The organism is Gammaproteobacteria bacterium (genome assembly GCA_035279405.1).
Taxonomy (GTDB): Bacteria; Pseudomonadota; Gammaproteobacteria; order Natronospirales; family REEB76; genus REEB76.
Window position 1 is genome coordinate 457,137 of the sequence record DATEHU010000026.1, and the last position, 56,401, is coordinate 513,537.

Consider the following 56,401-nt stretch of genomic DNA (forward strand, 5'->3'; position numbering starts at 1 on the left):
GTGTAAGTTCCGTCCTGTAAAACAGAAGCCACACTACATTGAGCATCTGTGTCGCTGGCCAGACAATTGATTGGGAGCGGTGCGCCATCGCTCGTCACCTTCAGGGTAGTGGAATCCACACCCGAACCTGTGTCGATCCAAGCGACCACAAATGTGGGCTTACTGCGGTTGGTGAAAGTCAAATCCTTGGGCGCTGTGAAGGTTATTGTTGGCGGGAGCGTATCCACGTAGAGCGCCACGTGGCGTACGCCGTGATCTCCAAACCAGATTCCTTGCCAGCCGACCCCGCGTTCGCGGTCGCAGCGGGCCGAGTGGCCTCCTGAACTGTGTTCGGTTGGTCGTAATCCGGACGGACAGTCTGGAGTGCTCCCGGTGAAGCTCCTGACGTCAATGGTCTGCTTCAGAGTGCTGTCGGTGGCGTACTGTTCTAGGTAGCGGGCGTCGGCTACCCAGGTAGTATGGTTCAATGGATCGGAGACGAGATCCACTATGCGACCGCGATGATCAATGTCGCCATCATGATCGGGATCGCTGGCAAACGGCGTGAGCGTAAAAGCCAGATTGCCGCTTTCGTCTATGTAGCTCAGCGTGGAATCGCCCGCGGCCCACAAGCCGCCCTGCCCGTCCGGGGCAATATGGTCATTGATATCGCCGGATTCCCGGGCCGTGAATACCTGATTGCCGCCGGCATCGTAACGGCTGACAGTATGTCCAGAAACCACCCAGACTTGATCAAGTGCTGCGTCGTAAGCCAAGGCTTGCGGATCGCGTTCCAGCGGCACTGTAAACAAGGTGGTTCCAACCTTGTCCAGCACCATGAGCTGACGGCGTTCACCAACCCACAAATGCGAGCGCGTCGGATCAAGGGCCATACCCTCGATTTGGCGATGCAAATCAAGTGTGGCTTTGATTTCGCCATTGAGATCCAGCCGATAAAGCCGCGCCTGCATCCCGATCCAGAGATTGCCGGCCTGGCCGTCTACCACCATGCCATCAGGAGCGTCCCCGAGGAATTCACGGGGCAGCTGCTTGTTCAGAAGCTGCTGGCCTTGGGAGTCGAACACCCAGAGATGCGAGTGACTGTATAACCAGACGCGATTGTTTTGCGGATTGACCGCGAGCGCCTGAATCAGCGGCAATCCCGCCAGCTCCAGCTCCGGCGTGCCGTTGGCCGGCGAAACCTTGAATACCCGCTGAGCGGAATTGACCCATAGCACCCGGGCGTCATGAACGGCTGAACCGGTAAGAATAATCGAGACAGGAATGACCAAAAGACAGGCTGCAGCCAGACGCCGCATCCAGAAAGACACCCCAAGCATAAAGCCTCCTTGCTGCTTCACCCGCCATCCTTGGGCGATTGCCAGAGAGCTATTCTTTATGTGCTGAACATATCAAATCCCGGTACAAAGTCCCCAAACACCACCCCTGACCCAGTGCCAAAAAGGCGTGGACGATTCAGATGTACTTGCCGGGTTTCACACCAATTGGTTAGGCACTCTTTGCATTAAGGTATAGCACAGATTTAAGAAAGCAGAGAAATATTGATGCAGCTGATTATCTTATGTCTCACGCAGCAGCAGATTGCACACAGTCGGCTGTTCTCAAGGCTTTGCGCGCTTCAACGCATATAGCGTGTCCGAGGTCAGCGGGTCGCGGCTGCCCGCACCGCTGCGGCGATGCTTTCGGCGAAAGCGTGAAGGCTGGCGGCTTCTTCCCCCTCGATCATGATGCGGATGACGGGCTCGGTGCCCGAGGCTCTGAGCAATACCCGTCCGCGACCATTCAGTTGCCGCTCGACATCCGCGACGCTTGAGCGGATGGATGGATGTGCAAGGTCTACGCGCGCACCGGTGCGTACGTTCACCAGCGTCTGCGGGTATTTGCGGATTCGAGAAGGCAGGCGAGCAAAGTCATAATCCAGCGGGTGCAAGGCTTCGAGCACCTGCAAGGCGGCAATGACGCCGTCGCCGGTGGTGGTGCGATCGAGGCAGATGATGTGACCGGAGTTTTCTCCGCCCAATATCCCGCCCTGCTCTTCGAGCAAAGCTAGAACGTAGCGATCGCCCACCTGGGCGCGCAGAAACTCAACGCCTGCGTCACGCAATGCCTGCTCCAAACCGAGGTTGCTCATCTGCGTGCCTACGACCGGGCCACGCAGCGCCTTGTGCTGCTTGCGCGTGAGCGCGATGACGAACAGCAATTCGTCTCCGTCCACCAACTGACCACGGTTGTCCACCATCAGCACGCGATCGCCGTCACCATCGAAGGCGATACCCAGGTGCGCGCCGGTCTCCAGAACCTTCGTCCGCAAGGCTTCCGGATGCATGGAGCCGCAATCCTTGTTGATATTCAAGCCGTCCGGTTGCGTGCCGATGCTGGTCACCTGCGCACCCAGTGCCGCAAAAACCTCGGGTGCCACTCGGTACGTGGCGCCATTCGCACAATCAAGCACCAGGCGCAGGCCTGCAAGTGTCAGCTCGGGAGCCACGCTGGACTTGCAGAACTCGATGTAACGCGCCGCCGCATCCTGCATGCGGCGCACGCCGCCGAGCAACGCGGAATCCACAGTCGCGAAAGGCCGCTCCAGCTCGGCTTCGATGCGCAACTCGACCTCGTCGGCGAGCTTGCGGCCGTCGGCGGAAAAGAACTTGATGCCGTTGTCCTCGAAGGGATTGTGCGAGGCACTGATAACTACGCCTGCCTGTGCATGCGTTTCGCGCGTAAGGTAGGCAATCGCCGGTGTGGGCATCGGACCCAGCAATTGCACGTTCACGCCCGCGGCCGACAGCCCGGCCTCGAGCGCCGATTCGAACATGTAACCCGAGATGCGCGTGTCCTTGCCGATCAGCACCGTGCCACCGCCGTGCGGCGCCAGCACCCGGCCCGCTGCCCAGCCAAGACGCAGCACGAAGTCCGCGCTCATCTGCGGGCTGCCCACTTTGCCGCGGATACCGTCCGTGCCGAAATACTTGCGCGTCATGCGTCCTCCCCGTCTCACGCGGGAAAATTGTAGCATCCGCCGCTGCGCACTGCGGCGGCCACTTTGAGTGCTTCGACGGTCGGCTTCACATCGTGGGCGCGAACGATGCTGGCGCCGTTCAGCACCGCAATCACCGCGGCCGCGACGCTGCCGTACACGCGCTCTCTCGCCGGCACGCCACCCAAGAGCTTGCCAATAGATGATTTCCGTGACAGTCCCACGACCACAGGCAAGTCCGGATCCGCCAGCGCATGCAAGCCGCGCAACATTTCAAGATTATGTTCCAGGGTTTTGCCGAAACCGAAGCCCGGGTCAACCAGCAGGCGCTCACGTGCAATTCCGGCAGCTTCGCAGGTATGGACGCGTTCGCTCAGGAATTGCCCGACCTCGGCCACCACGTTCCGGTAATGCGGATTGTGCTGCATGCTGCGCGGCTCGCCCTGCATGTGCATCAGCACGATAGGCACACCCAACTGTGCCGCTGTATCCAGCGCACCCGGCTGGCGCAATGCATACACGTCGTTGATCATGCCGGCACCCGCCGCCACAGCGGCGCGCATCACCTCCGGCTTGCTGGTGTCTATGGAAACCGGAATATCAATTTCGCGCCGCAGGCGCTCAATGAGCGGAACGACGCGATCCATTTCCTCCTGCGCGCTGACCGCCTCCGCACCTGGGCGCGTGGACTCCCCGCCAATATCAATGATGGCCGCGCCATCGCGAGCCATCTGCTCCGCATGATGCAGAGCCGTGTCGAAATCCATAAATACGCCGCCGTCGGAAAATGAATCCGGTGTACGGTTGAGTACGCCCATGACCTGGGATTGCGCCAGGTCCAAGTTGTGCTTGCCGAGTTTCAGTTGCACAAATTCAACCTCAATCGCAGAAATGTCAGGGACCCGACATGCAATATCACACTGAGCGCGCAGGTTGAGGGAGCGAGACAACTCCCGGCTGCGACATATCCGCCGGATTCCAGCGCGTGGCTACAGAATGACACATAAAGAAAAAGCCGGCGCATAGCGCCGGCTTTTCCATTCTGTGTGCTTGCGTCTCAGTGCTGTTCGGCGTGGCTGCTGCTTTTGGCCGCGGCCGCTGCGGGCGTAGCTGCGGGCGGCGTCACGGGCGCAGCGGCACCCGACGGCTGCGGCTGACCGCCGCGGTCGCTGTCGTCCCAGCCATCGGGCGGGCGCGGCTGCTTGCCGGCCATGATGTCGTCAATCTGAGCCGCATCTATGGTCTCGTACTTTATGAGCGCTTCGGCCATGAGGTGCAGCGTGGGCAGATTCTCCTGCAAAAGCTGCTTGGTACGCTGGTAGTTGCGGTCAATCAGGCTGCGCACTTCCACGTCAATCACGCGTTGCGTATCGCCGGAAATCTGCTTGTGGCGGGTGACCGAATGGCCGAGGAACACCTCGCCCTCCTCTTCTTCGTAGGACAGCGGTCCGAGTTTGTCCGACAGACCCCACTTGGTAACCATGTTGCGCGCGATCTGGGTGGCACGCTCGATGTCGTTGGCGGCGCCGGTGGTCACGCAGTCCGCGCCGAAAATTATTTCCTCGGCCACGCGCCCGCCGAACAGGCTCGACAACTGGCTCTCCAGCCGCCGCTTGCTGTAGCTGTAGCGGTCGTCCTCGGGCAGGAACATGGTGATGCCGAGCGCGCGCCCGCGCGGAATGATGCTCACCTTGTAAACCGGATCGTGATCCGGCACCAGGCGGCCGACAATCGCGTGGCCTGATTCGTGGAACGCCGTGAGCTTCTTCTCGTCTTCACTCATGACCATGGAACGGCGCTCGGCGCCCATCATGATCTTGTCCTTGGCCTTTTCGAATTCCCCCATGCTGACACTGCGCTTGTTGCTGCGTGCCGCGAACAGCGCAGCCTCGTTCACCAGGTTGGCGAGATCCGCACCGGAGAAGCCGGGCGTGCCGCGCGCGATGATCGAGGGCCGCACGTCATCCGCAATCGGCACCTTGCGCATGTGTACCTTGAGAATCTGTTCGCGTCCGCGCACGTCCGGCAGCGGCACCACCACCTGGCGGTCGAACCGGCCGGGGCGCAACAGCGCGGGATCGAGCACGTCCGGACGGTTGGTGGCCGCGATCACTATTACGCCTTCGCTGCCCTCGAAGCCGTCCATTTCCACCAGCAACTGGTTGAGCGTCTGTTCGCGCTCATCGTGGCCGCCGCCGAGACCCGCGCCGCGGTGCCGGCCCACGGCGTCAATCTCGTCAATGAAAATGATGCAGGGTGCGTGTTTCTTCGCCTGCTCGAACATGTCGCGCACACGCGAAGCACCCACGCCCACGAACATCTCGACGAAGTCGGAACCGGAAATCGAAAAGAACGGCACCTTGGCCTCGCCGGCGATGGCCTTGGCGAGCAGCGTCTTGCCGGTACCGGGCGCTCCGACCATGAGCACGCCGCGCGGGATGCGCCCGCCCAGTTTCTGGAACTTGCCGGGGTCGCGCAGGAATTCCACCAGCTCGGCCACTTCCTCCTTGGCTTCCTCGACGCCGGCGACGTCACTGAAAGTGACCTTGACCTGATCCTCACCCAGCATGCGCGCGCGGCTCTTGCCGAAGGCCATGGCACCGCGGCCACCCGCACCGCCGGACATCTGGCGCATGAAGTACACCCACACGAGCACCAGCAGGATGATCGGACCGAAGGAGAACAGCAGTTGCAGCAGCCACGAGGTCTGCTCGGGCGGCTTGGCTTCAATTTTGACGTTGGCGTTGTTCTTGCGCAGCGTATCCACCAGCGGCGTGAAGTCGGTGGTCAGCGGGCTGTAGGTACTGAATTTTTCGCCGGAGGACAAGGTGCCGTTGATATTGCGGCCGTCAAAAGTGACGCTGCCGACGTTGCCCTGCTGCACATCGGAGAGGAACGTCGAATAGGCAATGGCCTGGGGCTTGCTGCCGCCGGAAGTGAAGCTGTTGAATACAGCGATCACTACCACGCCAATCAGCACCCAGATGAGCAGGGTTTTGAGAAAATCGTTCAAAATCCGTTCCTCGCACGCGCCGCCACGCCGACGCTCATCTCAATTCTAGCATTTAGACCACGCCGGACTTCGGGCGTTGCGCCAGCAGGTAAAGCTCGCGGCTGCGGGCCCGGGAGGCGCCGGGTTTGCGCGTCGCCACAGCCTCAAAATCACGGCGCAGCGCCTGCAAAAATCCCGCAAATCCGGCTCCCTGAAACACCTTGACCAGCAGCGCGCCGCGCGCTGCCAGCAATGGGCGGGCGAATTCCAGCGCCTGCTCCGCGAGCTGCATGGCCCGCACCTGGTCAACGTCGTTCTCTCCGGTGATATTGGGCGCTAAATCGGATAAAACAAGGTCCACCCTGCGCTCCGCCAAGCGCTCGTGCAGCTTGGCGAGCACCGCAGCGTCGGTGAAATCCCCCTGCAGGAACTCGACCCCGGCAAGCGGCGCCATCGGCAGGATGTCCAGGGCCAGCAGCAAGCCGCGGCCCGCCATCACACCCGCTGCATACTGGCTCCAGCCGCCGGGAGCCGCACCCAGATCCACGATGGTCATGCCGGGTTTGATGAGGTGATCGCGGCGCTGGATTTCCTCCAGCTTGAAGGCCGCACGCGAACGCCATCCCTGCGCTTGCGCGCGCTTCACGTAGGCATCGGAAAAATGCTCAGCCAGCCAGCGCGAGCTGCTGGGCGTGCGCTTACTCGTAACGCACCTTGACGATTTCGAATTGGCGCTCGCCTGCAGGCGTCTTGACCACCGCCACGTCGCCCGCGCGCTTGCCGATCAGCGCGCGGGCCATGGGTGAATTCACCGAGATGCGCCCGGCCTTGATGTCGGCCTCGTCCTCTCCCACGATCTGGTAGGTAATCTCATCGCCGCTGTCTTCGTCGGCCAACAGCACGGTTGCGCCAAACACCACTTTGCCGTTGGCGGGAATGCGCGTGACGTCGATGACCTCGGCATCGGCGAGTTTGGACTCCAGATCCTTGATGCGGCCTTCGATGAATCCCTGTTGCTCCTTGGCCGCGTGGTACTCCGCGTTCTCGCTCAGGTCGCCGTGGGCGCGCGCCTCGGCAATCGCCTTGATCACGCGCGGCCGGTCTTCGCTCTTCAGGCGCTTCACTTCCTCGCGCAGACGCTCGGCGCCGCGCACCGTCAGGGGAACTTTCGCCATCAGGCCAGCTCCCGGTGCAGGTCCTGCAATTTGTTCACGTCGGCGGATTCCAGGTAATCGAGTGCGATCACCGTAGCCTTGGCCGCTGCGATGGTCGTGTAGTAGGTAATCTTGTGTGCCACCGCTTCGCGCCGGATGGAGTAGGACTCAAGTATGGCCTGTTTGCCCTCGGTGGTGTTGACGATGAGACTGACGTCCTCGTTCTTGATCAAATCCACCACGTGTGGCCGGCCTTCGCGCACCTTGTTGATGCGCTCGCAAGCCACGCCCGCCGCCGTCAGCGTTGCCGCCGTGCCGTGGGTGGCGACCAGCTTGAATCCGCGTTCGATGAGCGCCTTCGCCAAACCCACGACGGCGCGCTTGTCGGCGTCGCGCACCGAGAGCAAGGCCTTGCCGCCGCTGGGAATGATGGTGCCGGAAGCGAATTGCGCCTTGGCGTAGGCTTCACCGAAACCACGGCCCGTGCCCATGACTTCGCCGGTGGATTTCATTTCCGGCCCGAGAATCGGATCCACGCCGCGGAATTTGATGAACGGGAACACCGGCTGCTTGACCGAGAAATACCCGGGCACCGGAATCGCACGCACATTCTGCTGCGCGAGACTGCGGCCCGCCATGCAGCGCGCCGCCACCTTGGCAAGCGGTACGCCCACCGCCTTGGATACGAACGGCACGGTACGCGAGGCGCGCGGATTGACCTCCAATATATATAGTTTGCCGTTCTGGATGGCACACTGCGCGTTCATCAGCCCCACCACCTTGAGGGCGTTGGCGAGCTTGATCACGGTGACGCGGATTTCGGCCTGCATGGCCGCGGATAGGGTGTTGGGCGGCAGCGAACAGCCCGAATCGCCGGAATGGATGCCGGCCTGTTCGATGTGCTCCATGATGCCCGCGACCAGCACCTCCTTGCCGTCGGCAAGCGCATCTATATCCACTTCGATGGCGTCTTCCAGGAAACGGTCCATGAGCACCGGCGAATCGTTGGAAACCTTGACGGCGCTGCGGATGTAGCCCACCAGATCCTCTTCGCTGAACACTTCCTGCATGGCGCGTCCGCCGAGCACGTAGGACGGCCGCACCATCAGGGGATAGCCCACTTCGCGCGCCCGCTGCACGGCTTCCTGCTCGTTGCGTGCGCTGCGCGCCGGTGGCTGGCGCAAACCCAGTTTCTCCACCAGCTTCGAAAAGCGTTCCCGGTCTTCGGCGAGATCAATCGAATCGGGCGAGGTGCCGATGATCGGCGCACCCGCGGCCTCAAGCGCACGCGCAAGTTTCAGCGGTGTCTGACCGCCGAACTGCACGATCACGCCCTTGGGCTTTTCCAGCTCGATGATCTCCATCACGTCCTCGAAGGTCAGCGGTTCGAAGTACAACCGGTCCGAGGTGTCGTAGTCGGTGGACACGGTCTCGGGATTACAGTTGACCATGATGGTCTCGAATCCGTCCTCGCGCAGCGCCAGCGCCGCATGCACGCAGCAATAGTCGAACTCGATGCCCTGACCGATGCGGTTCGGCCCGCCGCCCAGCACCATGATCTTGTCGCGCGCCGAGGGTTGCGCCTCGCATTCCTCTTCGTATGTCGAATACAGATAGGCGGTGTCCGAGGCAAATTCCGCGGCGCAGGAATCCACGCGCTTGTACACCGGGCGGATGCCGTGCTTGCGCCGCAGCGCGCGGATCTCCTGTTCCTTCACGCCCACGAGCGCGGCCAGACGGCTGTCGGCAAAACCCTTGCGCTTCAGCGCGCGCAGGCGCCCGGCATCCAGGGCCTGCAGACCCGCTTCGCGCACGTGCTGTTCCTCCCGCACCAGGTCCTCGACCTGCGCGAGAAACCAGGGATCAATGCGCGACAGATTGAAGATTTCTTCCGGCGCCAGGCCGGCACGGAACGCATCGGCCACGTACCACAGACGCTCCGGGCCGGCCGCGCGCAATTCGTGGCGCAGCATATCCATGACGCCGGTCGCGGTGAAATCTTCAATTTTTTCATTCAGGCCGTCGCTGCCGGTTTCCAGGCCGCGCAGTGCCTTTTGCAGCGATTCCTGGAAACACCGACCGATGGCCATGACCTCGCCCACGGATTTCATCTGCGTGGTGAGGCGCGGCTCGGCTTGGGGAAACTTCTCGAACGTGAAGCGCGGGATCTTGGTGACCACGTAATCAATGGTCGGCTCGAAGGAAGCCGGCGTGGCGCCGCCGGTAATCTCGTTGCGCAGTTCGTCGAGCGTATAGCCGATGGCGAGTTTCGCCGCCACCTTGGCGATGGGGAAACCGGTGGCCTTGGAGGCCAGCGCCGAGGAACGCGACACGCGCGGATTCATTTCGATCACCAGCAACCGGCCGTCCCCGGGATGGACCGCAAACTGCACGTTGGAACCGCCGGTCTCCACGCCCACCTTGCGCAGCACCGCGATGGAGGCATCGCGCATGCGCTGGTATTCCTTGTCGGTGAGCGTCTGCGCGGGCGCCACGGTGATGGAATCGCCGGTGTGCACGCCCATGGGATCGAGGTTCTCGATGGAACACACGATGATGCAGTTGTCGTGCTTGTCGCGCACCACCTCCATCTCGAATTCCTTCCAGCCGAGCACCGATTCCTCGATCAGCAGCTCGTTGGTGGGCGACAGGTCCAGTCCGAGTTCACAGATTTCCACGAACTCGTCGCGGTTGTAGGCGATACCGCCGCCCGAACCGCCGAGCGTGAACGAGGGGCGGATCACCGTGGGATAGCCGATCTCGGCCTGTACCGCCAGCGCTTCTTCGAGGTTGTGCGCCAGACCGGCGCGCGGCACCGCGAGCCCGATGTCCTGCATGGCGCGGCGGAACAGGTCGCGGTCCTCCGCCATGTCTATGGCTTCGCGCGAAGCGCCGATCATCTCCACGCCGAATTTTTCCAGCACGCCTTCGCGCGCCAAGTCCAGCGCGCAGTTGAGCGCGGTCTGGCCGCCCATGGTGGGCAGCAGCGCGTCCGGACGTTCCTTCTCGATGATGCGTGCAAGCGTGCGCCAATAGAGCGGCTCGATGTACACCGCGTCCGCCATTTCCGGATCGGTCATGATGGTCGCGGGATTGGAATTCACCAGCACCACGCGGTAACCTTCGGTGCGCAGCGCCTTGCACGCCTGCGCGCCGGAATAATCGAATTCGCAGGCCTGGCCGATGACAATCGGTCCGGCGCCGATGATCAGGACGCTCTGGATATCGCTGCGCTTGGGCATCGCGGTGCTCTCAACTCCTGCGCATGCCCGCATCGGGCGTGCGCCTGCCAATGCAGCGCGCGCTGCGCGCTGCCGGGGAAAGGTAATTGTGCATGCTCAGGCCGTCGCCGCCATCGGCCCGGCCGCGCGCCGCGCCGCCATGGCGCTCACGAAGCGCTCGAACAACGGCCGCACATCGTGCGGCCCGGGACTGGCTTCAGGATGGCCCTGAAAGCTGAAGGCTTCGCAATCGGTGCGCTCCATGCCCTGCAGCGTGCCGTCGAACAGCGAACGATGCGTGGCCCGCAGGGTCGGCGGCAGACTGCTCTCGTCCACCGCAAAGCCATGGTTCTGGCTGGAGATCATCACTCGTCCGTTATCCAGATCCAGCACCGGATGGTTGGCGCCATGGTGACCGAATTTCATTTTCACGGTACGCGCACCGCTCGCCAGCCCCAGCAGCTGATGGCCGAGACAGATGCCGAAAATCGGAATGCCGGCCTTGAGAAACTCACGCATCGCCTGGATCGCGTAGTCGCAGGCGCCGGGATCGCCGGGCCCGTTGGAGAAAAATAGTCCATCGGGTTTGTAGGCCAAGGCTTCACGTGCGGTGGTTTGCGCGGGCACCACGGTCACGCGGCAGCCGTGATCCACCAGGATGCGCAGAATCGTGAGCTTGGTGCCGTAGTCGTAGGCCACGACGTGGAACTGGCCGCCTTTCACCAGCGGCGATGCATTGCTGTCCGGCCGCCACGTGCCCTGATTCCATTCGTAGGGTTTGCGCGTGCTCACCACCTTGGCGAGGTCCATGCCGTTCAGGCCGGGAAACGCACGTGCCTTTGTCAGCGCTGCGTCATCATGCGCATCCGCGCCGGCGGCGATGCAGCCGTTCTGCGCGCCTTTTTCGCGCAGCAGGCGCGTGAGTTTACGGGTATCGATGCCGGCGATGGCGACAATCTTTTCGCGCTGCAGATATTCGCCCAGCGTTGCGCGCATGCGCCAATTGCTGGCGTGCACCGGCAGATCGCGGATGATCAATCCGCCAGCCATGACGCGCGCCGATTCGGCATCCTCGGGATTGACGCCGGTATTGCCGATGTGCGGATACGTGAGTGTGACGAGCTGCTGGTAGTAGGACGGATCGGTGAGGATTTCCTGATAGCCCGTCATGGCGGTGTTGAACACCACCTCGCCGCTCGCCGCTCCGGAAACACCAATGGAAACACCCCGGAAAATCGTACCGTCCTCGAGAGCCAGGATGGCCGGCTGTTCCAAAGGCACCTCCTCAGTGGCCGCAGCGGGTTGCCGCGGCACCGCAGCTCCCGCGAAACGGGCTGCAGTTGCGGGCGAATTTTAGCGGAACGCGACCGCGTCCGTCCACGGCTGCATCAGCCCACGCGAAGATTCAGCACCTCGACCATGTTGTATTCGCCCGCGGGCCGGCAGACTATCCACTTGGCCGCATCCAGCGCACCGCGCGCAAACGTCGCGCGACTCGTGGCGCGGTGCGTCAGTTCCAGACTCTCGGCCGGACCGCCAAACAGCACGCGATGTTCGCCGGCTTCGTCCCCGGCACGCAGCGAAGCAATGCCGATACTGCCCGGCCGGCGCGGCCCGGATTGGCCGTGGCGCGCGATTACCAGGTGGTCTTCCAGTCGCTGACGGCGCGCCGCCGCCGCGGTCGCGGCCAAAGCCAGCGCGGTACCCGAGGGCGCGTCGCGCTTGTCGCGATGGTGGATGTCGGTGATCTCGAGGTCATAGTCCTCCCCGAGCGCCGTTGCCGCGGCACGCGTGAGCGCCAGCAACAGATTGGCTGCGCGACTCATGTTGGGCGCGGCCAGCACCGCAATGCGCCGGCTGGCGGCCGCGAGTTTGGCGCGCACCGCGTCGTCCAGGCCGGTCACACCGGTCACCAGCGGTTTGCCCGCGGCCACGCAGGCATCCACGGCCGCAGCGGTGCCGGCCGGATTCGAGAAATCCAGCAACACGTCGCTCGTCCGGAGCGCCGTTTTCAGGTCGGTGCTCCAGGCGGGCCCGGGCGGCGGCTCGGCGGGAACATGGCCGGCGCGCACCACGGCGGCACTGATGGTCACGCCCGGATAATCGCGCGCCAACTGGAGAATCGTGCGGCCCATGCGCCCGGCGGCGCCGAGCAGGGCAATGCGCACTGGAGTTGCAGTTGACTGGGTATTCATGCGCGGCCGTGTGAGAAGAAACGCTTCACGCCCTCGAACCAGGAAAGTTCGCGCGGCGAATGTTGAGCCGCCCCGGCGCGCAATGAGGCATCGAGCTGGCGCAGCAGATCTTTCTGTTCCCGGCTCAGATTCACCGGAGTCTCCACTTCGATGCGGCACAGCAGATCGCCGGTGCTGCCGCCGCGCACCGGCTTCACACCCTTGCCCCGCAGACGCAGTACCCGGCCGCTCTGGGTTTCGGGAGTAATCTTGAGCACTACCTTGCCGTCCAGCGTCGGCACCTCGACTTGCCCGCCGAGCGCCGCGGTCATGAGCGATACCGGCACCGCACACAGCAGGTCCGCGCCCTCGCGGGTAAAGAGCGCGTGCGGACGCACGTGGATTTCCACGTACAGGTCACCGGCCGGACCTGCCTGCGGTCCGGCTTCGCCCTCGCCCGCCAGACGGATGCGGTCGCCGCTGTCCACGCCCGGCGGAATCTTCACCGACAGTTTACGGCTTTCTTCCACACGTCCCTCGCCGCGACACTTGGGACAGGGATCGGTGATCACCGTGCCGCTGCCATGGCAGTGCGGGCAGGTCTGTTGCAGCGAAAAGAACCCCTGCTGCATGCGCACCTGGCCCTGACCGCGGCAGGTCGGGCAGGTTTGCGGCGCGCTGCCAGCACGTGCGCCGCTGCCTTTGCAGACCTCGCAGCGCACCAGAGCGGGCACCCGGATGGTGATGCTGTCGCCGAATACCGCCTGCTCCAGCTCCAGCTCCAGCTCATAGCGCAAGTCGGCGCCGCGGTACACGCGCTGCCCGCGCCCCGCCCGCCGGCCGCCGCCGAAAATGTCTCCGAACATGTCGCCGAAGATATCGCCGAAAGCGTCCGCGGGATTGAAACCGCCGGCACGCGCACCGGCGCTCGCCTCCACACCGGCATGACCGAACTGGTCGTAGGCGGCGCGCTTGTGCTCGTCGGTCAGGACTTCGTAGGCCTCCTTGGCTTCCTTGAATTTGCCTTCCGCCGCCTTGTCGCCCGGATTGCGGTCGGGATGGTATTTCATGGCGAGCCGCCGGTAGGCCTTCTTGACCTCGGCTTCGGGTGCAGCGCGCGCCACGCCCAGCACCTCGTAATAGTCGCGCTTGCTCACGCTCATTCGGACAATACTCGTTCAATGCGCCGGTCGGGCACCAGCCACAGGATCGCCACCAGCACATAGAGTGCGTCCGCGATCCACTGGTTGACGAACGCCAGTCCGATGGCGACGACGTAAAACACGACCGACAGCTTGCCCTTGAAATCGCGCCGCACGGCGCGCGCCAGTTTTGACTGTGCGCCGCCGTTGGCGGCAATCAGGGCGCGCTGCAGCGGCTGCCAGGCGAGCGCTGCGGCGAGCAGTACCACGCCATACACCGCGGTCGGCAATGCCGCGTAGTGATTCTCGCCCATCCAGCCCGTCACGAAGGGAATCAGTGACAGCCAGAACAACAGATGCAGATTGGCCCACATCGCCGGGCCGCTGACGCGTTCCACTGCGTGCACAAGATGGTGGTGGTTGTTCCAGTAGATGGCGAGGTAGATGAAACTCAGCACGTACACCAGAAATACCGGCAGCACCGGCGCCAGCGCCGCGAGATCGGCGGCATGCGGCACCTTCATCTCCAGCACCATGACGGTGATGATGACCGCCAGCACGCCGTCGCTGAAGGCCTCCATCCGCCCCTTGCCCATGTGCGCTCCCGTCCGGATTAACACGCGGCCCGCGCAAGAGTTTGAACGCACAAACTCCGGCGCGGGTCGCAACATCGTTCAGTCAGCTCCGGCTCAAGCCTGCTTTTTGCCGTCCTTGACCTCTTCGAACTCGGCATCCACCACGTTGTCCTTGCCCTGCGCATTGGCGCTGTCGCTCGCGCCCGCACCCGCGGGCTTGGGCTCATCCTGCTTCGCGGCATAGACACGCTCGGCGAGTTTGCCCGCGGCTTCCGAAAGCGCCTGGGCCTTGGTCTCGATGACGTGCTTGTCATCCTTCTTGATTGCATCCTTGAGGTCGCTGATCGCCGACTCGATGCGTGCGCGTTCCTCGCCCGACACTTTGTCGCCCAGCTCCTTCAGGCTCTTCTCGGTGGCGTGCGCCAGGTTTTCCGCCTGGTTGCGCGTGTCCACCAGCTCGCGGGCCTTCTTGTCCTCGGCGGCATGCGCCTCCGCGTCCTTGACCATGCGCTCGATGTCCTCCTTGGACAGGCCCGAGGAAGCCTTGATGGTGATCTTCTGCTCCCGGTTGGTGGCCTTGTCCTTGGCGGAAACATTCAGGATGCCGTTGGCGTCGATGTCAAAGGTCACCTCGACCTGCGGCACACCGCGCGGCGCGGGCGGAATGTCGCTCAGGTCGAATTTTCCAAGCGACTTGTTGTCGCGCGCCATTTCGCGCTCGCCCTGCAGCACGTGCACCGTGACCGCGGTCTGGTTGTCATCCGCAGTGGAGAACACCTGCGTGGCCTTGGTGGGAATGGTGGTGTTCTTCTCGATGAGCTTGGTCATGACGCCGCCCAGCGTCTCGATGCCGAGCGACAGCGGCGTGACGTCGAGCAGCAGTACGTCCTTGACCTCGCCCTTGAGCACGCCGGCCTGCACCGCGGCGCCGACCGCCACCGCTTCGTCCGGGTTCACGTCCTTGCGCGGTTCCTTGCCGAACAGATCCTTGACGGTGTCCTGCACCTTGGGCATGCGTGTCTGGCCGCCCACGAGGATGACTTCATCCACATCGCTCACCGACAAGCCCGCATCCTTGAGCGCGGTCTTGCAGGGCGCAGCGGTTTTCTGGATGAGATCCTCCACCAGCGCCTCGAGTTTGGCACGCGTGAGCTTGATGTTCAGATGCTTCGGGCCGCTGGCATCGGCGGTGATGTACGGCAGGTTGATCTCGGTCTGCTGCGAGGACGACAGCTCGATCTTGGCTTTCTCCGCGGCTTCTTTCAGCCGCTGCATGGCGAGCGGATCGTTGCGCACGTCGATGCCCTGTTCCTTGTGGAACTCCGCGGCGATGTAGTCAATGATGCGCTTGTCGAAATCCTCGCCGCCCAGGAAAGTATCGCCGTTGGTGGCCAGCACCTCGAACTGGTGCTCGCCGTCCACTTCCGCGATCTCAATGATGGAGATGTCGAAGGTGCCGCCGCCCAGGTCGTAGACCGCGATTTTCCGGTCGGTCTTGACCTTGTCCAGACCGTAGGCAAGCGCCGCGGCGGTCGGCTCGTTGATGATGCGCTTGACCTCGAGACCGGCGATCTTGCCGGCATCCTTGGTGGCCTGGCGCTGGGAGTCGTTGAAATAGGCCGGAACCGTGATCACGGCTTCCGTGACCTCTTCGCCGAGATAGTCCTCGGCGGTCTTTTTCATTTTCTGCAGCACGCGCGCCGAAATCTCCGGCGGCGCCATCTTCTTGTTGGTCGCCTCCACCCACGCATCGCCGTTGTCGGCTTTGACGATCTTGTAGGGCACCATGCCGACGTCCTTCTGCACCACGTCGTCGGTGTACTTGCGGCCGATGAGCCGCTTAATGGCGTACAGCGTGTTCCTGGGGTTGGTGACCGCTTGGCGCTTCGCCGACTGGCCCACCAGCACCTCGTTGTCCTTGGTAAAGGCCACGATCGAGGGCGTGGTGCGGTCGCCCTCGCTGTTCTCGATGACCCGGGGCTTGCCGCCTTCCATGATGGCCACACAGGAGTTGGTGGTGCCGAGGTCAATGCCGATGATCTTGCTCATGGGTAAACGCTCCGAAACAGGGATGGAACCAAAGTTATCCGGTTAAATGGGGGTAGGCCAAGGGCTTTCAAGCCGCGGCATCCGGGGATTTGGCCACGATCACCCGCGCCGCACGCAGCAGCCGATCGTTCAGCTGGTAGCCCTTCTGCACCGTCAACAGCACGCTGCCGGGCGGGGCCTCGGTACTGGGCTGCAGGGTCATGGCCTCGTGCTGCTCGGGATTGAAGGCCGTACCCCTGGCGGGATTGATTTCGCGCACGTCAAAGCGCTCCAGCAGCGCCGTCAGCATTTTGAGCGTCATCTCCAGGCCTTCGCGCAGGTTGTCTGCCGAGCCGGCCGCTGCGGCAATCCCCGCCTCCAGGCTGTCCTTGACCGGCAAGAGTTCCTGCAGGAAACGCTCCAGCGCATAGCGGTGCGCATTTTCCAGGTCACGCTGGCTGCGCTTGCGCAGATTGTCGAGTTCGGCCACCGCGCGTACGTAACCGTCCCAGTTCTGCGCGGCCTTCTGCTGGGCTTCGGCCAGAGCCGTCTTGAGTTCCACCGCCGGATCCGCCACAGGCTCCGCCGCAGCCGGATTGGGCGCCGCGGCCTGTTCCACATGGGCGGCATGCTTCTTGCTCATTGAGTCCTCCGATTCCACTCTCCGGCTGACGACCGGGCACAATCACGCCATCCGCGGCGCGGACGGCATTTTCCACGAGTTGGGGCTTACTTGCGCGGGTTCAAGGCTGCGCCCAGCAGGCGCGCGGTCAAATCCACCAGCGGGATGACGCGCTCGTAGGCCATGCGCGTGGGGCCGATCACGCCCAGCACGCCGACCACTGCGTCGCCCACCTTGTAAGGCGCAGTCACCACGCTGCATTCGTCCAGCACCCGGTAACCGGATTCCTCGCCGATGAAGATCTGCACGCCCTCCGCGGCGATGCACTTGTCCATGAGGTGCAGGATTTCACGCCGCTGATTGAAGGCCTCGAACAGCCGGCGCAGCTTTTCCACGTCCGACAGCTCGGCCCATTCCATGAGGTTGGTCTCGCCGGCCATCACGTAGCTGCGCCCCTGATTGCGGCTGCGGTGCTCCGCGGCCTTTTCCGCCATGTGGATCGCGGCCAGCATGAGCTCGTTCATGCTCTCGCGCGTGCTGCGCAGTTCCTCGATCAGCGCGGTGCGCACGGCCTGGATGTCCTTGCCGGCAAAATGCGCATTCAGGTAATTGCTGATCTGCTGCAGGGCACTGGGCTCGTAACGGCGGTCCAGGTGCAGAACGCGGTTCTGCACCTCGCCCTCGTTGATCACCAGAATCGCGAGTACGCGGTTGTCGGACAGCGGCAGGAATTCGATGTGACGCCAGGCGACATGTTCGAGCCGTGGCAACGTGACCACGCCTGCCATGTGGGTCACCGCCGACAGCAGGCTGCTGGCCGAAGTCAGCAACGCCTGCGGGTCGGCATCTCCCACATCGAGCTGCTGGCGGATCAGGCGCACTTCCTGCTGTGCCAGCGGCTTCACGGTCAGCAGCGTGTCCACGAAGAAACGGTAGCCCTTGACCGTGGGCACGCGCCCGGCCGAAGTGTGCGGCGAAGCGATGAATCCGATGTCCTCAAGATCGGCCATGACGTTGCGGATACTCGCGGGGCTCAGCTCCATGCCGGAATCCCGCGACAAGGTGCGCGACCCCACGGGCTCACCGTCGCGGATATAGCGCTCCACCAGCACTTTGAGCAGGTGTTGTGCGCGTTCGTTCAGCGCCGTCGCAGCGGTCGGGCCCGTCATGTCTGCCATCGCTCCATTGTCACGCATCTGGCACCGGCCAGCGCCGAGTGTCGTTGAAAAAACTGGCAGCCCGCCGTGAGAACCGTCAAGCACAGCCCGGCATTTCGCGCTCCGGGCGGCCATGCTAACGTTGCCGGCCGTATGCCTGCTCATTTTGCCACCATCGCCGTGCTGGGCCGCGAAGGCGACCCGCAAATTGCCGCGACGCTCATGCGGTTGCTGGCGCAGCTGCGCGTCATGCACGCCGTGACGCTGGTGGACGCGGCGCTGGCGCCGCTGCTCGGACACCCATCCGATGCGCAACTGGCCGACCATCCACGGTTGGCCGCGGCCGCGGATCTGGCCATCGTCATCGGGGGCGACGGCACGCTGCTCAGGGCTGCGCACCTGTTCACGGCCCGGCCGGTGCCGCTGGTCGGCATCAACCTCGGGCGCCTGGGTTTTCTCACCGACATTTCGCCGGACTCGATGGACACGGACATCGCGGCCATCCTGCGCGGCGAATACCACTCCGATCGCCGTCTGCTGCTCGAAGCCGAAGTTGTGCACGGTACACACACTGCCGCCTGTGTACCGGCGCTCAACGACGTGGTCATCCAGAAAACCGGCGGCGGGCGTCTCATCGAATTTGAAACGCATGTGGACGGGCAATTCGTGTGCGCACACCGCGCCGACGGCATCATCGTGGCCACGCCCACCGGCTCGACGGCCTACGCGCTTTCCGGCGGTGGTTCAATTCTGCACCCCGCGCTGGATGCCATGATCCTGGTACCCATCTGTCCGCATGCGCTCGGTGACCGCCCCATCGTACTGGGCGCCGGCAGTCGTGTGGAAATCGTGATCAGCCAGACCCACGGAGGCCGGGCGCAGGCCACCAGCGACGGCCAGCACACGCAAATACTCAATGCCGGTGACCGCATACGCGTGTGGCGCGCGGATCGCGCCATGACGTTCATTCATCCACGCGGTCACGATTACTTCCGCATACTGCGCACCAAGCTGCACTGGGGTCCGGCGCCCGCGCGCGGCGATAATGAATAACGCATGCTGACCCAGCTCGCCATCCGCGACTTTGCCATCATCGACAGGATGGACCTGGATCTGGCCGCCGGCCTGAGCGTGCTCAGCGGCGAAACCGGTGCCGGCAAATCCATCTTCGTGGACGCATTGGGGCTGGTGCTCGGCGACCGGGCCGACGCCGAAGTGATTCGTCTGGGCGCCGAGCGCGCCGAAATCGGCGCCGAATTCGACATCGGCAAACTGCCATCGGTGCGTACATGGCTGGATGCGCATGAGCTCGCGGCCGACGGCGCGTGCATTCTGCGGCGCGTCATCGGCCGTGATGGTCGTACGCGCGGCCAGATCAATGGACGCAGCGTACCGCTGCAGCTGCTGCGCGAGCTTGGTGAACAGCTGGTGGACATCCATGGCCAGCATGAACACCAGTCATTGCTCAGGCCGGCTGCACAGCTTGCACTGCTTGACGAGTATGCCGACAAGGCGGCCCTGCTTGCCAAAGTCACCGGGCTGTACCGCGAGTGGAAAGCAGCGCATGAGCGCCTCACGGAATTGCGCGCCGCCGCCCGGAACCGCGACACGCAGCTGGATCTGCTTGGCCATCAGGTAAGCGAGCTCGACGCTTTGGGTTTGCAGCCGGGTGAAATCGCGGCGCTGGACGCAGAGCACCGTTGCCTCGCCAACAGCGGCAAGCTCATGCAAGGCGCGCAAACCGCGCTCGACGCAGTTTATGAAAATGAAGAAACTTCCGCGCATCAATTGACTCACCAGGCATTGGCCGCGCTCAGCGCGTTGGGTGAACTCGATGTGCGCCTGAAGCCGGTCGGGGACCTACTGAACAATGCCGAAATCCAGCTCGCGGAGGCCGGCGAAACGCTGCGCCGCTACCTGGCCGACACGGATCTCGATCCGCGGCGACTGGAACAGGTTGAAAGCCGCCTGGGTGCGATTCACAATCTGGCACGCAAGCACCACCTCGATCCCGAGGAGTTGCCCGCGTTGCTGGAAAAGCTGCGCATCGAGCTGCACGCGGTCGAAAACGCCGAAGTCGCGCTACAGGAACTGGAACGCGAACTCGCGCGGCTGCGCGACGCCTACCGCGAGTCCGCCAGACAACTCAGCCGCGAGCGCGTGCAGACGGCTGCCCGCCTTGGAACCAAAACCACCGGCATCATGCGCGAACTCGGAATGCCCGGCGGCCGCTTCGCGATCGAGACCCACACTGACGCCGAGCGCTTTTCAACGCTCGGCAGCGACACGGTGGAATTCGAGGTGAGCGCCAACCCCGGCCAACCGCTCAAAGCGCTGGCGCGCGTGGCTTCGGGAGGTGAACTTTCGCGCATTGCGCTCGCCATCCAGGTGGTGGCGGCGCGTGCCAGCGCCGTGCCCTGCATGATTTTCGACGAAGTGGACGCCGGCATTGGCGGCGGGGTGGCCGAAATCGTCGGCCGCTATCTGCGCAGCCTCGGCGCCAGCCGCCAGGTGCTGTGCGTCACGCATCTGCCGCAGGTGGCTTCGCAGGCGCATCAGCACTTCCGCGTGCTCAAGCAGACCCACGGCGAGAGTACATCCGTACGCATCGACTTGCTCGACAAAAAATCCAGGATTGAGGAGCTCGCACGCATGCTGGGCGGGGTGGAAATCACCGCTACTACACGCAAGCATGCCAGCGAAATGATCGCGCGCGCGGGTAATTCCTGAAGGCCCATTCCCCTTTCCGCACGCCCGCGCCAGCGGCCGCGAAATTGCCGAACTGCACCTATTTATTCAGGGTCTTGCGGCATTCCGAGCAGACGCCGTACAGATACAGTGAGTGGTCGGTGATTTCATAACCCTTGGCGATGGCAATCTGCTTCTGGCGTTTTTCGATCTCGCCGTCCACGAACTCGTCCACCCGCCCGCACTTCACGCACACGATGTGATCGTGGTGCATGCCCTGGTTCAGTTCAAATACGGAATGCCCGCCTTCGAAATGATGCCGGGTCACGAGACCGGCAGTCTCGAACTGCGTAAGCACGCGGTAAACGGTGGCCAGGCCGATGTCCTCGCCGGAATCCAGCAGCGCCTTGTACATGTCCTCGGCGCTCATGTGGCGCAGCACGCTGCTTTCCAGGATCTCGAGAATCTTGACCCGTGGCAGGGTCACCTTGAGACCGGCGTTGCGCAATTCCTGGCTTTCCACGCAGAGTTCCTCGCGGCCGCCGCTTCTCGACGCGCCGGCACTCGGGTATTATCACCCACTGGTCACGCAGCACAACCACTCCCATGCGCCTGATTGTTCCCGCCCTGCTGTTGGCAGCGCTCGCCCTGAGCGCTTGCGTTTATCGTCCCGACATCAAGCAGGGCAATTTTCTCAAGCCCGAGATGATCGAACAGGTCAAGCCCGGCATGACCGAGGCGCAGGTGCGTTTTGTCCTGGGTCCGCCCATGATCCGCGATCCGTTCCATACTGATCGCTGGGACTATGTCTACTACAACCTGCCAAGCAGCCTGGCACCGAAACAAGGCGTGAGTCGCGAACACGTCGTGGTGTACTTCAAGGACGGCAAGGTCGTGAGCATCGAGAAACTTCCGATGACGGGCGCAACGGACGGTTGAATCAGCGTTACCCGCGGGCACGCCTGCGACGCGCCTGCCTGGGGTCAAGTTGCAACGGCCGATAGATCTCCACGCGGTCGCCGTCCCGCAGCAATTGCTCCGCGTTCACCAGGCGACCCGATACTCCAAGTCGACAGCGGATCGCCGCAAGCTCGGGAAATTCCTGCGCCAGCCCGGAAAGCCGCACGGCATCGCGTGCCGTCGTGCCGGCCGGCACCGCCAGCCTCACCAAGCGCTGCAGGTCGCGATGCGCATAAACGACTTCAACGTGCAGAGTTCGCGGGTTTGACATACAAGGCCGCGGCGCGGCGTGTGAACGCCGTCACCAGCGAATTGCAGATCTCGTGAAACACCGGACCGGCCATCAGGTCGAGCATCGTTCCGGCGAATTCGAATTCCATGTTGAGCGTGACCCTGGAACCCTCGGGCCCAAGATCCGCGAATCCCCAATGGCCCTCAAGATGCCGGAACGGACCGCGATCCAGCGCAATCACGATGCTGCGACCCGGATCGAGCCGGTTGCAGGTGGTGAAGGTCTTGTGGAAACCGCTACGCGCGAGTTCCAGGCTGGCGCACATCTCAGCGGAGCTCTGGCTGAGGATGCGGGCGCTGCGGCACCACGGCAGGAACTCGGGGTAGCGCTCGACGTCATTCACCAGCGCATACATGTGCGCGGCGGTGTACGGCACGAGCGCCGACTTATTGACGGTGCGCATGGGTTGCGCCTAGCGGAAATGCGGGTCCGGCATGGACGGCGATTGTGCGGCAATTGTCCGTGTGGCACAACGCCGGAACCGCGCAGTACGCGGGCTATAATCGCCGCATGCCGCAACAGAAAGAAGCCACCGAGCCCGCTGCTGCGACCATCGCACTCAACAAGCGCGCGCGCTTTGACTATTTCATCGAAGAGCGTCTCGAAGCCGGTCTCGCGCTGCAAGGCTGGGAGGTCAAAAGCCTGCGTGCACACAAGGCGCAGATCACCGAGGGCTACGTGCTCATCAAGAGCGGTGAAGCCTGGCTGCTGGGCGCACACGTAACGCCGCTCAATACCGCCTCCACCCACGTGCATCCCGATCCCACGCGCACGCGCAAGCTGCTGCTCAAGCGCGTGGAACTGGATCGGCTCACCGGCGCGGTCGAGCGCAAGGGCTATACGCTCGTGCCACTCGCGCTCTACTGGAAACGCGGGCGCGCCAAACTTGAAATCGGCCTGGCCAAGGGCAAGAAACTCCACGACAAGCGCAGCACCGAAAAGGCACGTGACTGGCAGCGCCAGAAGCAGCGCCTGGTGCGACATGGCTGACGGCAAGTCCGTGCGCACCGCGGTGTACAATGACGGCCACAGCGTGGGGGCGACCTGGTCTCGACGTGGGTCGCGAAACCCGAAGTGCATGCCGAGGTGCAGGATTCCTCGTAAAACTGTCTTGCAAAAACGCTAGCTGCGAACGATAGCAACTACGCCCTAGCCGCCTAATCCCGGCTAGCCTCTGACTGGAGCCGTGCTTGTGCGTCCAGAGTCTCTTCGGAGACGCCTCAGAGGTCGTGCTCACAAGATCGCGGTAAGGTGCATCCGGCGCCAGGCCGCTAAAAAATACCGGACTCGCTGTCGGTTTTCCCTGCCCGTCGGGTAGCCGCCAGTTAAATCAAAGACGTGTGCTACGCATGTAGAGCTGAGGGCGGAGGACTTGCGGACGCGGGTTCGATTCCCGCCGCCTCCACCAGCATTAAAGCCACCCGTGAGGGTGGCTTTTGCTTTTTCCGCGGCGGCGGGAATCGAACGCCTAGCCATGGATGGCTGGGCCGGGGCGTATCGAAGCAGACACGGCGGCGCCACGGATGGCACTGGCAACGCCTCTGTACGCGCGTGCGCGACTCACTTTCCCGCCGCCTCCACCAATATTTAAGGTCATCCGCGAGGATGCCTTTTTTTGCCGTTGCCAGTGCCCGCGATGGGCGTTTCCGCCTACGCTTGTGACGCACCGCGGAAATTGAGGATTGCAAGCAGTGGCAATGCCACGAGTTGCAGCAGCATCGCGGCAACGACCAGCCACAGCGGACTGACGGCGTACAACGCTCCCAGCATCACACTGCCCACAAACCAGGCCGCACCGAATACAGTATCGAACAACCCGTAAGCCGTTCCGCGCAGATTTTCCGGCGTGAGTGTGGCGACACCCGCGCGCACCGTACTCTCCTGCACGCCGAGGGCCGCGCCCCACAGCACGGCGCCTATCCAGATCCACAACGGATGCGCGCTTAAGAACAGCAGCGGCAAGGTTGGCAGCGTAAGCAACGGCAGTGCATACAGCACCTTCAGGCCAACACGGTCGTAGAAACGCCCTACTACCAGAGCGGCCAGCGCATCCGCACCCATCGCCACACCGAACAGCACCGGAATCAGTGCCGGTGTGAGGCGTTGCGTAAGCTGCAGGTGATAGGCCACCAGAATGAAGTGGGAAAATCCCAGAACGCTGACCACGGCGAAGGCCATGTAAAGGTAATAGCGCGCATCAAATTTGGCAGGTACGGGTGCGATCGGCGCAGGTGCTGCCTCCGGTTCGAGACCCCGGGCGCGCCACAGGAAAAACAGGGCGAGCAGCGCCGGAATCACCAGAACCGCAAAGGCCACGCGGTAGCCTGCCGTCGGGCTGGTCAGACCATGACGCGCATTCAGAGCGATGACCCCCGCCACCAACAGCGGACCGGCTACCGCGCCCAGTTGATCCAGAAATTCGTGCAGGCCGAAAGCGTAACCGTGCCCCAACTCACGGCCGGCGCGCGAAAGGAGTGCATCCTTGGCGGGATTGCGCAGGCCCTTGCCGATGCGTTCCAGAAACACCAGCAAACCGGCGATCCAAGCCAGAGGCGCGAGCGCCAGCGCCGGTACCGCCAAAAGGTTCAACGTGTAGCCTGCGCCCATGACCTGCCAGTTGCGGCGCGTGCGATCCACAAAACGGCCCGACAGGAGCCGCACCGCGTAGCCCAGGAACTCGCCCAGTCCCGCGACCACGCCCACGAACACCGGGCCTGCGCCCAGCACCGCGAGATACGGTCCGACGATGCCGCGGCCGCCTTCGTAGGTGAAATCCGCGAACATACTGACGATGCCGATGCCCAGCACGAAACGCAGCGCACGGGTGCGCGTGTCGGATTGGGTTACACCCGCATTCTGATTTGCCCGGTTCACAATCATGCCGTGGAATCCGTGTCGAACCCGCGGGCCTCACAGGACTTCTGCCGTCCGACCGTACTATGCCCTTGATTCACCGGATCCAAGAAAATCCGCAGCAGACGCATGGTTGCCTCACAGTTCCAGGCCGCTCACGGGCCGCGCGCAAGCCAGGCGCCGGCAAAGGCCGCAGCCAGACCCAGTAATACCGATGCCGCTACATATACGACGGCGATCCGGGTTGCACCTTCCTCCACCAGCAACAATGCTTCCATGGCAAATGTCGAGAACGTCGTGAAGCCGCCCAGGCCGCCAGTGAGAATCGCGGTGCGCAGCGTGGGGTTGAGCGACAGGCGTTCCACGGTCAGAAAAAACAGCCAGCCCATCAAAAAGCACCCGAGGATGTTGATGACGAACGTGGCGAGCGGGAAGCTGCGCCCGTAAAACTGTTGCACCAGTTGGGTAAGGCCGTAGCGCGCGCAACAGCCAATCACGCCGCCCACGGCCACGGCCAGATAATTCCACATGCTGCCAACTCCTGGAGTTCAGCTTCGGCAAGAGATCGGAGCTCCGGGAGCAGACTGCAACCCTGCATTCCCGGTGCCGGGCTGCAGCGCTCGAAACGAGCGGTTGGCACAGATCATGACTCCCCGGAAAATTCTCCGGTTCAGCAGGAGTCATCAGCCTTGGCAGACGATTCATGGCGAACTCCATCGCCATGGTTGAGACCGAGACCAGTACGACAGCGCACCTGGACCGATTGCTGCAAAACCTCATTACGCACAAATAAAAACTGCCGGCGTGGTCGCCGGCAGTCTGCCAATTCACGGACCCTCAGCCTCCACTCAGGCTGTATTGGATCGGAATGGTGAACACAAATTCCCTTCCCTGAAATTGCTCGGGCGGCGCGGGACATCTGGCCGTCAGTACCGCCTGCACTCCGGCGGTATCCAGTGCCCGTGTACCGCTGGAGCGTTTGACCGCGGCATCGCTGATGCTGGCATTTATGTATTTGAACTGAACCACGACGGTGCCGGTGCTGCCAGCGAGTATCGCTTCGCGCGGGTAATGGCGTATGGCCACCGCCTGAATGCACGCACGCAGCTGTTCCTGGAAGCTGGCTTCTATGGCCGCCATATTGACCTGCGGCCGCGGGACCGGCGGCGGGGGGGGCGGCGGAGGCGGTACCGCATTCGGCGTCGGAATCGGCGTCGGAATCGGCGGTACCTCCGTCAGCGGCTGCGGCTTGGGCATGTTGGGCACCGGCGGCTGCGGCGTCTTGGGCGGCGGCGGCGGCGGCGGCGGCGGCGGCGGCGGAATGGTCACCACCGCAACCTTGTTTACCGGCGGCGGCGGCGCTTTGTGGGTCTGCTGCCAGATGATCAAGCCCGCCACGATCAGGCCGATCAACACCTCGACGATGATCGCCAGAACGAGATTCCGGCCATTTTTGAACGAGAAAAAGCTTTCGCTAAAAACGTGCTGCGTGTCCACCGTGCTACCTTAATGATGGATTAGTCGATGTTTTTAGCGGCGATGCCAATCTGCGTGACTCCCGCTTCACGGCACGCGTCCATGACAATCACCAGATCCTGCAAGGTAGCTTCCCGCGCGCCCGCGATGGTGACGTTGGCGTGCGCCGGATCCTGGCCGAGCAGATACGAAGTCAGCTGATCTGGGGTCATCACCTGGTTTTCGACCACAATCTGGCCGTGGGCCTGCAGGCTGATGATGATCTTGGGCCGCTCGATCGTCACGGCCGTGCTGCTTTGCGGCAGATGCGACGCGATGCCCGTCGCCGGGATCATGCGCAGCGTGATCATGATAAAGAACACCAGCAGGAAGAGCATGATGTCGATCATGTTGATGATCTCGATCCTGCCCTTCTTCTTCTCGACAAAACTCTTCATGGCCGCTACCTGCCTCGACCGTGCCTTACACGGTCAGTTGAATGTTAACCGCCGACTCCTACAGGCTCACGCGGCCTCAGGTGAGACGATTCACCAACATCACTTTGATGGCTTCCATCTGATGCAGGATCAGACGGGCGCGGTTGTTGAGGCCGTTGAAAAATACCAGACCGATGATGGCGACCGCGAGACCTGCGGCGGTTGCGATCAACGCCACTGCCACGCCGCCGGTTACCTGCGTAGGCGCGGTGTCCGCGGCACCCAGCACCTGGAAGGCTTCGAAGATGCCGATGATGGTACCGAGCAGCCCCAGCAACGGGTCAAGCGTAATCACGGTGTCCAGCACCCACATGCCGCGGTCCACGCGCGGCGCCTGCAGCAGGATGGTTTCCTCAATCAGTTCGGACAGGCGCTGCGCGTCCTTGAGTTCGGGATACTTGAGCGCCACTTCCAGCACCGCACCCTGAGGATACTTGGCGGTGCGTACCGCCAGATCCATGAGCGCATCGCGATCCACTTGATCGGATTGCAGGATCGTGCGCGCGATCAGTTCGCCCTGGCGCACGATCTTGGCCAGCGTCCAGGTGCGATCAATGATGATGACCAGCGCCACCAGCAACGTGAAAACGATGATCCAGATGACGCCACCCGAAACGTTGGCAATATGAAGCAGCTCTTGAATATTCACTTAAGAATCTCCTGCAATACCGGAGCCGGTATCCGCTGTTTACAAACGCGCACAGGCGTCCTGCGACCAGTTGAGCAACACGCAGGATCGCCTATCGCACCGTTAAACCATTCTTAGGGGCCCAGTTTTTTACTCGAATACGTTGTGTCAAGTCAAGACACCAGAGACAAAAAATCACAATTTCCCAGGAGTTGCCACCACCCGCGCTGCCATCTTGATGCCCCGCGACCGGCGGGAAGCGCACAATCCCGTTTCCGCCAATTTACACCGCGTAGCATAGCAGCACGGCAAGCGCATTGGCCGACTTCATAAATATACCGGCTTAATTTCAGCTGAAATCCCCGGCGCACCACGCCGCGCGCGGCGCACAGCGCCTGAATCCCACACAGATGCCGGGTAAATTACTCGGAAAACCCTGCATATCAGCTCACCACAAGCCGCGTACAGACCACGAGCGCGACCCGGTGTGAGCGTTGTCGCATCCGGCGCGGCTCTGACGAGCGTGTTCCGAAACCGCTGCATGCCAGTCGCGACCGCCGGTAACGGTGCAAAGCTGCAACGCAGCGCCAATGCCGATGCGCCGCATGACTGCGGGCTGCAACGCCCCCCCCGTCGCCCGCCGTGCCAAGCCGGACTGTTACGGAGATCGGAAGGGTCATTGGCCTCACAATGCGGGGGGGGAAAGTCTGCCTATAATTCAATTACATGTATAATCATTTGCAGGTACTTACAGCGTCTCGGGCCTCTTACATAGCGCCCCAATGGCGCACGCGCTCGGACAAACTCCAATAGCATGCAACCCGGCTGCCAGGGTCTGCGCCTGCGGCAGGCTCCACTGGCACATTTAACCCAGGAAACTCCCGAATACGATGCGTAAAAGAGTCTTTGCCGGCCTGATGTGTATCGGGCTTACGCTGCTTGCCGCGTCGGCCGATGGTGCCACCCGTGCAGCTCCGGTCGCGGCCAGTGTTGCCCCCTTGGCCGCGCTCAGCCCACTGCCACGCGAGACTCTGGTGGACCAGGCAATCGCGGGTATTCTCGAACGTTACCATTACAACAAGGCGCCCCTGGACCAGGCACTGTCGCAGCTGATATTTACCCATTACCTGCAGAACTTGGACCCCAACCGCAGCTACTTCCTGCAGTCCGATATCGACAGTTTCGCGCCCTATCGCGACGCCCTGGATGACGCGATCCGCAACGGCAACCTGCGCCCGGCTTTCACCATATACAACGTGTACCAGCAGCGCGTGCAACAGCGCATCCAGTACGCGCTCGGCCTGCTCGCCAAAGAGCCGGATTTCAAGGTCAAGGAGAGCTTCGTCTATGACCGTTCCAAGGCGCCCTGGGCGGCCAATGTCACGCAACTGGATGACCTGTGGCGCATGCGCGTAAAGAACGATGCCCTGGGTCTGCTGCTGGCCGGGAAAACCTGGCCGCAGACCGCGGACATCCTGCGCAAGCGCTATCAAAACATCGAATACCGCACCCGGCAGATTGCGCCTGCGGATGTCTTCGACCTGTTCATGAATTCCTACACCCTGTCGCTGGACCCGCATACCAATTATTTTTCGCCCGACCAGTCGCAGGAATTCCAGATTCAGATGAGCCTGAAATTGCAAGGTATCGGAGCCGCGCTGACATCCGAGGGTGAATACACGCGCGTGGACCAGGTGATTCCCGGCGGACCGGCGGCGCGCAGCAAGCAGCTGCATCCCGACGACCGCATCACCGGTGTAGCCCAGGGCGACAAGGGTGACATGGTGGACGTGGTCGGCTGGCGCCTCGACGACGTGGTGCAACTGATTCGCGGCCCCAAGGACTCGGTAGTGCGCCTGCAAATCCTGCCCGCGGGTGCGCCGCCCGGTTCGGCCGAAAAAGTCATCCGCCTGGTGCGCGACACCGTGAAACTCGAGGCGCAGGCGGCGCACAAAAGCGTCATCACGCTGAGCCATGCAGGCCGCCAGTACAAGATTGGAGTCGTCACCATCCCGGCCTTTTACAGCGATTTCGAAGGGCGCATGGAGGGCGAAGCCAACTACACCAGCACCACCCGGGACGTGCGCAAGCTGTTGCTGGAACTGGAAGCCGAGCACGTGAACGGCGTGGTCATTGATCTACGCAACAACGGCGGCGGCGCTCTGGACGAAGCTATCCGGCTGACCGGGCTGTTCATTCCGCACGGACCCGTGGTCCAAATTCGGCACCGCGACGGCAGGATTGATGTTCTGGATGACGACGACAGCAGTATCGTGTATCGGGGTCCATTGGCGGTGTTGGTGAACCGCTTCACGGCCTCGGCCTCGGAAATATTTGCCGGCGCCATCCAGGATTACCACCGTGGATTGATTATCGGCTCCAATACCTACGGCAAGGGTACGGTGCAGACCTTGTTCGACCTGAACCGCATCGTGCCGGGTAACCAGGACACCGGCCAGCTCAAACTCACGGTGGACAAGTTTTATCGTGTCAGCGGGGCGAGTACCCAGCGCAAGGGCATCACGCCGGACATCACCCTGCCGTCAAACATTGACCCGCAGGAATTCGGCGAAGACACCCAGGATGATGCCCTGCCTTGGGATCAGATTGCCGCCGCCGACTATACCCCGTTGCACCTTGGACTCGCAGCGGCGTTGCCCAAACTGGAAAAATTGCATGCTGAACGCATTGCGCACAGCCCGGCCTGGGCACTGTACGTGGACGGCCTGCACCTGCTGGCGCAGGAACGCGCGGAAAAATCCGTACCGCTGCTGTTGTCGGCGCGCGAATTACAGCGCACAGAACGCGACCACGAGCGCCTAACGCTTGCCAATGGCTGGCGCAAACTCAAGGGCCTGCCGCCGGCGACCACGCTGGAAGCGGCCTATAAACTTGCCGCGGCCGATAGCGGCAAGACCGGAGCCGGTTCTACACAGGAATCCAGCGCGGACAATCCGGCCGCACTGGTGCCGGACGTGCTGTTGCAGGAAACCGCACATATCGTGGCCGACATGGACGCTCTGCGAATCGGCAACCTGCCGCCACCGCCGTCTGACTGATCGAATCAAGCCGGACGGGGAATACTGTCCCGCCCGGCCGGAACTCCTTCATGGCCCCCCGCTATGCAGCGTGCCGGTGGCAACCATCGCGCGGGGTCACCCTTATTTGGTCTTCGCGGTTCGCCAGGAAGGCGGTACCGCCGGATTCCACGCGTCGAACCCGTGTGAATCCCAAACCAGGCCGGAGATACTCTGACCTTCCGATGCCAAGACTATCTGGTTGGTCGGGCTCAAGGCCTGCTTCGCCACGATGAAGGGATTGAATATCAGTGTGAAGTTTCCCTGTGGATCTGTAGTCACAACGCATTGCAGGTTGTAGGGCGGATAGCGCACCTTGAACACCACATGCAATTCGCACGCGCTGCCGTTTATGCCGATGTTGGCGCTCGCCACCAGATACCCGAGGTTCTGGGCCGCGAGCTTCCACTGACCCGGATAGAGAGCCTGCCCCCATTGATCCGGGAAAGGCTGACCGGTAGCCGGTGCGGCGGGTGTCGCGCTGGCTGCGCCCGGCGCGCTCGCGCTTGCGACCGCCTTGTTCTTGATGGCGGCCTTGCCGGCGCCCTGCGAGGCGGCCGCGGGTGTCGCGGTCGCAGCGGGTGCAGCCGTGGTTGCCGGTAACGGCAGGGTCAACGCGCTTTTGGCTGTGAAACTGCCATTTGCGCCCTCCATGTCCACCTGCTGGCCGCCAATCGTGAAACTCTTGTGGGTGACGCTGTCCTGATTCACACTGCAGTCCGGTGACCAAAGCGTACCCGAGTCCGCGGTCAGGATGCTGATGGTGCAGGTCGAACCGGTGACATCAATGGCCGCCATGACGATGCGCTGCTGCTGCGACATCTGCGGCAGTTTGGCCAGCAAGGTATAGGATTTTGAGGACGAGGATGAACAGCCGTACACCAACAGCAACGCACCCAGGGCGCCGCAGACCGCCACCCAGCGCAAAGTGAACTTCCGCATGACTATTGCCTCCGCGTACTGATGTTGAAAAATGGACTTTGCCTCGGTGGTCCCCCGGTCCGTATGCGCAATGACCGCCGAGTTCAAGTGCGCATTAATCTGAACTTATGGCCTGCCGGAGTCAACTTTTGCCGGGGTCATGAACCGCCAGCCATCACGCGCCCGGCGCCCGCAACACGCTGCGGCTCAGCCTGAGCCTGTCGGCGGCGCTTTCCTGGAGGCAACCGGTTCGCTGCCGGTTGCGGATGCGGCGGGCATGAGCAGGATGTTCTGGATATCCCAATAATTCATGCGCAGCACGTTCATGGCCACGCCAGCGGATTTGACACCCGGGGCTTTCGGCGCAGCCTGCGCGATGTATTGCAGGCAGGATTCCTCCGGCACGGTATCCCGATCCGACGCATAGGTTGCGGTCGTGCGCAGATATTCGGCGCGCCTGCGCAGCGTTTCGGGGCGCTGCTTGTCGTTGCGCAGCTTCACCACGACCTCGTAAATATGGTTGCCGATCGTCAGGCAGTCGCTCGGCAGACCGAAATTCACATCGGTGATGGCCTGCGTGCCGGCGCTGCGCGCCTTTTCGGCGATACCGTATTCGGTCAACTGCAGATACAGATACTGCGCCAAGGCGAGCAGCCACAGATTCACGCTGCGTCGGGATGCGATACTCAGGCCCGGCCAAGCCGGCGCGTTTTGATCTTGCAGGGTTCCCATGGCCGCCTGCAGTTCCAGTTTGCCGGTATCGACCGACTTGAATTGGCGCGCCAGCTTGTCAATCTCCAATTGCAGCTGGTTGCGCTTGTGCCTGTTCCACAATCCCTTTGCTGCTGCAAGTTGCTGCTGCAGCTCTTCAAGTTGAATGGACAGGTCGCGCCGTTCATGCTCGAGCTGGCCACGCTGCCGGGTAAGCTCCTGCTCCCGCCGGCTGCGGTTGCGGCCGTGATCTTCCTGAATGTGACCGCGCTCGGCCTTTTCGAACTTGCCGGCGAGTTCGTTCGCCAGCAGGTGCAACTGCCGCCGGCAGGTTTCCCAGACCGCACGCAGGCGGTAGTACACGACGGCGCCCTGGCCGCGTTCCGCATCCCCCAGCACCTGTTCCAGACTGCCGAGCTGGCGCTGCGAATCGAGGTACCCCCGGCGCAAGGTCTCGACCTCCGCTTTGAACGCATCGCGCTCGGCCGTGACCTGCGCGAGTTCCCGCTTGATGAGATTGCGGTTCTCGAATAATTCCACCAGCTTGATTTGCTGCGTCGCAGCCGCGTCGGGCTCGGCCACGGCGTCCGGTTTACGCATTCCCGGAATGAGGTTCTTGAAGGCCAACGCCATGCGCATCCCGGCTGTTGAGTCCGCTGGTTTACGAACCGTGATGATCGGTCTTGTTAACAGGCGTGATGTGCACCGCCGTTCACCCGTGCATGCGCAATCGAAGTACTGGCCCGGGCACTCCTACCATGCCCCATCCCGCCCCCGCCGGCCCGTTGAGCATCACGCCACACCTGCAAGCTGTGCCTGTGACATGGCGAAACAATGCCTGTGATCCAGACAATGCTCCAGCCACTTGTGCAGCAGCATGTTCAGATTCCAGCGCCGCAGCAGCTCCGACCGCGGAGCGGCCGCATTTCTGTCCGCACCCGCCGCAGACGGTTGAGCATGACAGTTCAATGCCTCGACCAGCCTGGCATCGTGGTAAATGCGCAGCTCCAGATCGGGAGTGCGACACCAGCCACCGTTCACGTTCAGCCAGTAGGTCATGCGCACGCTCGTGGTGTAACGGCTGCGCGTGCCTACCTTGAGATAAATTTTCAGGTCTGTGGGGCTGTTGGATACCAACGTGGACGGTAGCGCATGCAAGTCGCCCAGCAGCTGCCGCAGGCGCGCATGATTAGCCGCATACAAGCTCATCAACCCCGCAAAGCTGCGCGGTTGCACCAAGCGGATTCTCGGGCCAGCGGTTTCGATAAGCATGGCTGAAATATAGCATAGGCGCGTCATGCTTCAGGCGCCGCGGCCGCCGCGGTCCGCGCGCGTACGCCGCATATGTGTTGAATCAGAACCGCCGCTTGATGCCGGTCTGATGCAGAATGGTGGTGGCAATCTCCTCGATCGACGGCAGCGTGGTGTTCATGCACGGCACGCCGGCAGCGCGGAAGATGTCTTCGGCCTTGCGCACTTCGTAGCGCACCTGATCGGAGGAGGAATAGTTGCTGTCCGGGCGACGGTGATGGCGAATCTGCTGCAGGCGTTGGGGATCAATGGTCAGGCCAAACAGCTTGCGGCAATACGGCAGCAGCGCTTCCGGCAGCCGGCCGTGCCTGAGATCGTCCTCGGTGAGCGGATAATTCGCGGCAAACACGCCGTATTGCAACGCCAGGTACAGGCAGGTCGGCGTCTTGCCCGAGCGTGACACGCCCGCCAGAATCACGTCCGCCTTGGAATAGAAGCGGGTGCTCACGCCGTCGTCATTGGCGAGCGCGAAATTCACCGCTTCGATGCGCTGGATGTAGGCCGCGTTGTCCGCAGAGGCATGCGCCCGCCCCGCGGCATGTGAGGACTTCATGCCCAGTTCGCTTTCCAGCGGGCCGATGAAGGTGGCGAAGAAATCGAGGTACAGCGCGTGGCTGTGCTGAATGATGCCGCGCACCGTATCATCTACGATGGTGCTGAACACCAGCGGTTGGGCGCCATCGGATGCCGCCGCCGCATTGATGCGCGCAACCGCGTCGTTTGCCTTGTCAATGTCGGCGATAAATGGCAAAGTGACTTGGCGGAATGCCGCCCCGTCAAACTGACTCATGAGACTGCGCCCGAGGGCCTCGGCGGTAATGCCGGTGCGGTCGGAAACAAAAAATACCGTGCGTGGTTTTTCCTGCGGCGTTGGCATGGATTCTGGTGTTCTGCATTGCGCCACGATCAGAAATTGAATGCCATTATAGCTGCCCGTAACCCACATTCCGTCGAGTGAGCCGAGTCCGGCACATGGATCAGCCCTACACCATCCGCTTCGAAGACCTGGGGATGCACGACCTCGCCGTCGTCGGCGGCAAGAATGCCTCCCTGGGCGAAATGCTCAGCCACTTGACCAAGCTCGGCATCTCGGTGCCCGGAGGCTTCGCGACCACGGCCGACGCATACCGGGAATTTCTCGGGCACGACAATCTTGCCGCACGCGTGAACCGGGAACTCGCGCACCTCGATGTGGATGATGTCGCGGCGCTCGCGGACACCGGCGCCCGCATCCGGCGCTGGTTGCACGACGCGCCACTGCCGGCGGCACTGGAGAAATCCGTACGTAGTTCCTATGCCGAGCTGCTGCAACAGTCACGCAAGGAAATCTCGGTGGCGGTGCGCTCGTCGGCCACCGCCGAAGATCTGCCGGATGCCTCGTTTGCCGGCCAGCAGGAAACTTTCCTGAACGTGCGCGGCATCGGCGAGGTGCTGAGCGCGCTCAAGGACGTATTCGCCTCGCTGTTCAACGACCGCGCCATCGCCTACCGCGCACACCACGGCTACGACCACGGGCAGGTGGCGCTGTCCGCCGGAATCCAGCGCATGGTGCGCAGCGATCTCGGCGCCTCCGGTGTCATGTTCACGCTGGATACCGAATCCGGTTTCGACCGCGTGGTATTCATCACCGCCGCCTACGGACTCGGCGAAACCATAGTGCAGGGCGCGGTCAATCCCGACGAGTTCTACGTGTACAAGCCGGCGCTGGAGGCCGGCAAGTATCCCATCGTGCGGCGCAACCTCGGCACCAAGGCGAGCATGATGATCTATGCGGATGGCAATGGCGGCGGCAAGTCCGTGCGCACCATAGACGTGCACGCCGAGGCGCGTGCGCGCTTTTCCCTGAGCGACGCCGAGGTGATCGAGCTCGCGAAGCAGGCGTTGATCATCGAGAAGCACTATCAACGGCCGATGGACATCGAATGGGCCAAGGACGGCGCCGACGGCCGCATTTACATTCTGCAGGCACGCCCGGAAACCGTGAAAAGCCGTGCCGGGCAAAAGCTCGAACGCTATGCGCTCAAGCAGCGCGGTCCGGTACTGGCCGAGGGCCGCAGCATCGGCCAGAAAATCGGCGCCGGCACCGCCAAAATCATCCGCGACATCGGCGAGATGCAGCGCATCGCGAAAGGTGACGTGCTGGTCACCGACATGACCGACCCGGACTGGGAACCCATCATGAAGCGCGCCGCGGCCATCGTTACCAATCGCGGCGGTCGCACTTGCCACGCCGCCATCATCGCGCGCGAACTCGGCATCCCGGCGGTGGTGGGCTGCGGAGACGCCACGCGCACGATCAAGGATGGCCAGGCGGTCACTGTATCCTGCGCCGAGGGCGATACCGGACACGTCTACGCCGGCCAGCTAGCATTCGAACGCCGCGAGATCAGTCTCGACAACATGCCCAGGGCGCCGCTCAAGATCATGATGAACGTGGGCACCCCGGAGCGTGCATTTGACTTTGCCATGCTGCCCAATCAAGGCGTGGGCCTGGCGAGACTCGAATTCATCATCAACCGCATGATTGGCGTGCACCCGAAAGCCCTGCTCAATTTCGCGGCGCAGCCGTCCGACATCCAGCAGCAGATTCAAGAGCGCATGGCCGGCTACAAAGACCCGGTGAGCTTCTACGTGGAACGACTCGCCGAGGGCATCGCCACCATCGCCGCGGCCTTCGCACCGCAGCCGGTGATCGTGCGCACCTCGGACTTCAAATCCAACGAATACGCCAACCTGATCGGCGGCCGCCAGTACGAACCGCACGAAGAAAACCCGATGTTGGGATTCCGCGGCGCCGCGCGCTACGTAGCCCCGAGCTTCCGCGACTGCTTCGAGCTGGAATGCCGCGCCCTGCGGCGCGTGCGCGATGACATGGGTCTCGACAACGTGCAGGTGATGATCCCGTTCGTGCGCACGCTCGACGAGGCCAGGCAGGTACTGGAAATACTCGAGCACAACGGCCTGCAACGCGGCACGCACGGCCTCAAGCTCATCATGATGTGCGAGTTGCCCTCGAATGCCGTGTTGGCCGAACAGTTCCTGGAATATTTCGACGGATTCTCCATCGGCTCCAACGATCTCACGCAATTGACCCTGGGACTGGACCGCGACTCGGGCGTGGTGGCCCATCTGTTCGACGAGCGCAACGCGGCGGTGAAGGCCATGCTGTCGCTCGCCATCCAGGCGTGCCGCAAGCACAAGAAGTACATCGGCATTTGTGGCCAGGGTCCCTCGGACCATCCGGATCTGGCGCGCTGGTTGCTCGAGCAGGGCATCGAGAGCCTGTCGCTCAATCCGGACACGGTGGTGGAAACCTGGCTGTACCTCGCCGGCGAACCCAGGTAGGCTGCGCCATGCTGGTACCGCACGACACACAATTCGAGGACCATTTTCCCATCTGCGTAATGGTGAGCCATCATGCCGGCCTCGACGGCCTGAATCGCGAAACCTTCGACATCATCTGCCGGCTGCGCGACCAGCACGCCAACGACAAACAGGAGAACGAAGCACTGTCAGGGAACATCACCACGTACGGCGGCTACCAGACTTCCAGGAAAATGATGTTCCTGAACCGGCCGGAACCGGCAGTGAGCCGGCTGCGTGATGAAGTCGTGCAGCCGGGTGTGGCGCGCTATCTCGCCAAGGCCTACGACAACAAGGTGGACACGAGCCGCACGCGGCTGGTGTCCTGGGCCAATATACTTGCGGCCGGCGACTGGCAAGCTCCACACATGCACCCTTCGGTCGGCAATCTGGCGAGCGGCGTGTATTACCTGCACGTGCCGGAGAAACCCGCCCCCGAGGGCTGTCTCGAGTTTCTCAATCCGCATCCCGTTGCGCATCATCATGGCGTGAGCCTGACGCGCCGCCTGCAGCCCAGGGCCGGCGACCTGATCATTTTCCCGCCCTACTACATCCACTACGTGTATCCCTTCAAGGGTGACGGCGAGCGCGCCATCCTGGCCTTCGACGTGTTGCTGCAGACCACGCAGTTCGTGTTCTGAACCCGTCCACGGAACTGACATGAGCGCTCCCGCCGAATCCGCCGCTTCCGGCGTTACGCTGCACGCTCCCGCCAGCGGCGCATTTCTCGGCCACTTTCCCTGGCAAAGCAGCGACGATGTGCGTGCCGCGTTGCGCACGGCGCACGCCGTGCAGCCGGATTGGGCCGCGCGGCCGCTTGCAGAACGCCGCGCGCGCATCGCGGGCTTTCGGCAGGCACTGCTCGATCAAACCGACGAGGTCGCGCAACTGATTACCGATTGTGTGGGCAAGACACGCGTGGAAGCATTGGCCACGGAAATCATGCCCGCCGTGGCAGGCAGTCGCTGGTATGAACGCCACGCCCACCAATACCTGCGGCCGCGACGTCTGAAAAACGGTTCGCTGCTGTACTTCAGCAAGCGCAGCACGGTCTATCGCGTGCCTTGGGGCGTGGTGGGCATCATCGCACCCTGGAATTACCCGCTCGGCATTCCCATGCACGAAATCATTCCGGCGCTGCTCGCGGGCAATACCGTGGTATTCAAGACGGCGCCCGAAACCCTGCCCGTGGGTTTCAAAATTGCGGACCTCCTGCGCCTGGCAGGTGTGCCCCAAGGCGTCTTCCAGCACGTGCACATCGACGGTTCGGTGTGCGGCGATTTGTGGCTGGAAGCCGGCGGCGTCAACAAACTGTTTTTCACCGGCTCGGTGCGCGTCGGCAAGCTGCTGGCGGAAAAGGCGGCACGTACACTGGTACCGGTATCGCTGGAACTGGGCGGCAAGGACGCCATGATCGTATGCGCGGATGCGGACCTGGAACGTGCCGCGGCGGGCGCGGTGTGGGCCGGGCTCTCGAATGCCGGCCAGTCCTGTGCCGGCGTCGAGCGCATCTATGTGCACCAGCAAGTGTACGCCCCGTTCATGGCGCTGCTGGCGCAGAAAGTAGTGCAGTTGCGCACCGGTCAGGACACGGATTTCAACGTGGATGTCGGCGCGCTGTGCACCGAGCGCCAGATTGAGACCGTGCGACACCAGTTGAAAGATGCAGCCCAGCAGGGCGCGCGGGTGGCCGCCCGAGGCGCACCGCCCGCAAATGACAACGCACACTTTGTGCCTCCCACAGTGCTCAGCGACGTGAGCCACGGCATGGCGGTGATGCGCGAGGAAACCTTCGGACCGGTGCTGGGTGTCATGCCGGTCGGCAGCGACGCACAAGCGGTAGAGCTCGCGAACGATTCAAACTACGGGCTCATGGCCTCGGTGTGGTCACGGGACCTGAGCAAGGCCGAAGGCCTGGCGCGGCAAATCCAGACCGGCGCGATCATGGTGAATGACCATTTGCTTTCACACGGACAGACCGAGACACCCTGGGGCGGATTCAAGGACTCCGGCAGCAGCCGCGGCCACGGGCAGTTTGCGTTTGAAGCGGTCACCGCCCCCAGGGTGATCGTGAACGATTGGCTGAGACTCATGCGCCATCAGCCTTACTGGATGCCGTACAGCCAGCAGATCTACACGGGTCTCAAGGGCATCCTGTTCGGACTGCATGCGCGCCGCTGGCGTGAGCGCCTGACGGGTTTCAAGCGGGCATGGGTCCTGTTGCCGCGCATGTTCCGTGCGCGCTGATCAGAAATTGTCGATCGGCACTTCCTCGAGAATCTCGATCTCGCCGTTGCAGGAGATCTCGTCGTCATAGGATTCGGTGACCACGCCGTTCCAGTATTCGAGCGCGCGCTTGTGCCATTCCACCAGGGAAATCGTATCGCCCATGACCATCTGCTGCGGGGCACGATGCATTTCACCCGTGGCGCGCACGCGAAACACCTTCTTGTGATCGCCGCGCATGTTCTCCAGCCAGAAGCGCACCGAGCGTGCATCATCGGGAATCAGCCAGATGCAGCTGGTGCGTGACGGCAGGTCCGGGTACATCTGGCGGCGCACTTCCTCCAGCACCAGCTCGCGCACCATGCGCGTGGACAGGAACAGGCTGTCGAGCGTCTCGGCCAGCGTCATCACCGGGTTGAAATGGTAGAACTCGAGGAGCGGGTCTTTCTTGCCCTGCTTGCGGTACACATGCAAGGCGCGGAAGGCCACCCGATCCACGGTGAAAACCTCGTTGGTTTCGGGATTGGTGATGCCGCGCCGCGCCACTTCGAACGCACGCCAGGAATTGTTGGGTTCCTCCCCGAAGGTGAACACCGCCCCCTCCACCCACTTGGGCGAGTTGTGTTTGTGAATGTGGAAAAACTTCTCGCTTTCGATATGCATGCGAATCCCGGCCCTTGTTGTGCGCACACGCGACAGTTATCGCCGAGCAGGCAGGCGAATATATAACAGCATTTGTGGCGCGGCCGCAACCGGCAAATCCGCAATTACGCCTGTGGTATAAGCGCGACCCGCACCGGCATGCGCCGTCGCCCCCAATGGCCCGGTTTGGCGCCGATTGACCCCGGTATCGGCGTGCCGCAACTCAGACAATTTCCGCTGGCGTTCAGGTTCCATGCCCCCAATGCGTACCAGTCACGCTCAATAACCAGGGCGCCACAACCCGGACACCAGGTGCTGCCGCCGATGCGATCGTGCACGTTGCCGGTGTAGCAATAGTGCAAGCCGTTCCTGAGCGCGATGCTGCGCGCGCGCACCAGCGTCTCGGGGGGCGTGGGCGGCCGGTCCCGCAGCTTGTAGTCGGGATGAAACGCGGTGAAATGCAGCGGCACATCCGGACCAAGATTTTGCATGACCCATTGCGTTTCGTTTTCGATCTCTGCATCGGAATCATTCAGGCCGGGAATCAGCAGCGTGGTGATCTCGAACCATACCGAGGTTTCATGCTTGAGATAGCGCAGCGTATCGAGCACCGGCTGCAGGTGGCCGCCGCAGGTTTTCCAGTAGAACTCCTCGGTGAAGCCCTTGAGGTCCACGTTGGCGGCGTCCATGTGGCGGTAGAATTCCATGCGCGGTTCGGGACACATGTAGCCCGCGGTCACCGCGATGGACTTGATCCCCAGCGCATGCCCCGCATCCGCCGCATCCATGGCGAATTCCATGAAGATCACCGGATCGTTGTAGGTGAACGCCAGACTTGCACAGCCCAGGGTCTTCGCCGCTGTGGCCAGCGCCTCGGGTCCGGCCGCATCGGCCAGCGTGTCCATTTCCCGCGACTTGGACATGTCCCAGTTCTGGCAGAACTTGCAGGCCAGGTTGCAGCCGGCAGTCCCGAAGGACAACACCGCGGTGCCGGGCAGGAAATGATTGAGCGGTTTCTTTTCCACCGGATCCACACAGAAGCCGCTGGAGCGCCCGTAGCTGAACAGCTTGATCTGGTCGTGTTCGCGGCCGCGTACAAAACACAGCCCGCGCTGGCCTTCATTCAGCTTGCAGGCGCGCGGACACACATCGCACTGGATCCTGCCATCCTCAAGACGATGCCAGTAACGTGTGGCGACAACGGTTTGCAACGGGGCGTGCATGGCGGCGTTTCCGTACTACCATTAAGTATATGACGGCCCACGATGTGCGCGCGCCTGCGGTTGCCGGCCTGTTCTATCCGGGTGATGCGGGGGCACTGCGCGCGCAGCTCGAACAAATGCTGGCTGAGAATCCGGCGCCCGGCGCGCCGCCCAAGGCGCTGATCGCGCCACATGCCGGCTATGTCTATTCAGGCCCGGTCGCCGCGCGCGCCTATAGCCGCCTGGCGTCGCACAAATCCACAATGCATCGCGTCGTATTGCTGGGACCCGCGCACCGCGTGCCTCTGCGCGGCCTGGCTCTGCCCGCCGCCGACATCTTCCGCACCCCGCTGGGCGATATCGAGCTCGACGCGGAGGCAATCGCGCGGGTCGCAGGACTGCCGCAAGTGACGCGTTCCGCCGCCGCCCATGCGCAGGAACACAGCCTCGAAGTGCACCTCCCGTTTCTGCAAACCCTGCTGGAAAACTTCACACTCGTGCCCTTGGTCGTCGGCTGGGCGCAAACCAGCGAAATAGCCGCGGTGCTGGACGCGCTCTGGGGTGACGAGGAAACGCTCATCGTCATCAGCTCGGATCTCAGTCACTATCACGATTACATAACCGCGCAGCGTCTCGACGCGGATACGGCGCGGCGCATCGAAGCCCGCCAATTTCCCATTCCCGACGCGCAAGCCTGCGGCGCCTTTCCGATCAACGGGCTGTTGAGCGTCGCGCAGACCCGCCGCTTGCGCATTGAACGTCTGGATCTGCGCAATTCCGGCGATACCGCCGGCGACCGGCAGCGCGTGGTGGGTTACGGTGCCTGGGCCCTGCATGCCGCTTAGCGCGCTGACACGCATCACGCTGCTGGATGCAGCGCGTCACAGCATCCGGCAGAGCCTGGATGACCAGCCCGCGGCGTTCAGCCACCAAAACGGCGATCCGGTATTGCGCGCCGTGCGCGCTAGCTTTGTAACGCTGAAGCGCCGCGGCACGTTACGCGGTTGCATCGGCAATCTCGATGCCAAACAGGAACTGCTCGCAGACGTCATGCAGAATGCACAGCTGGCCGCCTGTCACGATCCGCGCTTCCCGCCATTGCTGGCTGCGGAGTTCGAGGACCTGCATATCGAAATCTCGGTGCTCTCCGGCACCGAGCCGGTCGCGGCACGCAATCGCGATGAGCTGCTGCAAGCGTTGCGACCCGGAACCGATGGCGTGATCGTCCAGGAAGGCGAACGCCGGGCCACGTTTTTACCCGCGGTCTGGGCCAGCCTTTCCGATCCCCGGGAATTCTATGCGCAACTCATGTGCAAGGCCGGGCTGGGCGCAGCGCATTGGTCACCGACACTGCGCTTTTCTCGCTACCAGACTGAAAGCTTCGGCAAAGGAGAACCGTCATGAAATCACTGGCATGCGGGATATTGATGAGCGCGCTCGCGCTGTATCTTTGTGCTTGCGGGCCGGATCACCCGTCGCAGCGCACCGGCACGCAAACGACACAGGAGGCTCCGCCACCGGTGAGCCACACCGTGTTCGCGCCCTACATAAATGATGTCAACAGGGCCAAACAGGTGCAGACCACCGTGAATGCGCAGAAACAGGCGCTCGACCGCGCCATCCAGGCACAAACCGGCGCGAGCCGCAGTCCTGCTCCCCCGGCGCAGACGCCGTACTGATTATCTGCCGGAGTTCCGCAGCCGCAGACTGAAATGCAAGTCACAGGCAGCAGGGCCGGCGGCGGTGTGCAGCTGACGCGCAAAGCCGAAGCGCTCGTAGAGTTGCACCGCCTCTTTGAGTACCGGTGCAGTGAACAATTCCATGGTTTCAAAGCCCCGCGCCCTAGCCCAGTCCACCACCCGGTGCAAGAGCACGCGGCCGAGGCCACGATGCCGCACTTTGTAGGCGAGGTACAGGCGCCGCAGCTCGCATACCGTTTGGCTGCGCCCATAAACACCGCAACAGCCCACGAGCGCACCGCTGCTGTCTACCAGCACCTCAAACACGCCGTGGCGGTTTCCATACCAGGCTGCGACATCATCGAGATCGCCGTCCCCTGCCACGCTGTCCGGCAAGCCGTAGCTTTGCAGAATACCGCCCACCAAGGTGCGCAAACTGTCGGCATCCTGCCGCTTTCCGGGGCGCAAGCTCAGACGCAGATCGGCGAGCAGATTCTCGTGCGCTGGCTGCAAATGCCTGATCCTTATTTGATGCGCCGCACGAACACCGTGGCGCCGTGGCCGGGCAGCGTCAGCAGATACCCGAATCCCAGTTTCTTGATGATCACCTGCGGATTATCGAGTTCAATATTGGTGAAATAACCGGTAGCGGCCTGTTTCCACACCTGACCGTTTTCCAGCTTGAACACCGTAGCTCCGGTCCAGCCGGTGAACCGGCCCGCAATGCGCGTCTCGATGCGCTCCGGCATCGCCGGGTTTTCCCTAGGCGCCATGGTGTCTGCACCGAAACCAGCCGCAGGGGAAACGCCGGCTGGTGCACTCGACGAAGATAGGGATGGCGGCGCCACGCCCGCGGAGGGCGTCTGCGCGCGCTCCCGCACATAGGCCTGCAGCCAGGCATTCAAGGCCTTGAGCTGCACAGGCGAAAACTTGTCAATGCCGGTGCGGTGATACTCGGTGACTGACATCAGATCGCGCACATCCAGGGACGTTGCACTCACCGAGGCAGGTTCAAGTAGGACGTTTGATTTCAGCGTCGCGCTCAACCAGCGGTTGAAGGCCTGAAGTTCGTCAGGTGAAAGTATGTCGAGGCCGGTCTGATGGAATTCCGACACGCTGATGACATTGCGTACGTCCAGCGGCGTGGCGCCAGGCGCGGCCGCGAGCGTTGCGCCGCAAACGCAGATCGCGAACAGGGTCACCACACCGGCTTGCAATCCGCGCATCGTTCACCTCACCAGGGCAGATGATCCAGGTCCACGTTGCCGCCGCTGAGGATAACACCAACGCGCAGGCCTTTCACCGACACGCGCGCGGCACGCAGCGCCGCGAACACCACGGCCGCGGAAGGCTCGATGATGATTTTCATGCGCTCCCATGCAAAACGCATGGCGGCAATGACTTCCGCATCTGTAACGCGCACGATCTCGTCCACCTGCGCGCGCAGCACCGTGAAGGTCAGTGGCCCGATGGTGGCACGCAGTCCGTCACATACCGTATCCGGGTGCGCCACGGGTTGAATATGTCCCGCCTGCAGTGAGCGCCAGGCGTCGTCGGCGCTCAACGGTTCCACGCCGATGATTCTGCAGGCGGGACGCAGCGCACGCGTAGCCACCGCGGTTCCGGACAGCAAACCGCCGCCGCCCACCGGCGCCAATACCATGTCCAGGTCCGGAATTTCCGCGTGCAATTCCAGCGCCGCCGTGCCCTGCCCGGCCATCACCACCGCATCGTTGAATGGGTGCACCACCACCGCGCCGGTTTCCGCAACGCAGCGTGCCAGCGCCGCTTCGCGGCCCTGCATGCTCGGTTCGCAGTAAATGATCTGGGCGCCGTAGCCGGCCACCGCGCGCTTTTTGAAAGCACTCGAGTTTTCCGGCATGACCACCCAGGCCGGAATGCCGCGGCGCCGGGCGGCCAGCGCCAGCGCCGCGCCGTGATTGCCGGACGAATGCGTAGCCACGCCGTACGCGGCTGCCGTTGCAGAAAGCGACAACACCGCATTCGTCGCCCCACGGATCTTGAAAGCGCCCATTTCCTGAAAATTTTCGCACTTGCAGAAAATCTGCGCGTCCAGTTCGGCTTCGAGCGGTGCGCAGCGCAACACCGGAGTGCGGTTTACCTGCGCCGCGATGCGTACCGCGGCGGCGCGGATATCCGCAAAAGTCAAAACCTCCTGCATATCAGGCTCAGGATCCGAGAAATTCCGCACGCAGCAGGCGCTCGCGGTAATACCTGAGTTCAGCCACGGAATCGCGGATGTCGTCGAGCGCTAGATGGGTGGATTCCTTGGTAAAGCCTTCCGCCAGTCCCGGAGCCCAGCGCTTTGCGAGTTCCTTGAGCGTGCTCACATCCAGGTTGCGGTAATGGAAGAATTTTTCCAGCTCCGGCATGTAGTGCGCCAGAAAACGCCGGTCCTGGCAGATGCTGTTGCCACACATGGGCGTGGCGTTGGGCGGCAGATGCAGGCGCACAAACGCCAACGTCAGGCGTTCGGCTTCGGCTTCGCTCACGCGGCTGGCGCGTACCCGCGCGGTCAGGCCCGAGCGGCCATGCTGGTGGGTACACCACTCGCCCATCGCGGCCAGCGCCGCGTCGCTCTGGTGCACCGCAACGACCGGCCCCTCGGCCAGCAGGTTCAGCTGCTTGTCGGTAACCAGCGTGGCAATTTCCAGAATCCGGTCGCGCTCCGGATCCAGACCGGTCATTTCCAGATCCAGCCACACCAGATTTTCGGCATTCAACGCCATGACCCTACCTTGGTCGGCACGCAGGCTTCAGTCTAAACCTGCACGGCAATTCTGCCCACCCGCGCGGTCGCGTACAATGCACGTCCCGCTTTTTTTCCCCGGCTACGCATGAACGCCCTCACTATAATATTCGTCGTCGCGCTGGCACTGTCCGCGGCGCTGCGCGCCTGGCTGACAGGCCGTCAGATCCTCTACGTGCACGGCCACCGGGAAAACGTACCCGCGGTCTTCGCGGCCAGCATCGGTCAGGAGCAGCATCAAAAAGCCGCGGACTACACCGTCGCCAAGTGCCGCTTCGGCCTGCTGGGTACGGCGCTCGAACCGGTGCTGGCTCTGCTCTGGACCCTGGGCGGCGGCTTGACGCTGCTCGACAGCACCTGGCGCAACCTGAGTCTGGATGTGCTCAGCGCCGGTGTCGCGGTCATCGGCAGTTACGTGTTGATCAACGCACTGATCGCGCTGCCGCTCGGCGCCTACGCCACCTTCGGCATTGAAGCGCGCTTCGGTTTCAATCGCACCACGCTCAAGACCTATGCGCTCGATCATCTCAAGATGCTGTTGCTCGGCATAGCGCTCGGCGTGCCGTTGCTGTACGCCGTACTGTTCCTCATGCAGCGCACGGGTCGCCTGTGGTGGCTGTATGCGTGGCTGCTGTGGATGGCATTCAGCCTGCTGATTACCTGGGCCTGGCCGGTGCTGATTGCGCCGTTGTTCAACAAGTTCGCGCCGCTCGCCGATGCCGACCTTAAGCAGCGCATCGAAGCCTTGGTGACGCGCTGCGGCTTCACCAGCCGCGGCGTATTCGTGATGGACGGTTCGGCGCGCTCCGCGCACGGCAACGCGTATTTCACCGGCCTTGGCCGCCACAAACGCATCGTGTTTTTCGACACGCTCATGGACAAACTCGATGCTGGGGAAATCGAGGCGGTGCTCGCGCATGAACTCGGTCATTTTCGCCTGCATCACGTGGCTCAACGCTTGTGGGTAAGCGCCGTACTGAGCCTCGCGGGACTGGCGGCGCTCGGCTGGCTCGTGTCGCAGCCATGGTTTTATGCGGGCCTGGGGGTGCACATGCCATCGGCGCACATGGCGCTGTTGTTGTTCACGCTGCTGGCGCCGCCGTTCCTGCTGCTGCTGGAACCCGCGAGCTCGGCGTGGTCACGGCAGCATGAATACCAGGCGGATGCCTATGCGGCCAGCCAGGTAAACGGCAGCGCGCTGGCGCAGGCGCTGGTGAAACTCTATCGCGACAACGCCTCCACACTCACGCCCGACCCTTGGCACTCGGCGTTCCACGATTCGCATCCGCCCGCCCTGGCGCGCATCACGGCGCTGCAAGTGCTAACCCGTTGATTCCGATCAGACGCAGCGGAACGTCCGGATGATAACCGCCTCAGCCGGGCGGCCAAGTCATGAGGCGTCCGCCGAGCAGATGCAGATGGATGTGGAACACCGTCTGCCCGGCGCCACGATTGCAGTTCATCACCAGCCGGTAGCCGGATTCCGCGAGCTTTCGGTCCTGCGCGATATGACACGCCGCCAGCACCAGTTTGCCGAGCAGCGGCCCGTCAGCGTCGCCGACCTCGTTGAGCGTGGCAATGTGCCGGCGCGGCACCACCAGAATGTGCGTCGGCGCCTGCGGATTGATGTCATGGAAGGCAATAAGTTCGTCGGTTTCCATGACCATGCGCGGCTGGATTTCGCCGCGCACCATCTTGCAGAACAGACAATCGTTCATGGGCGCCTCTCATCGGCCCGCGGCCGGCACGGCGAACACGTCGTAATGCCGCCATCGGTCGGCATCGCGTTCCGACAGGACCTCACCACGGTAATTTTCCTCGCTCTCCCATTTGTGCAGCCGGTAACCCAGCGCCTGCAACTCGCGTAGATACTGTACGCGCCGTGCGCTCGGCAGGTGTTTGTAGATTTCAGTCTTGATGAAAGGCCGGTTGCGTTCCAGCAGGCCGCGGATGGATCTCGTCACATCCGGGTCATAGCCTTCGGTGTCGATTTTCACATAGCGTATCTTGCTCAGGGTTTCGGGATACTCGCGCTCCAGATAGCGCAGCAGATTCCGGCCCTGTACGCGCAATTTGAAAAAATGCGCGTGCGTCCATGAACCGATGTCCTTGTGCAATCCGCCATTGCAAAAGCCAGCATCGGAATACTCGAACTCCATCTCGGCATCTTCCGGGGTGGCGGCAAACATCAGCGGCTGAATGTTGGTTTTGCGCTTGTTGAGACCCGCGTTCGCGACCAGCACCTTGTAGACATGGGGATTGGGCTCCAGAGCCAGCACCCCGCCCCGCGCTCCGGCGGCGAGCGCAATCGGCAGCGTGGAATCGCCGGTGTGGGCACCGATATCAATGGCAAAATCCCCTGCGGACAAAAACTCACGGATCGCGTCAACCTGCGCCTGATAGAACTGCTTGGGCTTCTCCTTCGGATGCCGCCAGGCGGCGTATTCAATGGCTCCGTCTTTCTCAAGCTCAAACGTCCGGATGTCAAAACCATATTCCCGGACCGGCGGCTTCAGGCCCAAGCCAAAAAATACTTCCTTCAATTTCACTGCTGTTCCCCACCGCCAGTCAGGCGACGTCGCGCCGGCCGGAAAATGCATGCGACAGCGTGCCGCCATCCACGAATTCGAGCTCGCCGCCCAGCGGCACGCCGTGAGCAATGCGCGTGGCGCGGATGCCGCGGACACGCGCCAGTTCCGCGAGGTAATGCGCAGTGGCTTCCCCTTCGACCGTGGGATTGGTGGCCAGGATCATCTCCGTGATGCCGCCCTGTTCCAGACGCGCCTCCAGTTGTCCCAGGCCCAGCTCCTCGGGACCGATGCCGTCGAGCGGCGACAAATGCCCCATGAGTACAAAATATTTGCCGCCGAAGCTGGTTGCCGCGTCAATCGCATACACGTCGGCCGGAGTCTCGACCACGCACAGCAGACTGTCGTTACGGCGCGTCGACGCGCAGATCTCGCAGACCGGCTTGTCCGTAAGCATGCGGCAGCGCTCGCAGTGGCGCACCCCGGCTACCGCCGCCTCCAGCGCCTTGGCCAGCGCCAGCGCCGCATCGCGCTTGCGCTCCAGCAGATGGAAGCTCATGCGCTGTGCGGACTTCGGTCCCACGCCCGGCAGGCAGCGCAGCGCCTCCATCAGTTGTTGCAGCAGCGGCGTGTATTGCATGCAATCAGAATGGCAGCTTCAGGCCGCCCGGCAACGGCATGCCGGCGGTCAAACCCGCAAAGCGCTCGCGCATGAGAACCTCGAGCTTGTTGACGGCATCATTCATGGCTGCGGCAATCAGATCCTCGAGCATCTCGCGGTCGTCACCCGGCAGTGCGGGATCAATGCGCACGCGCTTGACCTCGTGGCGGCCCGTCATGACCACCTTCACCATGCCGCCACCCGCCTGGCCGGTGACTTCCACCTGCGCCAATTCCTGCTGCGCCTTCTGCATGCCAGCCTGCAACTCCTGGGCCTGCTTCATCAACCCGCCAAGTCCGCCTTTCATCACTGCTTACCTCGGGTCATTCCGACAGCTTCACAAGTTCGGGATTGACCTGCGCCCCAAAGGTCTCGCACAGGTTGCGCACATTGGGATCGGCCGCGATGGCGGCCTGCGCAGCCTGCAGATTTTCCGCCTGACGGCGCGCATCATGCTTGGCCGGCGTATCCAGCTCCGCGTGTACCGCCTGGATGCGGATTTTCAGCGCTTCGCCGTAATGGCGCGAGATGGCTTCCTGCAGGCGCTGGGTCAGCTGCTCGGTGGCGAGATGCGCGTGCGCCGTATCCAGTTCCAGATGCAGGGTATTGGCCTCGCGCTGCCGGTACATGCAGTTGAGCGCCAGTTGCTGTGCGGCACCGCGCAGTTCCAGGGATTCCACCAGTCCAATCCAGTCGGGATCTTTCCAGGTTTGCGCCGGCTTGGGCGCCGAGTTTGGCCGCACTGCCGTGGTCTGCGCGGCGCTGGCTGCAACCGGACGTGCCGCAGGCGCCTCCCTCCGTGCCGGCTCGACCTGAACCGGAATGAACGCCAGCATGCGCAACAAGGTCATTTCGAAACCGCCGCGCGGTGACGGCGCCAGCGCCAGGTCGCGCCTGCCAAACAGGGCGATCTGATAGCAAAGCTGCACTTGTTCAGGCGTAAGCCTACCGCTCAAGATCCGTACCGCCTCATCCGTCCCCATTTCCGCCGGCGCTTCGGGCAGCGCCTGCGCCAGTGCCACGCGCTGCAGGCAGGATGCCATGTCGCCCAGTAGCGTCGCGTAATCGGGAGCCAATTCATCGAGCCTGCTCACGATTTCAAACAGTGTCTTGCCATCCTTGCTGCCAACAGCTTGCAGCAGGGTCAACACGTGGGTTTGCTCGATACTGCCCAGCATGCTGCGTACTTCGTCCGCGCGCAGCGTACCGCCTCCGTACGCGATCGCCTGGTCCAGCAGACTCAAGGCATCACGCAAGCTGCCATCAGCCGCCTGCGCGATCTGCGCAATGGCCGCATCATCCCCCGCAACGCCTTCGGCTTGGAGAATGTGCGCCAAGTGCTTGTGCATCAAGCTCACGGGCAGGCGCTTGAGGTTGAATTGCAGGCAACGGGACAGCACGGTGACCGGCAATTTCTGCGGATCGGTGGTGGCCAGCAGGAATTTCACATGCGGCGGCGGCTCTTCGAGGGTTTTCAGCAGCGCATTGAAAGAATGGCCCGAAAGCATGTGCACTTCGTCTATCAGGTACACCTTGTAACGTCCGCGGCTCGGCGCGTATTGCACGTTGTCCAGCAACTCGCGGGTATCATCCACCTTGGTGCGCGAAGCCGCGTCCACCTCGATCAGATCCACGAAGCGTCCGGCCTCGATTTCCCGGCAGGCGCTGCATTCGCCGCACGGGTGCGAACTCACGCCCTGCTCGCAGTTCAGGCACTTGGCAAGAATGCGCGCGAGCGTGGTCTTGCCTACGCCGCGGGTCCCCGCAAACAGGAAAGCATGGTGAAGGCGATTGTGGTCAAGCGCATTGATCAACGCCTTGAGCACATGTTCCTGACCGACCATTTCCGCGAAATTGCGCGGCCGCCACTTTCTTGCCAACACCTGATACGACATGGGGAGCGAAGCTTGCCGGATGATTGCGCACTGCGCGCGGGCGACTACTTTACCAGACGGCGTTGACTGCCAGCAGAACCATGAATTCAGGGTGACAGCCTGCGCCAGCCTTGCCCAGCGCACGAGTTCACTGCTGCCGCTGCTCCCTCTCGGGCCTGACGGGGTTCACAGCTTGCCGTCGCGGAGTTGCCGGCACAGGCCGCCACCAAAACATTGTATGCGCGGATGCGCCGGTGAAGTCTTGAGTTTGAAAAAAGATGGGAGAGCGCGAGCCTTGCAGATTCACCACGGAGAGGGCGAGCCGGGTGAATCCAGCGAACCGCCGGTGGCGGTTCGATCCCGGCGAGCGCAAGGCATGGATGCCGAGCTGGGGGCTTACATGGATGTACTGTGCTGCGCGCACAGGCCAAGCGCTAACGCGTAAACTGGCGGAGAGGACGAAATTGCTCACCCCATTCCTGGGGCTCGCCACTGTGCGGCCCGCGTTGCGCGCCGTTCAAAATCAGTTCCAGGCTCGGCAATCCCTGCCGCGCCAGGAACTCCAGGGTTTGCCGTCCTGACAAACCCGTTCGGCGCGTTGCGCCGAACCCCGGCGATTTTGTCGAACCGGACCAATCACAACATCGCGGGTTCGAACCCCGCCCGCGCGCCTCTTGCGACGCCGGCGGATAATTTGGCAAGCACTCTACAATTTGGCGGAGAGGGCGGGATTCGAACCCGCGATACGCTTTAGACGTATACACGATTTCCAGTCGTGCTCCTTAGACCGCTCGGACACCTCTCCGAAATCTTCAATATCAAAAGCGCACCCCATAACCATCCCTGGTGGGTACACCGGCCCAGCCCTCCATGGCTGTGCGTTCGTGTGGATTGGAATGCCGCTGGCATTCCGATAAAGACACCACCCTTACCCGCTCGGACACCTCTCCGAAATTCAAATGGCTGCACACGTGCATCACTACCAATCATCTGGCGCGCGCATGTGCAAAAAGGCGCGGCAGGCTACTGCATGCCGCCGGTGACCGCAAGCAATTGCCCGGCCTTGGTGGCCGTACCGGCGGCAGGCGCCGGTGTCTGGCCCGAATTCGCCGGTTTTGCCGGCACCGGAACGCCCTGCGCGGGTGCACTCTGGATTCCGGCCGGCGCCTGTTGCGCTGCGGGTTTGGCAGAATTGCCCACTGGCACGACTTGCGGCGGATAAATCAGGCACACGCCCTTGGCATCACGCTCCGGATGCTTGCCAGTCACGGGCGTAACACTGGCGACGACGTAGGCCGGATCCGGTGTGGGTATGGTCAATCCTTCGGGAGCCTTGAGCGCCGGCTGGCTGGGGCTGTTGATGTAGGGATGCGGATCGCCGCAACCCAGGCTGCTGCAGCCTGCCACCATCATGGTCAGCAGCAGAGATACGCCGGTAAAAATTCTAAACATGTTTTTGCCGTCCCGAGTCATGCGGATGTCGAACTACAGCGCGCCCACGGAGCGCAACGCGTCGCGCACCGCGGCGTGATGTCCCGGCACCAATGGCGTGAGCGGCAGACGAATGCCGGCCGGTGCACGCCCCATTTGCGCCAAAGCCCATTTTACCGGGATGGGATTGCTTTCCACGAACAATTGCCGGTGCAGTGTATCAAGCCGTTGGTTGAGTATCTCGGCCTTGCTGCGCTCGCCGTTGCCAGCCGCCGCACACAAGGCATGCATCAGCTTAGGGGCCACGTTGGCCGTCACCGAAATCACGCCCCGGCCTCCACGCAGCATGAATTCCATGGCCGTGGCATCATCCCCGCTCAGCAGCAGAAATTCCGGACCACAAAGCCGACGGATTTCCTCGAGGCGCTCCAGCTTGCCGGTGGCCTCCTTGATGCCGATGATGTTCGGGATTGCCGCCAGGCGCGCCACGGTTTCGGGCAGCAGGTCCGCAACCGTACGGCTCGGCACGTTGTAAAGGATGATGGGCAGCGATACCGCTGCGGCGATCGCGCGGAAATGCCGATACAGGCCTTCCTGGCTCGGCTTGTTGTAGTACGGCACCACCGCCAGACCGGCGGCGGCACCACGGGTCTGCGCAAGGCGCGCGAGGGCCGTGGCGCGCGCGGTGGAGTTGGAACTGATGCCGGCAATCACCGGAATCCGACCGCCGGCCGCGCGCAAGCAGCAATCCACCACCTGCATCTGCTCCGCGGATTCCAGCGTTGCCGCTTCGCCGGTGGTACCGACTGCCACGATGCCATCCGTGCCCTCGTTCAGATGCCAGCGTACGAGCTCTTCGAGCGCGTCGTAGTCCACCCGGCCGTCGTCGGCCATGGGCGTGATGAGCGCCACTAAGCTGCCGTGAAACATGCCGAACACCGCGGAAAAGCCTATGTTACCGGCATTCCCGCGTTAGGCTCAAGCTGCGCGTGCGGTTGCGCCACACGGCAAACCCGGTACACTGCGCCGCGTGCATTCCAAGCCGGATCGTTCGCCCCGCGTGCGCACAAAACAATTCCTGGCGGTGTCGGTACTCGCGGAAAACCGCCCCGACGTCCTCCATGACATTGCGCGTGCCGTGCAGACCTGTGGCTGCAATATTGCGGAAAGCCGCATGACCGTGCTGGGCAACGAGTTCAGCATGCTGTTGCTGGTGTCCGGTAACTGGAACACCCTGACCAAACTGGAAGACCAGCTCCCCAAGCTGGGCAAGCCCCCGCACTTGACGGTGGCCGCACGCCGCACGGAAGAATGCGCGCCGCGGCACGATCTCATTCCTTACGCGATTGATGCGGTCTGCCTGGATCAACCCGGTATTGTTTTCAATCTGGCGCACTTTTTTGCGGAACGCGAGATCGGCGTTGCCGACCTGGTGACGCGTACCTACCTGGCAGAGCATACCGGGGCACCCATGTTTGCGGTGCAGATGGCGGTGAATATACCCGCCGATCTGCACATCGGCACGCTGCGCGACGAATTCATGGATTTCTGCGATCGTTTGAACCTCGACGCCATTCTCGAGCCCATCAAGGGATGAGGGCATGCTCATACCCGGACTGATCCATGAGTAAAGTTGTGCTCAACAAGCCGGTACCCGACTTCGCGCTGCCAGCTGCCGGCGACAAACAGCTGAGTCTGTCGCAATTTCAGGGCCACAACGTGGTTCTGTATTTCTATCCCAAGGACAACACCAGTGGCTGCACGCTCGAAGCCCAGGAGTTTCGCGGCCATCAGGCAAAGTTCAAAAGACGCAACACGCTGATAGTCGGCGTGTCCTGCGACAGCACGCAATCGCATGACAAATTCCGGCAGAAGTACCGCTTGAAATTCGACCTGTTGAGCGATGCGGACAAGAAGATTTGCAAGCGCTTCGGCGTCTTCAAGCAGAAGAGCCTGTATGGCCGCAAGTTCATGGGTATCGAACGCAGCACCTTCCTGATTGACGCCCGGGGCGTGTTGCGCCGTGAATGGCGCAAAGTCCGCGTCAAGGGGCACGCGCACGAGGTCCTGGATGCCGTCAAGGCGCTCGGCTGATACCTCCGCACGCAGGCAACCGTCCGCAGCCGCGCGGCGGCTGTACGTGCTCGACACCAATGTGCTGATGCACGACCCGACCTGCATTTTCCGCTTTCAGGAGCACGATATTTTCCTGCCCATGGTAGTGCTCGAAGAGCTGGACGCCGGCAAGAAAGGCGTTTCCGAGGCGGCGCGCAATGTACGCCAGGCCAGCCGCTTTCTGGATGAGATGATGCACGCTGCCGGCAAGCCGCAGATTGACCGCGGCCTGCCGATTCCGGGATTGCACCGCGACGCCGGCGCGGCGGCAGTGAGTGAACCGGCGGCGGCCACGGGCAGATTGTTTTTCCAGACCGAGCTCCTGCCCACCCTGCTCCCGGAAACCCTGCCGGGCAACACCGCGGACAATCACATCCTCGGCACCACGCTCGCGCTGCAGCACAAGCACTCCGAGCGCCGCGTAATCCTGGTATCCAAGGACATCAACCTGCGCATCAAGGCGGCGGTGCTCGGCATCCACGCCGAGGACTATTACAACGACAAGGCGCTCGACGACCTGGACCTGCTGTTCAGCGGTGTGCGCGAACTGCCCCAGAATTTCTGGGATGAGCACAGCACCAACATGGAATCCTGGCAACAGGAGGGCCACACCTTTTACCGCATCCAGGGGCCGCAGGTGCGCGGCTGGCATCCCAATGAATTCCTGTACAGCGAGGCCGACAACTTCGAGGCCTTGGTGCGCGAGCTTGACCAGCGCGGCGCGCTCCTCGAATTGACGCGGGATTATCGCGGTGTCCGCCATACCGTGTGGGGCATCAATGCGCGCAACCGCGAACAGAACTTCGCGCTTAACCTGCTGCTTAAGCCGGATGTGGACTTCGTGACGTTGCTGGGAGCCGCCGGCACCGGCAAGACGCTGCTGGCGCTGGCCGCCGGGCTGGCGCAGACGCTGGAACAGAACCGTTATCGCGAAATCATCATGACGCGCGTGACGGTGCCGCTGGGTGAGGACATCGGCTTTCTGCCGGGCACCGAGGAAGAAAAGATGACGCCCTGGATGGGTGCGCTCATGGACAACCTCGAAGTGCTCACGCAGTCAAACGGCGAAGGCGGCGAATGGGGGCGCGCCGCCACTGGCGATTTATTGCGCAACCGCATCAAGATCCGTTCCATGAACTTTATGCGCGGGCGTACTTTCCTGAACCGCTACATCATCGTGGACGAGGCCCAAAATCTCACCCCCAAGCAGTTGAAAGCCCTGGTGACGCGTGCCGGCCCGGGCACCAAGATGATATGCATTGGCAATATTTCCCAGATTGACACGCCGTATCTCACCGAAACCACGTCCGGCCTGACCTTCGTGGTGGACCGCTTCAAGGACTGGCCGCATTCGGGTCACATCACGCTGTTGCGGGGCGAACGCTCGCGGCTGGCGGACTACGCTTCCGAGATTCTGTAAGCCGCACCTCAGGCTGCGGGTACTGACAAGCCCGCGGGCTTGTGCTTAAATCTTGCGATACGAACTGCGTTACCCCACGAGGAGCCGCCGATGAAAAGCCAGCCGGTTTGCAAATGGACCTTGACTGCATGCGCCATCACCATCGCGGTCGCCCTGCCGGGTCTGGCCCGGGCTTCCAACTTTCAGTTGACCGAACAAAGCGTCACCAGCCTGGGCAGCGCGCATGCCGCCGGTGCCGCCTACGCCAGTGATGCCTCCACCATCTGGTACAACCCCGCGGGCCTGACGCGCCTGAATACTCCCGAATTGGACGCCGGCCTGAGCCTGATCCGCGTGGGCTTCAACTTCACGCCCACCACGGCCGTGGACGCTGCCGGCCGGCCGCTCACTGGCAACGACGGCGGCAATCCCGGCAAGCTTGGAGGCGTGCCGTTCATCTATTACTCAACGCCGATCAACGACAAGCTCTCGTTCGGCATCGGCTTTGGTGTGCCATTCGGCCTGGCGACCAGCTACCAGGCCAATTCGATTTTCCGCTATCAGGCAATCTACACCTCGGTCATGGTGTTCAACCTGAATCCCACGCTGGCGTATAAGTTCAACGACAACTGGTCGGCGGGCTTCGGCGTGGATGTCCAGAAAATGGACGTGAAACTCACCAACGACGTAGACTTCGGTGCCGTGTGCTTCGCCCAGGTCAACCCGGTGAACTGCACTGCGATGGGTCTGGTGCCGCAGGGGCATGACGGGTTCTTCCAGGGCACTGCGAGCAATACACACGTGGGCTTCAATTTCGGCGTGTTGTGGCAGGATGACACCACGCGCGTGGGCTTTGCCTACCGCTCGCGCGTCAAGCACAACCTCACGGGCAGCGCCAGTTTCACCAACGTGCCGGCGTTGTTTTCCAGCCAAGGACTGTTCCAGAACCAGGGAATCAGCGCCCAGTTCACCACGCCACAAATCGTATCCTTGAGCCTCTACCAGCAGCTTGATGCCAAGTGGTCGTTGATGGCCGACTGGAGTTATACCGGCTGGAGCAGCTTCCAGAATCTGAC

55 protein-coding genes, 1 tRNA gene, 2 other RNA genes and 1 riboswitch (2 of these 59 only partly in view) are annotated in these 56,401 nt (G+C 62.7%); of the genes, 17 read left to right on the plus strand and 41 right to left on the minus strand.

Features of this window, described 5'->3' with window-relative positions; all coding sequences use genetic code 11:
* From VJR90_05760 to hrcA, 14 genes are all read right to left on the minus strand, one after another.
* On the minus strand, positions 1-1,340 hold the 5' portion of the coding sequence (locus VJR90_05760) for an Ig-like domain-containing protein (GenBank protein ID HKV96978.1). Its footprint begins 1,177 nt before the window's first position; 1,340 of the gene's 2,517 nt are visible here — the first part of the coding sequence; it begins with the start codon at positions 1,338-1,340; the stop codon falls past the left edge of the window.
* 302 nt (positions 1,341-1,642) lie between these two features.
* Positions 1,643-2,980, minus strand: a complete 1,338-nt coding sequence (gene glmM, locus VJR90_05765) for a phosphoglucosamine mutase (GenBank protein ID HKV96979.1) — start codon at positions 2,978-2,980, stop codon at positions 1,643-1,645.
* Between the two features lie 14 nt (positions 2,981-2,994).
* Positions 2,995-3,795 carry a dihydropteroate synthase gene (folP, locus tag VJR90_05770; protein ID HKV96980.1) on the minus strand — a complete coding sequence of 267 codons (801 nt, stop codon included), beginning with the start codon at positions 3,793-3,795 and terminating at the stop codon, positions 2,995-2,997.
* Positions 3,796-4,034: 239 nt separating this feature from the next.
* Complete coding sequence (gene ftsH / locus VJR90_05775; protein ID HKV96981.1) at positions 4,035-5,990, minus strand: ATP-dependent zinc metalloprotease FtsH; 1,956 nt, start codon at positions 5,988-5,990, stop codon at positions 4,035-4,037.
* 52 nt (positions 5,991-6,042) lie between these two features.
* Positions 6,043-6,615 carry an SAM-dependent methyltransferase gene (locus tag VJR90_05780; protein ID HKV96982.1) on the minus strand — a complete coding sequence of 191 codons (573 nt, stop codon included), beginning with the start codon at positions 6,613-6,615 and terminating at the stop codon, positions 6,043-6,045.
* Positions 6,616-6,667: 52 nt separating this feature from the next.
* Positions 6,668-7,144, minus strand: coding sequence for a transcription elongation factor GreA (gene greA / locus VJR90_05785; protein HKV96983.1), 477 nt, complete (start codon positions 7,142-7,144; stop codon positions 6,668-6,670).
* The gene (gene carB, locus VJR90_05790) at positions 7,144-10,365 is read right to left on the minus strand and encodes a carbamoyl-phosphate synthase large subunit (protein ID HKV96984.1); all 3,222 of its coding nucleotides are present in this window, start codon (positions 10,363-10,365) and stop codon (positions 7,144-7,146) included. The genes greA and carB overlap by 1 nt, the downstream gene beginning before the upstream one ends.
* A 96-nt stretch (positions 10,366-10,461) precedes the next feature.
* Positions 10,462-11,619, minus strand: coding sequence for a glutamine-hydrolyzing carbamoyl-phosphate synthase small subunit (gene carA / locus VJR90_05795; GenBank protein HKV96985.1), 1,158 nt, complete (start codon positions 11,617-11,619; stop codon positions 10,462-10,464).
* A gap of 113 nt (positions 11,620-11,732) precedes the next feature.
* Positions 11,733-12,539 (minus strand): 4-hydroxy-tetrahydrodipicolinate reductase, encoded by an 807-nt coding sequence (gene dapB, locus VJR90_05800; protein HKV96986.1) that lies wholly within the window; start codon positions 12,537-12,539, stop codon positions 11,733-11,735.
* Positions 12,536-13,675, minus strand: coding sequence for a molecular chaperone DnaJ (gene dnaJ, locus VJR90_05805; protein HKV96987.1), 1,140 nt, complete (start codon positions 13,673-13,675; stop codon positions 12,536-12,538). Before dnaJ ends, dapB begins: the two co-directional genes overlap by 4 nt.
* A 2-nt stretch (positions 13,676-13,677) precedes the next feature.
* A complete protein-coding gene (locus VJR90_05810; GenBank protein HKV96988.1) occupies positions 13,678-14,256 on the minus strand; it encodes a TMEM175 family protein in 579 nt (192 codons plus the stop codon).
* A gap of 93 nt (positions 14,257-14,349) precedes the next feature.
* Positions 14,350-16,284 (minus strand): molecular chaperone DnaK, encoded by a 1,935-nt coding sequence (gene dnaK / locus VJR90_05815; protein HKV96989.1) that lies wholly within the window; start codon positions 16,282-16,284, stop codon positions 14,350-14,352.
* A 67-nt stretch (positions 16,285-16,351) separates the two neighbouring features.
* Positions 16,352-16,906: a nucleotide exchange factor GrpE gene (gene grpE / locus VJR90_05820; GenBank protein HKV96990.1), complete on the minus strand. Its 555-nt coding sequence runs from the start codon at positions 16,904-16,906 to the stop codon at positions 16,352-16,354.
* 86 nt (positions 16,907-16,992) lie between these two features.
* Positions 16,993-18,054, minus strand: a complete 1,062-nt coding sequence (hrcA, locus tag VJR90_05825; GenBank protein HKV96991.1) for a heat-inducible transcriptional repressor HrcA — start codon at positions 18,052-18,054, stop codon at positions 16,993-16,995.
* 141 nt (positions 18,055-18,195) lie between these two features.
* Here hrcA and VJR90_05830 point away from each other — a divergent pair, with 141 nt between their 5' ends.
* Both VJR90_05830 and recN read left to right on the plus strand, forming a co-directional pair.
* Positions 18,196-19,095 carry an NAD(+) kinase gene (locus VJR90_05830; GenBank protein ID HKV96992.1) on the plus strand — a complete coding sequence of 300 codons (900 nt, stop codon included), beginning with the start codon at positions 18,196-18,198 and terminating at the stop codon, positions 19,093-19,095.
* Positions 19,096-19,098: 3 nt separating this feature from the next.
* A complete protein-coding gene (gene recN, locus VJR90_05835) occupies positions 19,099-20,772 on the plus strand; it encodes a DNA repair protein RecN (GenBank protein HKV96993.1) in 1,674 nt (557 codons plus the stop codon).
* A 58-nt stretch (positions 20,773-20,830) separates the two neighbouring features.
* On the opposite strand, the gene fur is transcribed toward recN, so the two are convergent.
* On the minus strand, positions 20,831-21,253 hold the full coding sequence (fur, locus tag VJR90_05840; protein HKV96994.1) for a ferric iron uptake transcriptional regulator: 423 nt from the start codon (positions 21,251-21,253) through the stop codon (positions 20,831-20,833).
* Between the two features lie 83 nt (positions 21,254-21,336).
* Between fur and VJR90_05845 the strand changes: the two genes are divergently transcribed.
* Positions 21,337-21,669 (plus strand): outer membrane protein assembly factor BamE, encoded by a 333-nt coding sequence (locus VJR90_05845; GenBank protein ID HKV96995.1) that lies wholly within the window; start codon positions 21,337-21,339, stop codon positions 21,667-21,669.
* 7 nt (positions 21,670-21,676) lie between these two features.
* Here VJR90_05845 and VJR90_05850 read toward each other — a convergent pair whose 3' ends face one another.
* Together VJR90_05850 and VJR90_05855 are read right to left on the minus strand one after the other, a co-directional pair.
* Positions 21,677-21,961 carry an RnfH family protein gene (locus tag VJR90_05850; GenBank protein HKV96996.1) on the minus strand — a complete coding sequence of 95 codons (285 nt, stop codon included), beginning with the start codon at positions 21,959-21,961 and terminating at the stop codon, positions 21,677-21,679.
* Positions 21,933-22,385: a type II toxin-antitoxin system RatA family toxin gene (locus tag VJR90_05855; protein ID HKV96997.1), complete on the minus strand. Its 453-nt coding sequence runs from the start codon at positions 22,383-22,385 to the stop codon at positions 21,933-21,935. The genes VJR90_05850 and VJR90_05855 overlap by 29 nt, the downstream gene beginning before the upstream one ends.
* Before the next feature lie 107 nt (positions 22,386-22,492).
* Here VJR90_05855 and smpB point away from each other — a divergent pair, with 107 nt between their 5' ends.
* Together smpB and ssrA are read left to right on the plus strand one after the other, a co-directional pair.
* Entirely contained in the window at positions 22,493-22,972 is a 480-nt protein-coding gene (smpB, locus tag VJR90_05860; protein HKV96998.1) for an SsrA-binding protein SmpB, read from the plus strand.
* 45 nt (positions 22,973-23,017) lie between these two features.
* Positions 23,018-23,390, plus strand: a transfer-messenger RNA (tmRNA) gene (gene ssrA / locus VJR90_05865).
* A 242-nt stretch (positions 23,391-23,632) separates the two neighbouring features.
* Here ssrA and VJR90_05870 read toward each other — a convergent pair.
* From VJR90_05870 to VJR90_05890, 5 genes are all read right to left on the minus strand, one after another.
* Positions 23,633-24,862, minus strand: a complete 1,230-nt coding sequence (locus tag VJR90_05870; protein ID HKV96999.1) for an MFS transporter — start codon at positions 24,860-24,862, stop codon at positions 23,633-23,635.
* Between the two features lie 128 nt (positions 24,863-24,990).
* Complete coding sequence (gene crcB, locus VJR90_05875; protein HKV97000.1) at positions 24,991-25,365, minus strand: fluoride efflux transporter CrcB; 375 nt, start codon at positions 25,363-25,365, stop codon at positions 24,991-24,993.
* A gap of 137 nt (positions 25,366-25,502) precedes the next feature.
* A riboswitch (Fluoride riboswitch) is annotated at positions 25,503-25,565 on the minus strand.
* A gap of 107 nt (positions 25,566-25,672) precedes the next feature.
* A complete protein-coding gene (locus tag VJR90_05880) occupies positions 25,673-26,332 on the minus strand; it encodes a TonB family protein (GenBank protein ID HKV97001.1) in 660 nt (219 codons plus the stop codon).
* Positions 26,333-26,352: 20 nt separating this feature from the next.
* A complete protein-coding gene (locus VJR90_05885) occupies positions 26,353-26,748 on the minus strand; it encodes a biopolymer transporter ExbD (protein HKV97002.1) in 396 nt (131 codons plus the stop codon).
* A 76-nt stretch (positions 26,749-26,824) separates the two neighbouring features.
* Positions 26,825-27,436 (minus strand): MotA/TolQ/ExbB proton channel family protein, encoded by a 612-nt coding sequence (locus VJR90_05890; protein ID HKV97003.1) that lies wholly within the window; start codon positions 27,434-27,436, stop codon positions 26,825-26,827.
* Between the two features lie 869 nt (positions 27,437-28,305).
* Here VJR90_05890 and VJR90_05895 point away from each other — a divergent pair.
* A complete protein-coding gene (locus tag VJR90_05895; protein HKV97004.1) occupies positions 28,306-30,474 on the plus strand; it encodes a carboxy terminal-processing peptidase in 2,169 nt (722 codons plus the stop codon).
* A 102-nt stretch (positions 30,475-30,576) separates the two neighbouring features.
* Here VJR90_05895 and VJR90_05900 read toward each other — a convergent pair whose 3' ends face one another.
* The 4 genes from VJR90_05900 to VJR90_05915 all read right to left on the minus strand — a co-directional run bounded on the left by VJR90_05900 (position 30,577) and on the right by VJR90_05915 (position 34,312).
* Complete coding sequence (locus VJR90_05900) at positions 30,577-31,434, minus strand: hypothetical protein (protein ID HKV97005.1); 858 nt, start codon at positions 31,432-31,434, stop codon at positions 30,577-30,579.
* Positions 31,435-31,620: 186 nt separating this feature from the next.
* Entirely contained in the window at positions 31,621-32,757 is a 1,137-nt protein-coding gene (locus VJR90_05905) for a hypothetical protein (GenBank protein ID HKV97006.1), read from the minus strand.
* Positions 32,758-32,916: 159 nt separating this feature from the next.
* Complete coding sequence (locus VJR90_05910) at positions 32,917-33,423, minus strand: DUF1249 domain-containing protein (GenBank protein HKV97007.1); 507 nt, start codon at positions 33,421-33,423, stop codon at positions 32,917-32,919.
* A 55-nt stretch (positions 33,424-33,478) separates the two neighbouring features.
* Entirely contained in the window at positions 33,479-34,312 is an 834-nt protein-coding gene (locus tag VJR90_05915; GenBank protein HKV97008.1) for a pyruvate, water dikinase regulatory protein, read from the minus strand.
* Positions 34,313-34,407: 95 nt separating this feature from the next.
* On the opposite strand from VJR90_05915, the gene ppsA reads away from it, so the two are divergent.
* Genes ppsA through VJR90_05930 form a run of 3 tightly spaced genes read left to right on the plus strand, consistent with a single transcriptional unit; the run spans position 34,408 to position 39,045 of the window.
* The gene (ppsA, locus tag VJR90_05920) at positions 34,408-36,780 is read left to right on the plus strand and encodes a phosphoenolpyruvate synthase (protein ID HKV97009.1); all 2,373 of its coding nucleotides are present in this window, start codon (positions 34,408-34,410) and stop codon (positions 36,778-36,780) included.
* A gap of 8 nt (positions 36,781-36,788) precedes the next feature.
* Positions 36,789-37,439, plus strand: a complete 651-nt coding sequence (locus tag VJR90_05925; protein ID HKV97010.1) for a putative 2OG-Fe(II) oxygenase — start codon at positions 36,789-36,791, stop codon at positions 37,437-37,439.
* 19 nt (positions 37,440-37,458) lie between these two features.
* Positions 37,459-39,045, plus strand: coding sequence for an aldehyde dehydrogenase family protein (locus tag VJR90_05930; protein ID HKV97011.1), 1,587 nt, complete (start codon positions 37,459-37,461; stop codon positions 39,043-39,045).
* On the opposite strand, the gene VJR90_05935 is transcribed toward VJR90_05930, so the two are convergent.
* Both VJR90_05935 and amrS read right to left on the minus strand, forming a co-directional pair.
* Positions 39,046-39,687, minus strand: coding sequence for a DUF2441 domain-containing protein (locus tag VJR90_05935; protein HKV97012.1), 642 nt, complete (start codon positions 39,685-39,687; stop codon positions 39,046-39,048).
* 104 nt (positions 39,688-39,791) lie between these two features.
* A complete protein-coding gene (gene amrS / locus VJR90_05940; protein ID HKV97013.1) occupies positions 39,792-40,889 on the minus strand; it encodes an AmmeMemoRadiSam system radical SAM enzyme in 1,098 nt (365 codons plus the stop codon).
* A 29-nt stretch (positions 40,890-40,918) separates the two neighbouring features.
* Between amrS and amrB the strand changes: the two genes are divergently transcribed.
* The 3 genes from amrB to VJR90_05955 are packed head-to-tail and all read left to right on the plus strand — an operon-like array spanning position 40,919 to position 42,547.
* A complete protein-coding gene (gene amrB, locus VJR90_05945; protein HKV97014.1) occupies positions 40,919-41,713 on the plus strand; it encodes an AmmeMemoRadiSam system protein B in 795 nt (264 codons plus the stop codon).
* Positions 41,703-42,272 (plus strand): AmmeMemoRadiSam system protein A, encoded by a 570-nt coding sequence (amrA, locus tag VJR90_05950; protein ID HKV97015.1) that lies wholly within the window; start codon positions 41,703-41,705, stop codon positions 42,270-42,272. The genes amrB and amrA overlap by 11 nt, the downstream gene beginning before the upstream one ends.
* Positions 42,269-42,547, plus strand: a complete 279-nt coding sequence (locus tag VJR90_05955) for a hypothetical protein (GenBank protein HKV97016.1) — start codon at positions 42,269-42,271, stop codon at positions 42,545-42,547. Before amrA ends, VJR90_05955 begins: the two co-directional genes overlap by 4 nt.
* On the opposite strand, the gene VJR90_05960 is transcribed toward VJR90_05955, so the two are convergent.
* Genes VJR90_05960 through orn form a run of 4 tightly spaced genes read right to left on the minus strand, consistent with a single transcriptional unit; the run spans position 42,548 to position 45,297 of the window.
* Positions 42,548-43,060: a GNAT family N-acetyltransferase gene (locus VJR90_05960; GenBank protein ID HKV97017.1), complete on the minus strand. Its 513-nt coding sequence runs from the start codon at positions 43,058-43,060 to the stop codon at positions 42,548-42,550.
* Positions 43,061-43,071: 11 nt separating this feature from the next.
* On the minus strand, positions 43,072-43,773 hold the full coding sequence (locus VJR90_05965; protein HKV97018.1) for a hypothetical protein: 702 nt from the start codon (positions 43,771-43,773) through the stop codon (positions 43,072-43,074).
* A gap of 8 nt (positions 43,774-43,781) precedes the next feature.
* The gene (locus VJR90_05970) at positions 43,782-44,729 is read right to left on the minus strand and encodes a pyridoxal-phosphate dependent enzyme (GenBank protein ID HKV97019.1); all 948 of its coding nucleotides are present in this window, start codon (positions 44,727-44,729) and stop codon (positions 43,782-43,784) included.
* A gap of 7 nt (positions 44,730-44,736) precedes the next feature.
* Positions 44,737-45,297, minus strand: a complete 561-nt coding sequence (gene orn, locus VJR90_05975) for an oligoribonuclease (GenBank protein HKV97020.1) — start codon at positions 45,295-45,297, stop codon at positions 44,737-44,739.
* Between the two features lie 108 nt (positions 45,298-45,405).
* On the opposite strand from orn, the gene VJR90_05980 reads away from it, so the two are divergent.
* Entirely contained in the window at positions 45,406-46,650 is a 1,245-nt protein-coding gene (locus tag VJR90_05980; protein ID HKV97021.1) for a M48 family metallopeptidase, read from the plus strand.
* 40 nt (positions 46,651-46,690) lie between these two features.
* Here VJR90_05980 and VJR90_05985 read toward each other — a convergent pair whose 3' ends face one another.
* The 9 genes from VJR90_05985 to dapA all read right to left on the minus strand — a co-directional run bounded on the left by VJR90_05985 (position 46,691) and on the right by dapA (position 52,741).
* Positions 46,691-47,035 carry a histidine triad nucleotide-binding protein gene (locus VJR90_05985; protein ID HKV97022.1) on the minus strand — a complete coding sequence of 115 codons (345 nt, stop codon included), beginning with the start codon at positions 47,033-47,035 and terminating at the stop codon, positions 46,691-46,693.
* Positions 47,036-47,044: 9 nt separating this feature from the next.
* Positions 47,045-47,866 carry an FkbM family methyltransferase gene (locus VJR90_05990; GenBank protein ID HKV97023.1) on the minus strand — a complete coding sequence of 274 codons (822 nt, stop codon included), beginning with the start codon at positions 47,864-47,866 and terminating at the stop codon, positions 47,045-47,047.
* Between the two features lie 19 nt (positions 47,867-47,885).
* Positions 47,886-48,485, minus strand: a complete 600-nt coding sequence (gene recR, locus VJR90_05995) for a recombination mediator RecR (protein ID HKV97024.1) — start codon at positions 48,483-48,485, stop codon at positions 47,886-47,888.
* Positions 48,486-48,489: 4 nt separating this feature from the next.
* Positions 48,490-48,816 carry a YbaB/EbfC family nucleoid-associated protein gene (locus tag VJR90_06000; protein ID HKV97025.1) on the minus strand — a complete coding sequence of 109 codons (327 nt, stop codon included), beginning with the start codon at positions 48,814-48,816 and terminating at the stop codon, positions 48,490-48,492.
* A gap of 13 nt (positions 48,817-48,829) precedes the next feature.
* A complete protein-coding gene (dnaX, locus tag VJR90_06005; GenBank protein ID HKV97026.1) occupies positions 48,830-50,401 on the minus strand; it encodes a DNA polymerase III subunit gamma/tau in 1,572 nt (523 codons plus the stop codon).
* Between the two features lie 99 nt (positions 50,402-50,500).
* Positions 50,501-50,596, minus strand: an RNA gene (ffs, locus tag VJR90_06010) — signal recognition particle sRNA small type.
* A gap of 498 nt (positions 50,597-51,094) precedes the next feature.
* Positions 51,095-51,185, minus strand: a tRNA-Ser gene (locus tag VJR90_06015).
* Between the two features lie 218 nt (positions 51,186-51,403).
* A complete protein-coding gene (locus VJR90_06020) occupies positions 51,404-51,832 on the minus strand; it encodes a hypothetical protein (GenBank protein ID HKV97027.1) in 429 nt (142 codons plus the stop codon).
* A 33-nt stretch (positions 51,833-51,865) separates the two neighbouring features.
* On the minus strand, positions 51,866-52,741 hold the full coding sequence (gene dapA, locus VJR90_06025) for a 4-hydroxy-tetrahydrodipicolinate synthase (protein HKV97028.1): 876 nt from the start codon (positions 52,739-52,741) through the stop codon (positions 51,866-51,868).
* A gap of 130 nt (positions 52,742-52,871) precedes the next feature.
* Here dapA and VJR90_06030 point away from each other — a divergent pair, with 130 nt between their 5' ends.
* The 4 genes from VJR90_06030 to VJR90_06045 form a co-directional block, all read left to right on the plus strand.
* On the plus strand, positions 52,872-53,408 hold the full coding sequence (locus tag VJR90_06030) for an ACT domain-containing protein (protein ID HKV97029.1): 537 nt from the start codon (positions 52,872-52,874) through the stop codon (positions 53,406-53,408).
* Between the two features lie 26 nt (positions 53,409-53,434).
* Complete coding sequence (locus VJR90_06035; GenBank protein ID HKV97030.1) at positions 53,435-53,905, plus strand: peroxiredoxin; 471 nt, start codon at positions 53,435-53,437, stop codon at positions 53,903-53,905.
* Complete coding sequence (locus VJR90_06040) at positions 53,883-55,346, plus strand: PhoH family protein (protein ID HKV97031.1); 1,464 nt, start codon at positions 53,883-53,885, stop codon at positions 55,344-55,346. Before VJR90_06035 ends, VJR90_06040 begins: the two co-directional genes overlap by 23 nt.
* Positions 55,347-55,436: 90 nt before the next feature.
* A protein-coding gene (locus tag VJR90_06045; protein HKV97032.1) for an outer membrane protein transport protein crosses the window boundary here: on the plus strand, positions 55,437-56,401 show its 5' portion. It continues 439 nt past the right edge of the window; only the first 965 of its 1,404 coding nucleotides appear in the window; it begins with the start codon at positions 55,437-55,439; its stop codon lies off the right edge, out of view.

What these genes read in the sequence shown, in the direction of transcription:
- glmM (HKV96979.1), bottom strand. Translation starts at nt 2,980, where the DNA reads ATGACGCGCAAGTATTTCGGCACGGACGGTATCCGCGGCAAAGTGGGC.
- folP (HKV96980.1), bottom strand. Translation starts at nt 3,795, where the DNA reads ATGGGCGTACTCAACCGTACACCGGATTCATTTTCCGACGGCGGCGTA.
- greA (HKV96983.1), bottom strand. Translation starts at nt 7,144, where the DNA reads ATGGCGAAAGTTCCCCTGACGGTGCGCGGCGCCGAGCGTCTGCGCGAG.
- carB (HKV96984.1), bottom strand. Translation starts at nt 10,365, where the DNA reads ATGCCCAAGCGCAGCGATATCCAGAGCGTCCTGATCATCGGCGCCGGA.
- dapB (HKV96986.1), bottom strand. Translation starts at nt 12,539, where the DNA reads ATGAATACCCAGTCAACTGCAACTCCAGTGCGCATTGCCCTGCTCGGC.
- VJR90_05810 (HKV96988.1), bottom strand. Translation starts at nt 14,256, where the DNA reads ATGGGCAAGGGGCGGATGGAGGCCTTCAGCGACGGCGTGCTGGCGGTC.
- dnaK (HKV96989.1), bottom strand. Translation starts at nt 16,284, where the DNA reads ATGAGCAAGATCATCGGCATTGACCTCGGCACCACCAACTCCTGTGTG.
- grpE (HKV96990.1), bottom strand. Translation starts at nt 16,906, where the DNA reads ATGAGCAAGAAGCATGCCGCCCATGTGGAACAGGCCGCGGCGCCCAAT.
- hrcA (HKV96991.1), bottom strand. Translation starts at nt 18,054, where the DNA reads ATGACGGGCCCGACCGCTGCGACGGCGCTGAACGAACGCGCACAACAC.
- VJR90_05830 (HKV96992.1), top strand. Translation starts at nt 18,196, where the DNA reads ATGCCTGCTCATTTTGCCACCATCGCCGTGCTGGGCCGCGAAGGCGAC.
- recN (HKV96993.1), top strand. Translation starts at nt 19,099, where the DNA reads ATGCTGACCCAGCTCGCCATCCGCGACTTTGCCATCATCGACAGGATG.
- VJR90_05845 (HKV96995.1), top strand. Translation starts at nt 21,337, where the DNA reads ATGCGCCTGATTGTTCCCGCCCTGCTGTTGGCAGCGCTCGCCCTGAGC.
- VJR90_05850 (HKV96996.1), bottom strand. Translation starts at nt 21,961, where the DNA reads ATGTCAAACCCGCGAACTCTGCACGTTGAAGTCGTTTATGCGCATCGC.
- VJR90_05855 (HKV96997.1), bottom strand. Translation starts at nt 22,385, where the DNA reads ATGCGCACCGTCAATAAGTCGGCGCTCGTGCCGTACACCGCCGCGCAC.
- smpB (HKV96998.1), top strand. Translation starts at nt 22,493, where the DNA reads ATGCCGCAACAGAAAGAAGCCACCGAGCCCGCTGCTGCGACCATCGCA.
- VJR90_05870 (HKV96999.1), bottom strand. Translation starts at nt 24,862, where the DNA reads ATGATTGTGAACCGGGCAAATCAGAATGCGGGTGTAACCCAATCCGAC.
- crcB (HKV97000.1), bottom strand. Translation starts at nt 25,365, where the DNA reads ATGTGGAATTATCTGGCCGTGGCCGTGGGCGGCGTGATTGGCTGTTGC.
- VJR90_05885 (HKV97002.1), bottom strand. Translation starts at nt 26,748, where the DNA reads ATGAAGAGTTTTGTCGAGAAGAAGAAGGGCAGGATCGAGATCATCAAC.
- VJR90_05895 (HKV97004.1), top strand. Translation starts at nt 28,306, where the DNA reads ATGCGTAAAAGAGTCTTTGCCGGCCTGATGTGTATCGGGCTTACGCTG.
- VJR90_05900 (HKV97005.1), bottom strand. Translation starts at nt 31,434, where the DNA reads ATGCGGAAGTTCACTTTGCGCTGGGTGGCGGTCTGCGGCGCCCTGGGT.
- VJR90_05905 (HKV97006.1), bottom strand. Translation starts at nt 32,757, where the DNA reads ATGGCGTTGGCCTTCAAGAACCTCATTCCGGGAATGCGTAAACCGGAC.
- VJR90_05910 (HKV97007.1), bottom strand. Translation starts at nt 33,423, where the DNA reads ATGACGCGCCTATGCTATATTTCAGCCATGCTTATCGAAACCGCTGGC.
- VJR90_05915 (HKV97008.1), bottom strand. Translation starts at nt 34,312, where the DNA reads ATGCCAACGCCGCAGGAAAAACCACGCACGGTATTTTTTGTTTCCGAC.
- ppsA (HKV97009.1), top strand. Translation starts at nt 34,408, where the DNA reads ATGGATCAGCCCTACACCATCCGCTTCGAAGACCTGGGGATGCACGAC.
- VJR90_05925 (HKV97010.1), top strand. Translation starts at nt 36,789, where the DNA reads ATGCTGGTACCGCACGACACACAATTCGAGGACCATTTTCCCATCTGC.
- VJR90_05930 (HKV97011.1), top strand. Translation starts at nt 37,459, where the DNA reads ATGAGCGCTCCCGCCGAATCCGCCGCTTCCGGCGTTACGCTGCACGCT.
- VJR90_05935 (HKV97012.1), bottom strand. Translation starts at nt 39,687, where the DNA reads ATGCATATCGAAAGCGAGAAGTTTTTCCACATTCACAAACACAACTCG.
- amrS (HKV97013.1), bottom strand. Translation starts at nt 40,889, where the DNA reads ATGCACGCCCCGTTGCAAACCGTTGTCGCCACACGTTACTGGCATCGT.
- amrB (HKV97014.1), top strand. Translation starts at nt 40,919, where the DNA reads ATGACGGCCCACGATGTGCGCGCGCCTGCGGTTGCCGGCCTGTTCTAT.
- amrA (HKV97015.1), top strand. Translation starts at nt 41,703, where the DNA reads ATGCCGCTTAGCGCGCTGACACGCATCACGCTGCTGGATGCAGCGCGT.
- VJR90_05955 (HKV97016.1), top strand. Translation starts at nt 42,269, where the DNA reads ATGAAATCACTGGCATGCGGGATATTGATGAGCGCGCTCGCGCTGTAT.
- VJR90_05965 (HKV97018.1), bottom strand. Translation starts at nt 43,773, where the DNA reads ATGCGCGGATTGCAAGCCGGTGTGGTGACCCTGTTCGCGATCTGCGTT.
- VJR90_05970 (HKV97019.1), bottom strand. Translation starts at nt 44,729, where the DNA reads ATGCAGGAGGTTTTGACTTTTGCGGATATCCGCGCCGCCGCGGTACGC.
- orn (HKV97020.1), bottom strand. Translation starts at nt 45,297, where the DNA reads ATGGCGTTGAATGCCGAAAATCTGGTGTGGCTGGATCTGGAAATGACC.
- VJR90_05980 (HKV97021.1), top strand. Translation starts at nt 45,406, where the DNA reads ATGAACGCCCTCACTATAATATTCGTCGTCGCGCTGGCACTGTCCGCG.
- VJR90_05985 (HKV97022.1), bottom strand. Translation starts at nt 47,035, where the DNA reads ATGAACGATTGTCTGTTCTGCAAGATGGTGCGCGGCGAAATCCAGCCG.
- recR (HKV97024.1), bottom strand. Translation starts at nt 48,485, where the DNA reads ATGCAATACACGCCGCTGCTGCAACAACTGATGGAGGCGCTGCGCTGC.
- dnaX (HKV97026.1), bottom strand. Translation starts at nt 50,401, where the DNA reads ATGTCGTATCAGGTGTTGGCAAGAAAGTGGCGGCCGCGCAATTTCGCG.
- VJR90_06020 (HKV97027.1), bottom strand. Translation starts at nt 51,832, where the DNA reads ATGTTTAGAATTTTTACCGGCGTATCTCTGCTGCTGACCATGATGGTG.
- dapA (HKV97028.1), bottom strand. Translation starts at nt 52,741, where the DNA reads ATGTTTCACGGCAGCTTAGTGGCGCTCATCACGCCCATGGCCGACGAC.
- VJR90_06035 (HKV97030.1), top strand. Translation starts at nt 53,435, where the DNA reads ATGAGTAAAGTTGTGCTCAACAAGCCGGTACCCGACTTCGCGCTGCCA.
- VJR90_06040 (HKV97031.1), top strand. Translation starts at nt 53,883, where the DNA reads ATGCCGTCAAGGCGCTCGGCTGATACCTCCGCACGCAGGCAACCGTCC.